Source organism: Calidithermus timidus DSM 17022, assembly GCF_000373205.1.
Classification (GTDB): domain Bacteria; phylum Deinococcota; class Deinococci; order Deinococcales; family Thermaceae; genus Calidithermus; species Calidithermus timidus.
Window position 1 is genome coordinate 1 of the sequence record NZ_KB890696.1, and the last position, 56252, is coordinate 56252.

Genomic DNA, 56252 nt, shown 5'->3' on the forward strand with positions numbered 1-56252 from the left:
ACCGTAGTGCCGGATGTCAGTGGATGGCAAAGCCGCACCCCTCGCAGCACCACACCACCCCCCGCACACGCTCGCGCTCGGCACGGATGGCGCAGCGCAGCTCGAAGAGGGCGTCGTCGAGCCGCGCCCGGAGGATCTCGCGCTGTTCGTAGAGCCGCTGCAGGGGGGTCTGGGGGATCACGCTCGCCATAGCCGCCTCCTTCGGCCGGGCGCGCGGGTGCAGGCCTGTCCCGACACCCCGGCCGGTCCCCCCAGTGGGGCGCTCGCGCCCCCTGGCCCCTCTGCGGTCCGGGGTGATCCCTTCGGAAACCCTTTCAGCTTCCCGTCCGGCGACCCTAGTACTCCAGCACAGCCCCGGTCTCCAGCCCGCCCGGGCGACTCCCCGGAAGCGCCAGGGCAGGGGCGTGGGTGCGGGGAAAGCCCTCAAGGTGCGCTGGCCGCTGCTCAGCCGGGGTTACCCCGGCTCCCAACACCGGCCTGTGTGGCCTAACCCCACAGGCTTGTTGAGGGGACCAGTTGAGGCCTCGGACGTCGTTTGGCTTGTGAAGGTGTTTGCCCTTGACGATTTGCGGGAGCCTCATCCCCTCGCCCTCGATGCACCCCGTCTAACCATTAACCGGATTCGATCTGTATATCCTGGACCGGTAGACGGATTTCACGGCATGAGGTGGGTGGATGGTCTTCAGCGGCAACGACACGCTACGGCTTCACGGCGAGGCCCTCTGTGCCTCGTCCCCCCTTCCGGGGGCAGCCCACCTGGTGCTTGACGCCCCCTGGGGATACGCCCTGCATACGCTGCCGCACCTGCCCCGCCCGGTGTTGGTGGTCACCGGGGTGAACTCAGCCCCCTACCTGCGTGACCTGGTGGACCTCAGGCCACAGGGGGTGATCGCCCGTCCTGTGGGCCCCCAGGAGGTGCTGGCTGCCCTGGGGCGGGTGGCCGAAGGGGAGTGCTTCTACGAGGGTCCTGTGCTGGAAGACGGACTGCTGCCCTGTGAGCGGGCGGTGCTGCGGCGTCTGGCCTTCGGGCTGGAGAACGCGGAGATCGCCCGCGAGCTCGGGGTGAGCCGCCGCACGGTGGAGAACCGCGTGGGGGCTCTGCGGGAGAAGCTCGGCCTGAGGGGCGGGTAGAGCTGGCCCTCTACTACCTTGGCATGCACCCCCGGCTGTGGGCCGGAAGGGGGGTCATGCCCGCAGTGCCAGCCTCGAGTCGGCCGGCCCCCTGCTGTGGGGGGCCGGCCGGTACCGCCGGGTTTTAGCGCTCACGCCGCTTGCGCTCGAGGTACTCCTCTTCGGCGGCCCTGGCCTCCGCCGAGCCCCGCGGCACGGCGCGCCAGGGAATTTCCCGGCTCACCAGGGCGCGGGAGAAGCCCAGGCGGGCGAGCAGCCACCGAATCAGCGCGAGCATGGCGTCCTCTTCGACCTACAGTGTACCGCAGGCGGGTGACCCGGCGGGGTACATCACCCACTGGTCGAACCACAGGATCCCGTCGGCATAGCCGCAGTAGTAGTTGCCCGCCCGGTAGGGGATGGTGCCTGAGTCGACGACCCCGGAGGAGGCATACCAGAGGACCCGGTGGTTGCGCCGCTGCTCCCCGGTGTCGTGGTTGAGGATCTCCGCAGCGATCTCGCCTTCGATCCACGCCCGGCTGCAGGAGACCCGGTGGCGGGTGTAAGGGTTGCCCAGGGGCCACGAGCGGTGCAACGACACCGCGCTGGTGCAACTGGGCGGGAGGGTCTGTGCGGGTTCCACGCCCTGCGCCCTTAGCCTCGACCGCAGCTCCTCCACCCGTGCCTCGAGGTCCGGGCGCCGCTCGAGCAGCCGCCTCACGTCCGCCGGGTCGCGCAGGTTAAAGGCCTCGAACCCCAGCTGGTGTGTAGCCACCACCTCGTCCGCGCTGCCTGCATCTCCCTGGGTGGGCCCCTGGGCCTGCTGGCTACAGGACGTGAGGGTCAGGGAGTACTACAGGCTAGGGCAAGATGCCCTGCCGGATCTCTACACCTTTTTGGACAGCGTGGGGATCCTGGTGTACAAGGCTTCCTTGCCCCGGGAAGCAGGGGTGTGGGGGCCTTTTACCGGCATCCTCGCCTGGGCTACAGGTCCTGCTCAACGTGAACGCCACCCCGGGGCGGCAGGCCTTCACCCTGGCCCACGAGCTAGCCCATGCCCTTTACCGCCCGGGCCGACTGGGTGGCGGAAAGCGCCCTCGCTTACCGCGAGCACCCGGGGGACGTGGTTGCCTTTCGGGGTGCCTTTTGGGCAGATTACCTGGCTGAGCCTCAGGCGCCCCTTCCTTGGCGGGCAAAGCTTTCAGGCGGGGGCCCTGCTGGGGTGGTGGGAGATCTGGAGGCGCATCTTTTTGACCTCGCGATCTGGCTTTTGGGTGTCCCTATAGAAAGGGTCCGCGCCCATGTGGCCACTGTATTTCCAGAGAGGGAGAACCCGAATTTGGCTGGGATTTTGGCTCAAGCGGGGGTGCACTGGGCATCTTGGAGCTTTCGCGTATACACCCGGTGCGGCCGCAGCGCCTCTACTTGGAGCTGGAAGGAGAAAAGGGTGCTTTGCGCGTAGTGCCTTCCTTAGCGGGCAAGGCCGAAGAGGCGGGGCTGTTTCGGGCAACCAGGCCTGGGGTATGGGAGCCGCTACCCCTTGAACCTTCCCTGCTTCGGAGTAGAGATCCCAAGAAGCCCTGGGGGCTCTTCCACTTTCGCGAGCTTGTCCGCCGCTTTTTGTAAGCTGTGTCCCAGGGATCTGTACCTACTCCTTCCCTGCGCGACGGGGTGGTGGTTCAGGCGGTCATCCAAGCCGTTTTGGAAAGTGCCCAAGTGGGTTGCGAAAGGGAGGTAGCCCATGTTTGAGGGTAAGGTGGCGGTGATCACGGGGGCCAGCAGGGCATTGGTCAGGCCATTGCCTTGGCCTTAGCGCAACGGGTGGCTAAAGTAGTCCCGGCTGCACGTGATCGGGAGCGGCTCGAGGCGGTGCACAAAGAGGTGGAAACCCTGGGTGCGCAAGCCTTGGCGGCGGGCGTAGGGTTGGAGGAAGGTGGGGTGGTCGTTTCCTTTCCGGTCCCTGGGGATGGCCCGTTCCACCTGACCGAAGGGGGCTTCCAGTTTGCGGGAGTAGTGGCCGTTCTTACGCCCGCCCTTTTTGCGGAGGAAGGCGTCCCGGTCGGCCTCCAGGAGGAACTGGAGCACCTCGGTCACCGTTTCCTTCACCGCTTCCCGGAGCATGGCTTGCAGGGTATCCCCGTCCATGGGGTACCTTCCTCCCTGCTCTGGTGATCCCTTTTTTACACGAACCCTGCGCGCAGCGTCTCGGTCACCGCCACCTGCACCGCGTGGAACTGGTGGTGGTAGCCCGCCATCTTCTTGACGAGCCTCCCGCTGCCGTCGTCCTCGAAGACGAGGAAGTAGATGGTCGCGCTCTCGTCGGCTGCGTTTTTGAGCTCCAGCACCGCCAGCGGCAGGCCATTGACGAACAGCACCACATCGGGGCGGCGCTCGTGGCGGTTTTCCACCACGGCAAGCTGGTTGACCGCCAGCCAGTCGTTGTTGGCGGGTTGGTCGAAGTCGAGCACGCACACCTGTACGCCGCGGATCGCGCCGTCCCTATCGCGGTNCTCGACGGTCACGCCGTTCACCAGCAGCCGGTGCAGGGCGCGGTTGCGCTGGAGCAGGTCTGCGCCCTCGAGCCGGGTAAGCTTGCGGAAGGCATCCTCGAGCGCCTCGGCCGGCAGCGTCGGATTGAGCCGGGCCAGCGCATCGCGCAGCCGCTGCGAAAGTATGACCTCGCCATAGTTCGCCCGCTCCGCCGCGGGCATATCCGGCGCTATGTCGGGGCCGTTGGCAACCTGCCAGCCACCAGCTTCCAGCCACTCGAGGGCGGCTTCTTCGACATCGGATTCGGTCAGGCGCGCCATATCTTCTCCTGGGTGGTTGCGCCTTCTGTAATCGGATTTTCCCGGTCGAGATGCCAACGCAGGGGGTTTTTGGCGATGTATTGCCGGATGCGGTTCAAGGATTCTTCGTTGCGGATGATGTGTTCGTAATAATTGCGTTGCCAGACGGCGGCGCCCGGCGTGCCGCGCATTTCGTTCATGCGTTTCGTTGAAACCATTTTGAATGCCCCGACCAAACGACCAATCGGTTTGCGGGTCGTTGGCATTGGACGGCCATGTCCGGTAGGGGCGGTTTGCGAACCGCCCCTACGACGACCATCATCGACGATCACGATGATGCCGTGTAAATGATTCGGCATGATAACCCATTCGTCCAATTCCACATGTTCGTATTGTTCGGCCAACCATTGCCACGATTCGGCAACAATCCTGTTCCATTCGTTCAATCGCATTTGGCCATCCACAATTTCACCAAACAGACGCGCCCGATTCTGCGTGCAAATGGTGATGAAATACGCGCCCTGTTGGGCATAATCGTATCCCTTCAGGCGAATGCTGCGGCGGTTGTTACGGCCGGTCGGCTGACCGTATAGATCGTGTTTCACCTGTTCCATGTTTTCAAAAATAGGCCGCATCCTTCATTGGTAATTGGTCGTGCGGCGAGCGACATTCTGAGGTTCACACGATACACCACCAGAGATTCCAGCCAAGCGAGGGCGGCGAGTGTGACGGCGGATTCTGTCATGCGCTCGCAGGACTGTCATTGTCGTCCACTGCTTCAGCAGTTACCAGCTTGACCATATGATCATAATGCACCTTATCCTGAGACTCGATGAACTCCAATAAATCCCTCAACACAGAGCCAGCTTCGGCAAGAAGAGAGGGGTCGTGTTGAGGATCGCCGATTGCGTCGCCGTGAGAATAAGTGTGTAAGAAACGAAGAATTCTCGTTTTCTTCGCTTGTTCAAAGGTTGCGGCTTTCATTTTTTGCCAGAGGTCACCGGGCGTAGCGGGTTGGCGAAAAGCCAGAAAGGCCTCAAGTAGGCGCCTTGCCATATTGGGCAAATGGTAGTGTTCTTCGAGACTCGCTCCAGCGGAAGTGGCTGCTGATACAGCGCGGTAAATACATGCAAAAACGTATTGATACTCCGACTCAAACTCCTCCAACAACGGATCGAGCCGGCGGATGCTAGCGCATCTCTGGCCGTGGCTTAGCAGGCACTCAAGCATATAAAAACGCGCTGGCCTCTTGCTAGCGTCTTTCTTGTTCTGACCGGGAAGGTGGTGAAACCAATTCCGCACTTGACGGAAGAAGGTGAAGTTATGAGTAAAAATGAAGACCTGACCTGCCTTTTCTACCCGCTGGCGAATAAAGCCGTAGGCCATATAGAGCGCGCTAGCATCTAAGCTGGAGACCGGGTCATCGAGCACCACAATGCCATTCTCGAGATCGAAGCCCTTGTCCTCTAACGCCTTCAAAAAATATAGCAGCGCGATGGCTGTCATCTCACCTTCGCTTAAAGCATTCGCAGGGACGCCGCCACGTGTAATCGTGTAGCCAGTCTCCTTGATTTGCAGTTGAAGCTCACTGTGGCCGAGGTACTTGCAGAGGTCCTCGTTCAGCTCCTCTGCCGGCTGGCGATGCTCGATAATTTCTCGTTCCAACCTGGCGATTTCGTCATCGAGGCGCTTTACCTCTTGCTCCGCTGCTTGCAGGGCGGCCTTCGCGTGCTCGATAGCATCCCTGCGACGCACGAACTCTTCCAGTTCCGCTGCGATCATGCCACGCGCCAGCCGCTTGCGGGCTTCACCGACCCGCTTCTGGAAGTCATCGCAGGCCTGGTTGTGCTTGCGGATCACCGCATTCAGCTTCTCGACCACCTCCGCGTCCACCGCTGGCGCTTGAAGCTCTGGGTTGACGTGCTCAAAAAGCCGACGCTTTTTCTCGGTGAGCGCTTGCACTGCAGCCTCAAGAAAGCTCTGCGCCGCCTTAAGGGTTTCCCTCAGTCCTGTCTCCGCAGTCTGAAACTCCGGCTCGAGATCGTCGTAAAGCTCTGCCTTGTTCGGCAATCTGAGCTGAGCAGCTTGCCTTCCCATCTCTTCAAGCTCAACGATAGACGAATCAATTTTTTTCACAAACGCCTCATACTGATCGCTGAAATGCGCTTCAAGTCTGGCCAAGCGCTCCTCAGGCAGTTGCTGCTCACAAAACAAGCATCGTTTGGCCTGTCTCTCCCGATGTAATGTGAGTCCTTGGCGTATCCATTCGGAGAGCGGATGATCATCCTTTAGAGCTTCCATCAGTGCGGAGACAACCGTCTCCGTCAATAGACCCGACAATTTCTTGAGAATTGCATCGAAGTCAGGCAGAGTGTATGAGACTTCCTGTACTTTTGGCTTCGGAGTCGCGCGATGCTGGGTCAGCAGCTTCTCGCGCTCTTCATCGCTGAGGCGATGGGCAGTGCCGTCTCCGGCTGCAGCCATCTTTTCGGCTTCCTCGCAGAAGTCGGATTTGTCGTAGTTGTTGTATGGGTTCTGGCCGCTGGAGCGGAGGGTCTCTTTGATGAGTTTGGCCTGGTCAATACAGAACTGACCGAAGTCCTTCTCGGCTCTCTGCTTCGTGGATCGCGCGGACTCGAGCCTTGACTGCGCTGTCGCACGCTCGCCCTTCAGACGTTCAAGCTCCTTTTGCTTCTCGACGCTTTCCGCTCCCAACACGAAGATCGGCGGCAGGTCTCCTCCGCCCACGGGAAAAACGTTCTCATTCACGAAGTCCCTGTTGAACACCCGTATCGGCACTTCTCGGGTCTGGAATTTCTCTCCCGATACCTCCTGCCCATCAAGTTTGAGAGTGACGTGGCCTCCGGGTTTCGTTCGTTTCTCGAGGCAACGAAGAATTCGGCTGAGCGTGGTTTTGCCTGTCCCGTTCCACCCGTAGATCACGTTGTACCGCCCAAACTCCAATAGATTGGAGGGCCACTTAAAATCTCGGAACACACCGCAGTCTTGGAGGCGCGGAATGGAATCAATACGACTCATAGTCCTCTCTCCTTCAAAAATTTCTCCGCATCCTTCACCCGCAGCTCGCCGGAGATGAGCTTGGGCAGCAGCGCGTCACGCAGGGCGGCAAGGGTAGTAGATTGTGACCTGTTGCCAATAATTTGTTCGTAAGCAAATGGAGCTAAGCTGCCAAGATTTACCCGCCGCCACTCACCCGCCATACCCCATCTCCTTCAGCAGCGTCTCGGCCTTCTCGAGCAGCCGTGGAACCTCGTTCTGAACGATGGCCCAAACGATTTCTGCGTCCACCTCTGCGTATGCGTGGATTATCCGGTTGCGGAAGCCGACAATCTGGCGCGCAGGGCCGATGGATTCCTCAAGTTCGGGGAAATGGCGCGTGGCCTGGCTGACGGCTTCGCCCACTATCGAAAGCTCCCGCTCGACTGCCCGGCGCAGCATCCGATGCTGCTTGAAGCCGGAGAGGTCGCTCCCATGCACGTACTCCAGGATTGCCCGGCAGGCATCGGCAATGTCCCACAGGTAGGCTTCCCGACTACGCCGCGGCATACAGGGTTTCTTGGCTGGCCTCGATTGCCCGCTTGAGATACGGGTTGCGGACAGCCCCAATCTCCACCAGATCCACCCTTCGCCCAAACAGGCTCTCGAGGTCCTCCAACAACCCGAAGTAGGCCTCTGCGTGCGCTTGAGGGGTCATGGGCCGGAATTCCACGCAGAAGTCCAGGTCGCTCTTGTCGGAATCGAAGTCGTCGCGCAGGGCAGAGCCGAACAGGGCCAGGCGCTCGACCTGGTAGCGTTCGCACAGCGTCCGCAACGCTGACTTTTGGGCAACGATAAGCTCTGCCACTACTCGAGACCCCCTTTTTCAACATGGTAGCCAATGCTTCGCAGGTTTGCCCAGATCTCTTTCTCCAGCCTCGCCGATTCGGCAAACTGCTCTGCGAGCGTGGCGGTGAGCCGCTTCATCTTCTCCTCGAACGGTTCGTCGTCGTCCTCCTGTCGCTCGGCACCGACGTAGCGGCCCGGAGTCAGCACGTGGCCGTGCTTGCGGATTTCCTCCAGCGTGGCAGATTTGCAAAAGCCCGGCACGTCCTGATATTCGCCCGCTTCTTTCTCACCCCGCCAGGCGTGGTAGGTGCCCGCGATGATGTTCTTGCGGATCTCGCCTTCGCCGGACTGATTTGAAGACATCGAGCCGTTGGCTAGCACGAAGCCGGCCACCCCTGCGGGCGCGAGGTGATGGATGATGTGCTGCACCCAGGCGAAGTTGGCGTTGCCCACCGGCGGCACGCCGTACTGCCAGCGCTTGTCGTCGCGCAGGCGCTCGCCGCCCCAGTCGGAGACGTTGAACGGGGGATTGGCGAGGATGAAGTCGGCCTTGAGGTCGGGGAGGTCGGGAAACTTGTCGTCGTGGAAGGTGTCGCCATGCGCGATCTGGCCCTCGATGCCGCGGATGGCCAGGTTCATCTTGGCGAGCCGCCAGGTGGTGTAGTACTCCTGGCCGCAGATCGAGATGTCGGCCTTGGCCTTGCCGCCGTTGCCGCTCGCGTGCGCGCGGATGAACTCGACCGACTGCACGAACATCCCTGAGGAGCCGCAGCAGGGGTCGTAGACGCGGCCGCGGTAGGGCTCTAGCATCTCCACCAGGAACTTGACCACGCAGCGCGGCGTGTAGAGCTCGCCACCCTTCTTGCCCTCGGCGCTAGCGGAAGTACTCGTAGACCCGGCCCAGCACGTCCTTGGCGCGGCTGGTCTCGTCGCCGACCTTGATGTTGCTGATCAGGTCGATGAGCTGGCCCAGGCGCTGCTTGTCGAGCGCGGGGCGGGCATAGTCCTTGGGCAGCACGCCCTTCAAGGCCGGGTTGTCGCGCTCGAGGCCAGCCATCGCGTCGTCCACGAGCTGGCCGATGGTGGGCTGGCGGGCCTGGGCCTTGAGGTGCGCCCAGCGCGCCTCGGGCGGCACCCAGAAGATGTTCTGCGCGCGGTACTCGTCGGGGTCTTCGGGGTCGGGTCTTCCCACGCTCCGCCTCCCGGGGGCATAGCCTGCCACTCCAGCCAGGCTTTGCCGGGCAGGTGCATCTCCGCCCGGAGCTGCAGGAGGTGGAAGCGGGTTTTCCATGGACTATAGCCGGGGCCAAGGTCGGGTCTAGGCCTTGGGGCCATGCGGGCAGTGGTGGTGGGCGCAGGCATCGGGGGCTTGGTGGCGGCCCGGATCCTCAAGCGGGCAGGCCTCGAGGTGGTGGTCCTCGAGGCCCACACCTACTCCGGGGGGCTTGCCGGGAGCTTTTACCACCGGGGCTTCCGCTTTGAAGCGGGGGCCACCCTTCTCACGGGCCTCGCCCCCGGTGCGCCCCTGGCCCTGGCCTTGGGGATGGCGGGGGTGGAACCCCCTTGGAACCCGTTGCCCAAGGGGTTTCCCCTTCTGGAAGTGCTCCTCCCCAAGGGGCGGGTGGTGCGGCCCGTGGGCCTTGCGGAGGAGGAAGAGGCGCAACGGGACTTCTTTGGCCCCAAGGTTCTCCCCTTTTGGGCGTGGCAACGGGACCGGGCCCGCCGCCTCCTCGCCCTCGCTCCCCGCCTGCCCTGGCCCCCGGAGGCGGAGGAGGTGCGGCGTGGGCTTCCCCTCCTCCCCCAACTCCTGCCCCTTCTGCCCGACCTTTTCCTGCCCGCTTCCTGCCGCGCGCCCGAGGACCCCGCCTTCCGCCGCTTCCTGGCGGCCCAACTCCTCATCGCTGCCCAAACGGAAAACCCCTACGCCCTCTACGCCGCCTTGGCCCTGGACCTGCCCCACCTTGGGGCGGCTCTCCCGGAAGGCGGCATAGGCCGACTGGCGGAGGCCCTGGCCCAGGGGCTCTCCGTTCGCTACCGTGCCCGGGCGGTGCGCCTCCTCCTGCGGGGAGAGAAGGCCTTTGGGGTGGAGGTGGTCTACGGGGGCCGGCGCCGCGGGGAGCGGGAGGTGGTGGAAGGGGACGTGTTCCTCTTGAACGTGCACCCTGGGCCCCTCCTGGGCCTTCCCGAGCGGGTTCCCCAGGACGCCTGGGGCGCCTTTGTGGTCTACGGCGTTCTGCCCTTCCGGGTTCCGCCCCCCTACTACCGGCAAAACGCCCGGGAACGGCCCTTCGCCTTCCTCTCCCTAAGGCCCGAGGAGGAAAAGACCCTCTTTAGCCTCTCCCTCCACACCCCCTTGGCCCTTTGGGAGGGGCTGGACCCGGAGGGGTATGGCCGGGCCAAAGCCCTTTGGCTGGAAAGGGCCCTCGCCCTAGGGGAGGCCCTCCTCCCTGGGCTCCGGGAGGCGAGCTCCCTCTTTGCTGCCACGCCCCGCACCTACCGGCGCTACGTGGGCCGGGCCTGGGTGGGGGGAATCCCTCAGACCCACCCTTTCCGCTTTCCCCGCGTGCGCCTCCTCCCCAACGCCTTCCGGATCGGGGAAGGGGTTTTTCCGGGGCAGGGGATTCCCGCCGTTGCCCTTTCGGGCGTGCGGGTGGCCCGCCTGGCCTTGGCCTACCTGGGCCTAAGGCCCCCTGAGTCTTTCCCGGGCCTCCTCGAGCCCTTTGGCCATCCCCTCCCGTGAGGGGGCCCCTCACCTACGCGCCAAAGCTTCCAGGTAAGCCAGGATCCGCCTGGCCGTCCGGCCTTCCCGCTCCGTGAGGAGGTCCAAGTGGGTGAGGTCGGGCAGGACCTGGGCCTCGCCTTCTCCACCGGGGAAGAGGTCTTTCAGGCGGAAGTCCTCGGGCTTGGGGAAAAGCCCACGCCCTGCCCCCAAGGCCAGGACGGGGTAGGGGAGGGGGCGGGGCTTGAGGTCGGGCCGGACGTAGGGGTAGCCCGCCACCTCCAAAAGGAGCCGGTAGGGGAAGTACCACTCGGAAAACCCCGTTTCGGGGTGGGCGTAGGCCTGCAGGAAGGCCCTGGGGTCCGTGGCCTCCCCCGTGTCCCGCCAGGCGATGGGCCCACTCCTGGGCCCCCGCACGGTGAGGACCACCCTCCCCTGGAGAAGCCCCAGAAGGCTTAGCCCCTCCCGGGCCCAGGCCCGGCCCACGCTGACGCTAAAGGCGGGGAAGAGGCTGTAGTGGTCGTCTATCCGGAGGAGGGCCTTGGCCTCCCGAGTAGCCCGGTAAGGGCCAAAGGGGACGGTTTCCTCAGGTCGCTTGGCCGCCATGAAGGCCTCTGCCTCCGCCAGGGCCAGGGTTTGGGGACTAAGGTCGGGGAACTGGAAGACGGGGCTTACCCGGCCCGAGAGGAGGTCCCGCAGGCCTGGTGCCCGCCCGAAGGGGGTTTCCTGCCCATCCCAAAAGGCTTCTTCCGAGAGGGGGAGGAGGTTTGGGCTTCCATCCAGGAGGATAAGCCCCGTAAGCTTCTCCCCGTAGGCCCAGGCGTAAAGCCCCGCCAGGCTTGCCCCCAGGGAATGGCCGGCGAGGACCACGGGGGCCCGCTTCGCCGCCTCGTCCACTGCCAGGTCCAGGTCCCTTAGGTGGACGTCCAGGCCGAATTCCCGCAAAGGGGAGAGGTCGGGCTCGGGGAGGGTTTGGTAGTAGGTCACGGGGTCCTCCCCCTGGAAGCCCCGGCGGTCCTCGAGGCCATTGGCCCGTCGCTCCCAGGCCCAGACCTCAAGCCAGGGCGCTTGGCGCCGTAGGTGCTCGGCCAGGAGGGCGAAATTGGTGCTTCCGCCCAAAAGCCCCGGCACCAGGAAGAGCACGGCCTTGGGCACTTGGGCGGGGTAGACGAGGGCATAGCTTTGGTCCAAGCCGGGGTGACCCGTGGGAGCCCCGGGGAGGGCCCGGTATTCCTGAGCCCAAGCCAGGGCTAAGAAGAGGGCAGCCCAGAAATGGCGCATGCCCCCATGCTCGGCAAACGGGATGGAGGGGTTTGGGTTTGGGGCTACCTTTGGCAAGCCGAAAACAGGGTGGCTGTCCCCCCAAGACCCCAGGGGTCCGCCTGGTCCCTGTGGGGTCTCCCGGGGGCTCACAAAAAACCTCCCAGGATGCCCCGGTTTTCAAACCAGGGAGGAATCGGTGCGCCGCCGAAGGCGGCGACGTCCTTTGCCATGCAGAAGCTTTGTGGTAGGCTATGTTCATGCACAGGGCGGAAACAGTCATGCTCAAGCTGGCCGCCCCGTCTGCGAACAAGCGAGCGTGGTTGGAAAGCACTGCTCAGGCCTTCCGGGACGGGGTAGGGATGGTTTTGGGTGTGGCTGCATCCGAGAAGACCAGCAGCCGCACACGGCTCCACCACGCCTGCTGCGCCGCTATCCGAAAGAAAACTGGACTGCCCAGCGACTACGCCCGCATGGTCATCAACGCGGGTGTGGCGCTGGCGCGTTCCTACTGGGTCTGCGCAAAGGCAAGCGCCGCCCCTCCTTTCCGAAAGTCAGGAAGTCGTAGGGCATCGGGCTGGGGGTCAACGCCTACGCTGTCTTGAAGCGCGGTGAGCGGTTCTTTCTGCGGGTTTCTACCGGGAAGCGGGGTCAGTACAAGTGGCTGCCCCTGTCGGTTCCTGTGCATCTGGCCTCCAAACTGACCCACGTTTACGGCGACGCCAAGCTGTTCCAGCGCGGGAAAGACTGGTTCGTCATGCTTCTGCTGCGCATCCCCCACACATCTACCGTCCGTGACGGCGACCCCGTGGTCATCGGTGTGGATCTGGGCGTGGTGCGGCTGATGACGGCGGCGACGCCGGACGGGGTGAAGTCTTGGAACGGCCTGCCTGTGCGCCATCGCCGGGAACGCTACGTTGCCCTTCGCAAGCGGCTCCAGAGACACCGCCGCACCGACCGGGTGAGGGCTCAGTCGGGCAAGGAACGCCGCTGGATGCACGACCTCAACCACAAGCTCAGTCGTGAACTGGTGGACATGGCCCGCTCCTACCCGAATGCGGTGCTGGCCTTCGAGCGACTGGACGGGATTCGCGACCGGGTACGCGGCAGCAAGAAATTCAACCGGATGATGAGTAGCTGGGCGTTCCGTGACCTTGTCGACAAGGTGCGCTACAAGGCGGAAGCGGCTGGGGTGGGCGTGGCCTTCGTTGACCCGCGCAAAACTTCCCAGACCTGCCACCGCTGCGGGCACGCCACCAGGAGCAACCGGGCAAATCAGGCTATATTCCGATGTGTGGCGTGTGGATTCCAGACCAATGCCGACTGGAACGCCGCCACAAACATCGCTGCCGCTGGGCTGCGCGCCTTGCGGCAGGGGCCGACTGACACGGCCCGCTCTGAGCAATCGGAGCAGGCGTCGTCCTCGTTGACGGTGCCCGATGGAGTAAAGGTATGTGAGACGCAAGTCTTGCATACAGACTCTAACCTCGTAAGCCCCACGTAGGGGAGCCCCCTGACTTCAGTCAGGGGAGGATGTCAGCTGGAGGTTCTTGAGCTTGCGGCCGGACGGCCTCGTCGAAGACCTCGCGCTCCAGCCGGCGGCCGGCCTCGAAGTCGCCCCGCTGCTTGTGGAGCTCGGCCAGGGCCAGGCGGGCCTCGGCCTCCTTGGGCCGGTTGACGCTGGCGCGGCTGAGCTCTTCGGCCTGCAGCAGCTCGTAGGCCTCGCGGTGGCAGGCTTCGGCCTCCTCCAGCCGCCCCAGGTTCTTCAGGTCGATCCCCATGTTGCTCAGCGCCGCCGCGCCCTCGAGGGACCGCCCCAGCCGCCGGTGGGCCTCGTAGGCCCGGCAGTAGTACTCCAGTCCCTCCTCCGGGTGGCCGCTGCGCGAGTAGACGAGGCCGATGCTGTTGAGGGCGCGGGCCTCGGCGATGGGGCCGCCCAGGCGGGTGGACAGCTCGAGGCTTTCGATGAAGTGGGCCAGGGCCCGCTCGAAGTCACCCAGGCTGTCGTAGACGATGCCCATGCCGCGCAGGCAGCGGGCGGTGTTGGCCAGGTCGCGCCCAGCGCCAGGGCCTGCCGGAAGGCCTCGAGCGCCTGGGCCGGGTCCCCCAGCGCGGTGTGGGCGTAGCCCTGCTCGAGCCAGGCTGTGTCCTCAAGCCCGGCCTCCCCCAGCGCGCCCGCGAGCTCCCGGGCCTCCTGGGCCGCGGCCAGGTGCCCCGCGGGGTCGTGGTCCCCCTGTGCCTCGCACCACTCCAGCAGGAGCCTCAGGCGCTCACGGGGCTCGGAAGCCTGCCCCGGTCGGGGGGAGGGTGTCGGAACTCATGGAGCGATTATAAGGAGCCCGGGCCACCGGGCCGGGTCGGCGTGCACGCGGGCCCGCGAGGGGCCCGGCCCCTCACCCCCCGAGGCCGTGCCCCCCGGCCACCTCGGTCTCGTGCCGCTCGCCGAACCCGGCGATGAGCGGCCTGCCGCGCTCCACCGCCTGCCGGACGGAGGGCAGCGCCAGCGAGGCGCGGTGGCTTTCCCGGGAGTCCCACACCTCGGTGACCCAGAGCGCGTCGGGGTCGGCCAGGTCGCGCGCGACGACGTAGCTCAGGCAGCCCGGCATCCCCGCCGACCCCTCCAGAAGCACCGCGGCCAACTCCTCCCGCCGCCCCGTCACGGCCTTCAACCTGCTGATCAATCCGTACATCCTGCCGGGGCGCTCCGGCTCGAGCTTCAATAGGGCATCAACACCCCCGCCGCCTGCCAGCACGGCAACCTGGGGCTCGCCCTGCTGCCGCGCCAAGGAGAGGCCGCGACCCCGTTGCACCTATGCGCCCCAACCCGGCTAAAGCGGATGAGCAGGGCTGAACCCTCAGGCGGGGGCGTGGTCCGGGCAGGTGAGGCGGAGCTCCAAGGGGGAGAGGGTGAGGCTCAAAAGGGCACAGGAAAACCCATTTCCCCGCCGGAGGTGTTGGCAGGTGAGGCACATGCCGGCATCCACCACCACCCCCTGGCGCACCAGGTCCTCGAGAAGGCCCATGAGGGGAAGGAGAAGGGCCTCGGGATCCACCTTCCTTAGGGCTTCCCTTAGGGGGCCCGTGTAGCCCTGGAGGGCCTCGGCCACCCGCCAGCCCTCCGCTGTGGGGACGAGGAGGAAGCGGCGCCTGTCCTCCGGCTCCCTTTGCCGTGCCAGAAGCCCCTTGCGCTCCAGGGCGCTTATGGCCTCGCTCACTGTGGCCGGGGTGAGGGCGAGGAGGCTGGCCAGATCCACCACCCCTTGGGGGTGGCCGCTTAGGTGGAGGAGAAGCTGGGCCTGGGTGGCGGAAAGGCCCAGGCGATAGGCCTCCCGGGTAAGAAGGGCGCGCTCCGCCTGGGCCAAGCGCTCAAGGAGGGCAAGGAGCTTTTCCTCAGACTCCCCGCCTGAGAGGAAGGTACTCACGCCCTTAGCTTAGGGCCGGAACTCGCTGAAAACGTAGTCGCTGTTGGCCGCCCCTTGGTGGCAGGTGTAGCAGGCCTTGGGGTCAATGCTCAGGGGCTTTTTGTCCGGACCAAAGGCGTAGTAGCCCCAGCCTCCGGTCTCCCTATAGCGCTCCAGGTCTTTCACCATAACGCCGATGAGCTTCCTCGGGCCCTCCAAAAGGGCGTTGCCCTCAGCCTTGGCCTCGAGGAGGTCAAAGACGATGACCGCACCTTTTGGGAAGGGATTTTTCTTGCCCTCTAGGTAGGTGGCTAAGCCCGTGGAGTTCACGTAGATGTGGTGTAGGCCGCCGAAGCTCTCATAGAGGGGATGGCCGGGCCTAAGCTCCATGCTCTTTACGTGGGGCCAAAGCCGGAAGCCCTCGGGGTAGGGGAAGCCCTCTTGGCCCAAAGCCAAGAGAGAAGCCACCAGCAAGGCCACCGCCAGGCGACGCCCTATGCTCAGCATGACTACCTCCTTAGGACTCCTAAATAATAAAAATCCTTCCCCGTCCGCGTCAAGTAGGGTGGGATCATTTGCGGTAAGCTTTGTGGGTGTATATGACTGCTCAGCCAGCATTGCTTAGTAGTCCTACTTCCCCTGAACGCTTCGGATTTACAGGGCACGAAACATTTCCCTTTCGCTATGGCTGGCTCAAGAAGGCTGTGGACGCAGTGACCAGCGATGCATCTTTGCTAAGCTCTGACCGGGCCTTGGTGGAGCTGGGGGTGGGGAAAAACATGGTGCAGAGCATTCGCCACTGGGGGCTGGCTACTCAGGTTCTGCAAGAGGGTACGGGGCGTGGCCTCGAGGTCTCTCGCATAGGTTCGCTGCTCTTTCGGGAATGGGATCCCTACCTGGAAGACTCCGCCTCGCTGTGGCTTATCCATTGGCTCCTGGTCAATAACCCTGCCAAGGCTGGGGTGTGGCATCTGGCTTTTACACGCCTTACCCAGCCCGACTTTACCAAGCAGCAGCTTCTGAACTTTTTGCAGGATTTTAAGGAGCGTCAGGGGCTGCGCGTGCAAGAGTCGAGCCTGCGCCGGGACGTAGACTGCTTTTTGCGCACCTATGTGCCCAGGGCTGAAGGCAAGGGGCTGTTGGAAGACTCTTTCGACTGCCCCCTGGCTGAACTCGGGCTGCTTTCCCCACTCAAGGATAGCGAGGGTTACCGCTTTGCCATTGGCCATAAGCCGACCCTGCCTACTGAGGTCGTGGGCTATGCCCTGCACGAGTACATGCAGCGTACCCGTCAGGGAAGAAACAGCATTTCGTTTGCAGAGTGCTTATATGGTTTAGGAAGTCCGGGCCAGGTGTTCAAGCTAGATGAGAATTCATTGGTTGAGTACCTAGAGGATCTGGAAACTGTAAGTGAGGGTGCTTTAGAGCTCGACGACACTGCAGGGCTCAAGCAGCTTTATCGCCGTAGAGAACTCGATGGACTAAAGCTTCTGCAGGACTATTATGGGAGCCGTACATGATTCAGACCCAGCCGCCATCGGAAGGTGCCTCGGCCAAGGCGCGGCGTTATTTTCGTTCTATACGTCTTGAGCGAGACTTCCAGTTGCCCGAGGCTTTGCTGGGCTACACCCTTACCCCACAGGTTCGACAGATCTTGGCCCGGGTCGAAGATGGTTTGAAAGCAGGGGGTAGTGAACGTGCCTTCACCCTCACCGGCCCCTACGGCAGCGGCAAGTCGGCTTTTGCCCTGTTTCTAGCCCACTTGCTGCAAGCCCCTTCCAATCCCCAAAACGCCGCATACCAGCTTTTGGCGGCCCAGGATGCTGCGTTGCTCGAGCGTTTTTCCCAGCATGAGAGGGGTCTGTTGCCTGTAGTGCTCACCTTGCGGCGGGCTTCGTTATCACAAGCCCTTCTGGAAGGTCTGCTGAGGACAGCCCGGCAAATCGGGGGTGCGGCTTCCGAGGATTTGGTTCTTGAACTTGAAGCCGATCTAAAGGCCCAATTTGTGGATACCCACCACGTCTTGAGGCGCCTGGCAACCTTAACCGACCTTTCGCACCTGCAGGGTTACCGGGGTGTCCTGTTGGTGCTCGATGAGTTGGGTAAGACCCTGGAATATGCTGCACGCCACGAGGGCGAAGACATTTACTTGCTGCAGGAGTTGGCTGAGTGGGCAAACCGCAGCGCAACCCAACCCCTGCTCTTGCTGGGGGTACTCCACCAGGCGTTTGAGCAGTACGGAGAGCACCTAACCCTTACCGCCCGCAAAGAGTGGGCTAAGGTACAAGGGCGCTTTAGCGATATTGCCTTTCTTGAGCCCCCCGAGCAGCAGATGCGCCTCGCGGCTCAGGCTACCCTAGCGTTGGGTATTCAGCCCATCCATGCCCCGGAAAAACTAACCGCCATTGCTCAAGCCATGCTCGAGACGGGCCATGCGCCCAAAGGATTGAAACCGGGAGAGTTTACAGCTATCGCCGTGGAGTCGGCGCCGCTCCACCCAACGGTGCTGGTTGCGCTGCCCTATCTGTTTCGGCGCTTCGCTCAGAACGAGCGCTCGCTGTTTGCTTACCTGCTCAGCCCGGAGCCCTTTGGCCTGCTAGACAGACTTCAAAAGGCCCCCGGTAGCTTGGTCAGACTGCCCGATTTGTTCGATTACTTCATGACCAACCTCGAGGGAAGCCTGCTGCGCCAGAGCTACGCCCGGCGCTGGCTCGAGGTCGCCGATGCCCTCGAGCGCATCCCGGGTCTGAGCCTCCTCGAAGTCGGTGTGCTCAAAACGGTAGGGCTTTTGAACATTCTGGGGGATATGAGCCCGCTCCAAGCCACGCGGGAGCTGGTTGCCCTTTCGCTTTCCGATGCCTCTACCAGCCCAGATGTGGAGGCCGCTTTAGAAAGTTTGCAGTCGCGCTCCCTCCTAACCTTTCGCCGGTATAACCGCACCTACCGGGTTTGGGAAGGCAGCGATGTGGACATTGAGGCCGAGCTCGAGCAGGCCCGCCGCAAAACCGCGGGTCTGGGTTTGGCCGAAACCCTACAGCAGTATCTACCCCACCGGCCTCTAGTAGCACGCCGGCACAGCCACGAGAGTGGCGCTCTGCGTTTTTTTACTGTGCAATACTTCGATTCTCCCCCAAGCGAAGTCCCCCAGCCTGCCTCGGGGGCCGATGGCCTGCTGGCCTGCTGCCTTCCTACAACCCTGGAGCAGGCCGAGGATTTCCGCGCCTGGCTCAAAGACCCTGCCGTAAGCGCCGCCAAGCACCTGCTAGTGGTAATTCCACAGCAGATGGGGAGTTTGCGCGAGGCGGCCATTGAACTCCGGGCGCTGCGATGGGTCTGGGACAACACCCCTGCTCTGCGCAGCGACCGGGTGGCACGCCGCGAGCTAGTCGAGCGCATTGCCCTGGTCGAGCAGAGCCTGGGCCGAGCGGTGGAGGTGCTGCTCGACCCGCGCCCAGAGCCTGTTGGCGCGGGGGCGCTCTGGTATTACCAGGGGCGGAAGCAAAGCGTTTCCTCACCCAGCGCGACGGCCCAGCTCCTCTCGAGGGTCATGGATCAGCTTTATCCAGATGCGCCCCGCATCAGGAATGAGCTCATCTACCGCCGTTCGCTATCGTCTGCGGCTGCGGCGGCCCGCCGAAACTTGGTTGAGCGAATGCTGTCGCACACCACAGAGCCCCTCCTGGGCATGGAGGGCTATCCGCCCGAGCGCAGCATGTACGAGTCGGTCTTGCGGGCCAGCGGCCTGCACCGGCCTACAGAGGGCGCCTGGCAGTTCTTCGAGCCCCAAAAAGCCCACGACCCCTGTAACCTGCGTCCGACCTGGGAACACCTCCACAACCGCATCTTTGCGGCTATTGCCGAGCCTTGTTCGGTTCACCAGCTTTTCTCCGAGCTCGAAGCGCCACCCTACGGCGTCATGCCTGGGGTATTGCCGGTGCTCCTGGCGGCCTTTTTGCTCACCTACCCCGATGAAACCAGCCTGTACAAAGAGGGGGTTTTCATTGCCGAGCCCTCCGTTGCCGACTTTGAAGTGCTCATGCGCCGTCCAGAGCTATTTGCCGTAGGGGGCGGTCGGATTCTGGGCGAACGCAAGGCGGTTGTGGAGCGTCTGGCTAAGGGTTTGAAGGTCAAACCTGCCCTGCTGCCGGTAGTCCGGGCTTTGGTTCGGATGGTTCGCTCGGTGCCCGAGTCGGCCTGGCGTACCCAGAAGCTGCCGGAAGCGGTTCTCGAGCTGCGCGAAGCCTTCGAGCGCGCCCGCTCCCCCGAGCGCCTACTCTTTCACGACCTTCCGGTTGCCCTTGGCGAAAAGCCCTTTGGCGAACAGCCAAGCAAGAGCCCTAAGCGCATCGAGGCCTTCTTTGAAAAGCTCAACCAGGCCTTGCAAGCCTGGGGAGCCTTTGCGCCTAGCCAGATCGAGAAGGCCCGCGACGCCTTGCTTTTGGCCTGTGGGCTTCCCGAGGGGCCAGAGGGCTGGGCCCGCCTGCGCGAGCAGGCCAAACGGCTAGCTGGAAAGCCCCTCCACAGTTCGCTGGTTCCCCTGGTCAACAGACTCACGGCCTCTGGCGAAGAATCGGCGGTGCTGGAGGGCGTGCTGGCCCTGGTGGCCTCGAGGCCTCCCAAAGGCTGGACAGATGCCGACATCGAGCGTTTCCCCGAGCAGGCCCGGCTTCTCGGGGAGCGTTTTGTGCAGGCGGTGTATACCCTGGGGGTTCTAACCCCAGAAGAAGAAACCAGAAGCCAGGTGCTGGCTCAGCAGATTCGCCAGAGATTTGCGGAGGGTGCACCTCCCCATGTGCTGCGGGCAGCTTTAGCGCGGTTGCTGCAGGAACTGTAGACACAGCCTCCATCAGATTTGTCGCCAAAGCCCAGCGATACTTGCCATCGGGTTATCATGGGTACTAAAGTAGTGTTAATGGAGCCAAAACCAGTTCGGCATGTGCTTTCACTATCTGGGGGCAAGGACAGCACAGCACTAGCTGTGTATATGCGAGACAAGGTTCCAGAAATGGAATATGTGTTCATGGATACAGGGGAGGAGCTGCCCGAGACTTATGAGTATTTGGACAAGGTTGAAGCATATTTGGGCAAGCCAATTATTCGCCTCAACCCGGATCGCCCATTCTCACACTATCTGGATATCTACCGAGGAGTTTTACCTGACCCAAGAACTCGCTGGTGTACTCGAATGCTTAAGATAAAGCCTTTCGAGAGATACGTGGGGGATGATCCTGTTATCAGCTACCTGGCAATCAGGGCGGATGAGTTACATAGAAAAGGTTATATCTCGACCAAGCCCAACATTACCCCGGTCTACCCATTTATTGAGGCGGGCCTAACCAAAAGCGATATCTACCGGATATTAGAGGACAGTGGGTTGGGGCTACCGGACTATTACCGTTGGCGCTCTCGTTCTGGTTGTTATTTCTGCTTCTTTCAGCAGCGCATTGAATGGGTTGGCTTGCTTGAAAATCATCCAGAATATTTTGAAAAGGCGAAGCAATACGAGAGATTTGATGCGCTCACTGGTCAAAGCTTTACCTGGAACGCCAGAGAGAGTTTGGATGACTTACAGCGCCCAGAGCGCATTCAACAAATCAAGGAACAGTACTTGAAGCGAAACCAACAGCAAACGGTAAAACTTCATGGTTCCCTAACAGAACTATTCGCTGATGAAGATGAAGAGGTCCAATCTTGTTTGGTATGCCACCTATGATTTATGACTGAGCTCCTGGAGAAACTAAAGCAAGAAATAGCGGAGCTGCGTCGAGGCGGCAAAGGAGAGCACAAGCGTCCCCACAAGCTGGTGATGCTATTGGCTGTGCTAGACATAATAGATGAATCACCTGAATTCAACAATAGAGTTTATTTTGACAATTCTCTGATTAATCGTTTCCAGAGACACTTTGAGCAACACATGTCGGCTGATGATGTGTGCCAACCGGCCCCTCCATTTTTTCACCTAAGAAGCTCTACCTTTTGGAAACACAAAGTTTTTCCGGGAAAAGAAGCGGAGTACGAAAAGACGTCAACTTCGGATGGGGGGCGTAGCCGTATTGATAACCTTATCGAGTACGCCTATTTTGCAGAGTGGGCATACCCTTTATTTGCTGATAAGGAATCACGTCAGGAACTTCACAGCTTCATCGAGCAGCTTCTTTCGCCTATGAATAGAATAGGAGCAGTTTTTCACGAATCCTTCCCACTTAATCGAGCGGCGCTTACACAGGTTATGAAGATAGCGCTAGACACAAGCAAGAAGGTAAATTTTGAGGCCATACGTAGCGGTACAAATCTTGGTGCAAATTATGTCAAAGCAATGCCTAGATACGCGGTTGGAACGGGATTGTTGGTCGAAAAATCCTATCGCCTAACTGAGCTTGGAGCGTTCATCTATGACCACGACCCCAACCTCAATCATCCCTCCACCCTCTGGCTCATGCACTACCACCTGAGCGCACCCAAGGGCCCAGGGCCAGCCTTCTGGCACTTTTTGGTTAGCCGGCAGCTCCAGCCGGGGGTACACCTCGAGCGGGCCCAACTTGTTGACGCTGTGCGGGCGTTTGTGCGGGTGTCTGAGGGCAAAGACCTTGTCGATCGCTCGGCTCGCAGCCTGATAACGGTATTTACGGGTACCTATACCAAGGAAGATGGCCTTAAGAAGCTCGGCATTTTGGAAAAAACGGAAGCGGGCTACCAGGTGCTCGAGCCCGAGCCGCCCAACGAGTGGGTGGTGGGGTATGCCCTGGCGCACTACTGGGGGAGCGTATGGCCGCAGTTCAGGCAGGTAGCCCTTTCGGAATTGCATGAGTTCGGTGGGTTTGCGAACCTTTTTTTGATGGGCACTTTTCAGCTCAACTCCCGCTTGCGCGAGCTTCAGAGCAGGGGTTTGCTGGATCTTATCCAGGTGGCCCCCCCGCACCAAATTCTCCGCTTGTGGCGCTCGCCCGCCGACTTTTTGCCGCATATCTATGACTGAGCCCTCCCCTTTGGAAGTTGTGCGGCGGGTTCGGGGTAACCAACTCGCCTGCCGCACAGGCATTTTGCTCCTGAGTACGGAATATCTGGGTAAAGAACGCTCTTTAGCCGCCCAGTTAAACCTCGATGCCCTCAACTACGCCGAATGGCGGCTGAAAAAGGTTTTGGATGGGCAGCTTTTCCTAGGACTAAACAAACAATCCCTGATTGCAGAGCTAGACGAAATAGTGCAGCTACCGACCCAGACCAATGCCCTGCTGCTGTACAACCTCGACATAGCTCTGTCCTACCTCGAGTTCCAGGAGCGCCCCTACGTATGGGATTTTTTGCGAGATAGTTTTCGCAAGCGCCCTAAGGCCCTCGTCATCACCATGCCTACCTCGGCAGATCACCTGCTACCCGATAAAGCCTCGAGGGACATTTGGCACAGGGGAGGGCGGCTGGCAGTTGTAAGTTAAAGGTTACCGAGGGGTGAGTACCCATGACTTTACGGGTCTGTGATATTACCGAACTAGATCACAGTGCTGAGTTCAGAAACGACGTACAAATCAGCCATTTCCGTAATAAAGCCAACCTCAGTCTGCTCAAGAGCTACATGTTTACCGCTGGCAGCATGCCAGAGAAAAAATCCTCGGCAGAGCTCCTTCGGCTGCTGAGGGAAGCGGCTACGGATGGCATCGAAAACCGCTTCCTGATTCAGGCAACCTATGGCCGGGGCAAGAGCCACTTTGGGTTGGTGGTTGCCAATTACTTCGGCATGCCCGCCGACTCCCCGGAGGTTCAGCAGATCCTCGATAAACTCGAGCATACCTACAACGAACCGGCCAGCGTCGAGCCCTTCCGGAACTTCAAGAAGTATCACAAGCCGTACCTGGTGGTGCTGTTGCGCGGCGACTCTCCCAGAAACCTGCGCGACCAGTTCTTTTTGGGGCTCGAGCAAGCGCTCCGGGCTACGGAGGCAACCAAGAGGGTGTCAACCCCTTTTTGGTTTTCTGAAGCGCTACGCTTCTTGAATAGCCTGAATGGCGAGGAAATTCGTGTGGCCAACGAATATCTGCACCCACACCGCCTCGACCTGCCCAGTCTACGCCAAAAGGTGGAACGGCGCGAAACGAGCGCCTATTCAGTTTGTATAGATTTATTCCGAAAGATAAAAAATTTCAGACCCGATTTTGGTGGAGAGACTGACCTTACCGAAGCTATCCAATGGGTTGTCAAGGAACTGCACGATAAGCAGGGCTTGATTGGCGGCCTGCTCATATTGTTCGACGAGTTTAGCGAGTTTGTTCGCAGCTACAGTAGCCAACATTCCATCGGGGTTCCTTTGCAAGAGCTGCTTAACGGGGTGGAAGAAAATCGCAGCAAGGTGCTGTTTGTGGCCCTGGCACAGCATGAACCCGAGAAGGTTGTCAGGAACGATGGAACCGTTGGGTATGGAGCTCTTACCAAAGAGTTGACTCGCCTACCCCTAAACAACCGCTTTTGGTTACACTCGAGCCTCGAGGATGTGCTGGGGGCATACTTCAAGCCCAACACGGCCAACTGGCAAAAACTCCTGAGCGAGCCCGGTATTAGCAGCAGCATGGCGACCGCGAGCGAACTGACCTTTGAAGTTTTTTCCGAGCGTTACAAGCGGCTGCTGAACTGGAATTCGGAGGAGTTTCAGGAAAAAGTGACCAGGGAGTGTTTTCCTCTGCACCCGCTCACGACAGCCCTGCTCTCGAGCGTAGACTTTGAAAGAGCCTCCAACACCCGCACGGTTTTGGGTTTCCTGACCGACAATGATGGCCCTCTGAAGCGGGTGCTTGAGGAACCTGCCGTTCGGGATGGGAAGCCCAACTGGATTCTGCCTATAGAGCTAGTGGACTACTTCCAGGAGATGCTGGGAGAGCAGGTCTGGCAACAGTTTCAGCAGGTAGACCTGCCCGACCTAGATCCCCGGCAAAAGGCCGTGCTCAAGGCCATGCTCCTGCAAAAGGCGGCCAACATCCCCACCAAGAGCGCGGGCTATGCCGGCGTGATTGCCGAGCTTTCCGGCCTCTTGTCAAAAGACGCCGAGGAAACCCTTAAACAACTGGAAGAACAGCGCTATATTCGCTACGACAGCGCAAACAAAATCTACTCCTTTTGGTCGGGCAGCAATGCTGCCATTGAGCTTGAAAAGCGGCTCAACCAGGAGCTTGCGGAGCTCGAGAAGCGGGGTCTTCTTAGGGCGTACCTCGATGAGTTCGACGGTTACGGGCAGACCAAAGTCAATAAGCTAATTGCTGATAGTAAAAGTCCGCTGTTCCGCAAATATCCCGTTAGCGTAAGCAAATATCTCGTTAGCGTAGACTGGGGCCACTCCGAGGACTGGGCCGCACAACTGGTGGTGCTGACCCGGTCTGCTTGGACGGTGGAGGTTTTGGAGCGCCTGACCGCTCGATACGCGGCCACGCTCAGTGAGTTGCCCGACTGCCGGGGCTTGGTATTGCTCCCGCTCGCGCGTAACCAGGACGACCTGAACTGGTTTGCCCAGCACCTGCAGAGGGTGCTCGATACCTCGGCCAAGCTGAAAGCAGCCCCGCTGGTGGTGGTTGTACCTGCTCGGCCCACACCCGAGCTCATCACGAACCTCCAGAAATGCGTTTTACTAACCGAAAGCACTTTTGTGGGCAAGGTGGTCAGGGAAATCAGCACAACGGTTATGCAGGAGGAGCAAGACCGCCTGGTCAATCAGGTTTGGCTCACCCTAAACGAGCTACTGAAATCCGGTAACTTGGAAGTTCCTGCCGAGGCCAGGGGCCAGGTGCGGGCGCTCTCGGTGGGGATTGGCGCAGCAGACCGTATCGAGCGTACCCTGCAGGAGGTTTACCGCATTGCCTACCACAATCACCCTGGAGATTTTTATACCCAATATCGCCAGACTGCTACGAATCTCAGGGGGGCAGTGGAGGCGCTGGTTAAAGTTCTGATGACCAACAACCTAGCTGGGGCCTCGGTGGGTTTGACCAAGGTAGCCAATGAGGTTGTGGATCGATTTCTGGCCTCAAACGCTTGGGGCTTGATCAATGCCAAGCAGCAGCTTCAGCCCCCCAAAGGTGCACACACCAAAATAGCCTGGGAGCGCCTAGACGGGAGCATCCCCCCCGGTAAAGAGTGGACGCCGCTCAAGGAGGTGCTGCTCGAGCTGCTCAACGTACCCTACGGCTATGACTACAACACTCTGGCCCTTCTCTTTAGCGCTTGGCTGGGGTATTACCGCAACGACCTACAGGTTGCGGTGGATGGAAAGATAGTGGGACTCGACAGCGCTACGGGTAATGGTGAGAGGCTCAAGCCCAAGGACTTTGTCGCATTATGGGCCAACGCCAGCCTGCGACGCAAGGATCGAGGGCAGCTTCTGCAAGATGTCGAGGCCGCTATTCTAAAAGTAAACGATGGAGGCTTGAGTCTCGATGAAGCCGAGGCAATTCGGGAAAAACTCAAAGCCTCTGCCAAAGAAACCGATATTTCCGACCCGGCGCTGCTCGACAACGCCAGGCGCGCCCTGGAAAAACTGGAAGACGGTATCAGCAAGCTTGGTCAATATGAGCGCGAAGTCAAGGAGATTGAGGAGCAGCTGGAAAAGGCTACCAGCATCCCACGGCTTGCTGCTCTGCTCGGCAATATTAGCAAGCTAAACGAGCCCTTTACAGTTGCTTCTGGCAAGGCTAAGCCACCGGAACTGCGAGAAAGGGCTTTGGAAAGTATAAAAGAGAAAACAGAATACTTGTGCCAAGCCAATGAGCGGCTCGACGATATCCGGCAGTATGGACGGCAAGAGGAGGCTCTAAAAAACGCCCTCCGCGAACTCAACAAACTGGGTCTTGCAGAGCCAGCGGAGCGGGTTCAGCGAGCGCTCAAAACACTCGAGGGTGAACAGCACCGCTTCGAGGAGAAACAAAAAATCGCTGACCTCCTGGCTAGAATTGAAGCACTCGACGCCGCGGGTACACTAGCCAAGCTCCGTAAGGAGCTCAGGGAACTCGAGCCCCTCACGTCACACGCTTCGGAAAAGGTGCAAGATGCGGCATCTGCTAAGAGGAGCTTGCTAAAAGCGGAGGTTGAGAGGCTAGAGGGGTTTATTCTTGGCCTGGAAAAACAAATTGACGCAATAGATAGCGCCCAGGCCGCGCAAAAACTGGAAAGATGCATCCTCCGGGAGCGGAATCGCTTTGAAGGCACTCCGGATATTCGGGACATTGAGGCCGCGGAAGAGCGGTTAAATCGGCTGATTGCTTTTTTCCAGCAGATGGAGTCTGGCTTACCAAAGACTGCCGAAGAAGCCAAAAGCGTGTTGGAGCGTCTTGCCAAACTCCACGAGGAGTACGCAGGTCTTTTGAGTGAAACACAAAAGCACAAGCTCGAGGAGAAAATTAAAGCAGTTCGGTCGCATATCGAAACCCAGGAAATGGAAGCCTCGAGCTGGCTGGAGAGCTGTCGCAAGCGTTTGGCAGAGGGGCATAACTTGGCGGCCCTAGCGGCGGAACTTGTAAAAGAGCACCCCTTTTTGCCGGAACATCTGCGAAAAGATCTGGGTGAGCTTCGAGAGCAGCTAGAAGCGCGTCGCACTGCGGAGCAACAGGAAGAAAGGATTCTCAAACAAATTGCCGAAACGCCGACACGGGGCACCTTGGCAGATTTGCGCCGTCGGAAAGCAGGGATCGGTTCTCTGACGGGTAGTGAACGCGTCTTAGAGGCGATTAGGAGAAAGCAAGCTGAGCTAGATCAAGCTGTTGAGGAACTCGAGGCCCAGGCCAGAGCATGGGAAAGTGAGTTGCCCAATCTTGCTAGTGCGGGCAAAGTTCAAGATTTGCGTGACTGCATTAACAGAGCCCTGGCCAAATATGAAAACTCGGAGTGGCAGGAAAAACTAGAAACCCTCAGCAACCGCAGCAAGGATGTAGCCGACCTCCTTTCGCGGGCTGAAGCGCAACCTACCCCGCGTACACCGGAGGAGGCTCAGCAGCGCATTGCTCAGCTCGAGGAAATAAAGAGCGCCTCGGTTTTGAGCGATGTACAGAAAGGTGTGGTCGCGAACGCCATAGAAGGGGTTCAGGCTTATATCCACGAGCAAGAGGAAACAGCCAGAAGCTGGCTCTCGAACATTGAACGCGAACTCCCCACAGAACCTCCCGAAGCTCTGAAGCACAAACTTCAGCAAATACCGGCATTTCTGCCCAGTTCTGAGCAGCCTCGCCTGCAGGAAATCCGCACCCAGGTCGAAAATCGGTTGAGCCAAGAGCGGCGAGATAAAGAAATCGGGCAGCGTTTGCGCAATCTCGCTCCTGCAACCACCCTTCGAGAGCTTCAAGAGCAACAGGCCCTAGTTGGGCAATGGCTCGAAGAGGTAAGTGGGTCTGGCATACGACGGGATTTGCTGGATAAGCAAGAAAAATTGAAAAACAGCATACGTGCTTTACAAGAGAACCTGGACAATTACCGTACCCGCTTAGACCAGACGCGTGAGCTCACCGAGGCAAGGAAGCTTTCGGTTGAGCTGAAGGATTTTGCAGGCAAGTTTGTCGGCACTGATTGGGCAGACGAGGCCAACCGTCTGCTGGATCATGCTGATCGCCTTAGCGAATACTTGGGTAGTTTGCATATCCTCAAAACTTCTCCGATAGAAAACCCTGAACAAGCTGAGCGGTTGCTCGATGAAATCAATAAACTCGCCGACTTATTCAAGGACTTAGGAGAAATATCCTTAAGGAGTAGCAACGATCTATTGGCCGAAGTTGGCCAAAGAATTGCCAGTAAAGAGCGCGAGGCCAAAGAATGGCTCACCGAGCTCCGGCAAAAAATAGAGCAAAGTAGCCAACCAGAGCTTCTTGAAGGCGAGCTTAAGTCACCGCCACCCTTTTTGTCCGAGCAAGGCAGAGAGGAACTCGCATCCCTGAGAAGTAGGTTGCAGCAAAGGCTTGACCAAAATACTCGAGACCGCATTGAGCAGCTTTTTAAGCGTCTCAGCCCCACTGAGCGAGAGGCGTGTCTGAAGCGCCTTCAAGAGCTGCTCCAAAGCGAGTTGGCATGAGCGTTGAGTTCTATCTTGACCCCAACCAGGATGCGCCCATACCGGATGGGTGGGAGACGGTAGAAAGCGAGGTGGATCTGCTCAGGTGGCTGGTTGGGCCCAAAGCTGGGGTCATTCGAGGTAGAGAGCTATGCCGCTGGGCAGAGGATTATGCTCGAGGTCGAGGTATTACAGTCCGCAAACTGCAATCGCCCTCGAGCCGTCTGCTTCAACTATGCCCAGAGCTATCCCAGGCACAAGCTCAGGAACTTGCCGGTTCTCTTGGCAATCGGCTACCCTCTGAACAGGAACTTGAGCTTCTCCAGCTTGCCAAGTTGTTATGGAACGAGGTCTGGTGGGGTGATGAACCGGGGCCAGATCACGCTGCAAAGTGGCTCTTGTGGTGGCTGGAGCATGCGCCAAGCGAGGCGGAAAGAGTCGTGCTGGCCTGCCTTGGTAACTGGTACAAAACAACCTACTTGGGGCAAGAGCGCTCTGCCTACGAGGTAAATAGCGCGGACAAATCATTTGCACTCTTAAAGAGATGGCTGGGAATGGGCCAACCGTTGAGCTGGGGAGATTTCCCTACAGAACTATCCGCAAATCTGATTCAACGCTTGCAGGACGAGCTGAAGAGCTTGGTGATCAAAGAGCCAGATGAGCTCCTGGGTATCCTCCGAGGCGGCAGGGCTAATAAGCATCTGTTGTCTGTTGTCGCTGAAGTTAGCGCGAGCTACTACCTCGAACACCCCGAACGGCTGACCCTCGAGGTAGTTACGGCCATTGAGCCGCACGTCAACGGAGCGATCAGGGAAAAACTGCGAAAGTGCCTGCCTCCCAAGGTTCCAGGCCCACTGCCAGAGAAGATTTTAGAGATTGGATCATGGTTTGTTCGAGAGTATTTGCCCTATCGGATTCGGGCAACCAATGATCCTGAGCATCTGGCAGTCACCTCGCAAATCGGAAGGCAGTTTGCCGAGTGGTATTTACAAATGTACAAAGATGAGGCGCTTTTTGATGGACCAGCCCGTCAAAACTTGAGCTGGGTCAAGGCTAGTCAGCTCAAGAAGCCGGAAGTTGTGACCCTCATGGTGGTGCTGGACGGACTGGGCTACGTGGACATGCAACATCTTTGGGAGGAGATTCGGCGATTCGACGTGGGCCAGCGCATCACGCTGCTGCAAGCTGAAGTGGCCTTTGCTCCTTTACCCACCATTACCGAGTGCGCCAAGCCTGCTCTTTTGAAGGGGGTAAAGCCAGCCCTTGCAAAAGACCAGCCCGACCTGGGTCGGGTTTTAGTCAGGGACAGAGATGTCAAGGAGGCGCTTGCCCAGGCCAAATTGGGAAACCTGATTATCTGGAGTGACCTAGAACCAGACAGCACCTATCACCGCGCAAGCGGGAAAGATGTGGCGCTGAGAAACGCCAGGGGGATTCTGACCGGTTTTGCTGAGCGCCTTACCGAGCTCTTACTCGCTCTTCCCAAAGAAATACCGCTGAGAGTGGTGGTGACCACCGATCATGGTCGTTTGCTGGCAGAGGCTCCTAGGATTCATCCACTACCCGAAGGTGCACAATCCCGGCAGAGGGCAGCTCTGGGCAATTTGAAACTACGTGACAGCATTGAAATCGAAGGAGACCTGGCCTACCTTCACCGAGACGCATTTGGGCTATCTCAGGACTGTGTGGTGGTTTTGTCTGGGGAGTCCTTCCTCACCCAGGATGGTAAGCGCGGGGTGGATGCCTACCCGCACGGAGGCATCTACCCCGAGGAGGTTTTGATTCCCTGGTGGGAGTTTGCCAGAGATTACGAGCTGAAGGATATTGAGGCCGAGCTTTTAGGTAAAGGTGTGGTTGAGCGAGCGGGGCAGATAGTACTGCAAGTAAGAAACCCCAACCCGATTTCTGTTGTGGTTCTCGAGCTGTCATTTGGTGCCAAACAGCAGCAGACTTTCCCTATTCAAAGGGAAGTATCGGCTATGGGGGGACTCGAGCATGCACTTGAAATACCGTCTTGGCCGTCAAAACGCGACGTACAGTCCTTGCGGGCCCAGGTTTCTTTCCTCCGGCCAGACCAGCGTCCAGCCTATGTGGAGGCAAAGGTACGCTTAGAGGTAGAAGAGATGTACCAACAAGGCGATAATCCTTTAGAGGACTTGCTGTGAGTGCCGAGGGTGCGACCATAACCAGTCTGAGCCAGAAAGTGAGCCAGGTTTTTGGGCGACTGGCGATAGACAAACGCCGACTTTTGATGAGCCAACTACAAAAACGGGGGGTGCCTGCTTATGTGGCGGAGTGGGTTCTGGAGAGTGTGGTGCCAGGTGTAGGCCCTCTTACGCCTGAAGAGGCGTACAAGGTGCAGGAGTGGGCCAAGCGGGTAATTCCCGGACCAAACGAGCAGAATGTCATCAAACACAAAATTGCGCAAGGTGAGACGATACGTGTTTTGACCCCGGTTCAGGCGGAAGTGGACTTGAGCCGCACCAAAAAACCTCCGCACTTCGCTAGGATGAGCTTGCTGGGCATTGATGACGCAGCCATTTCGAATGAGCTGCTCAACCAATACCCAGACCTCTTGCGGCAGGGGGTGTGGGGTGTTACTGAAATCAGTCGCCTGTCGGATGGGCCCGCAATTTTGAGCTTCAAACCCATGCAGGCAACGGTAAATCTCGATTTGTTCAAGGAATCGCGTCGAGCCTTTACCCTTGAAGAATGGCGCTCCCTGCTGCTGATTTCGATGGGCTATGTACCGAGTGCTTTTTCCCAGGATGAACAAACGCTCTTGTTATGTCGGCTGCTTCCCCTTGTGCAGAAAAATCTGCATTTGATGGAACTGGCGCCCAAGGGAACCGGAAAAAGCTACATCTACGAAAACATCAGTCCCAAGGTGCGCTTGGTGAGTGGGGGCAATGTCTCACCTGCCGTACTGTTCGTCAACAATGCCACAGGACAGTGGGGGTTGCTGGCCCGCTTGGCTGTGGTGGTCCTTGATGAGGTGCAGACCTTGCGCTTCGAGAAACCCGAAGAGATTGTGGGGGGGCTGAAGGGCTACCTTGCCAACGGCAAGCTCACCCGCGGGGGCCTGCACGAAACAGCCAGCGACTGTGGACTGGTGCTCTTGGCTAATATCTCTTTGGATGAACACCAGCGCCCTCTTCGAGAAGTTGTGGTAGAAGAGTTGCCTAAGTTCCTGCAAGAGACTGCCTTCTTAGATCGCATTCGGGGCATGATTCCAGGCTGGAGGCTCCCCAAGCTGAGCAATCACTTTTTGATCGGTCCGCAGACCGAATCCGCGGTTGGGCTGAAATCAGACTTTTTTGGGGACGTTTTGCTGAGTTTGCGGGATGATTTCAGCGCCGATCAGTATTGTGCGCGTCATATCCGGCTCAAAGGAAGGCGACCCTATAAGCGCAATGAAGAGTCGGTACGAGCGATTGCCAGTGGTCTAATGAAGCTACAGTTTCCACATGGAGAGGTGAGCTCTGAGGAGTTCGAAACCTACTGCCTCAAACCTGCCCTCGAGCTCAGGCAACTGATTTGGAATCAGCTTTATATTCTGGACGGTGAGTACAGGCAGTACGAGCAATACCTTGGAAACGAGGGTGCATGAAAGTACTTTATCTCGATAACCATGCCACCACACCTTGCGATCCGCAGGTTGTAGCAGCCATGCTTCCTTTTTTCACCGAGCATTTTGGCAACCCCTCGAGCAGCCTTCATCCTTTGGGTCGAAAGGCTGCTGATGCCGTAGAGCAGGCCCGTGGCCAGGTGGCCCAGCTTATTGGGGCCAAGCCTGGTGAAATTGTGTTCACCAGCGGGGCGACCGAGAGCAACAACCTTGCCATTTTTGGCCTAGCTGCGGCGTACCAGGGTTCTCGCAAGCGCTTAGTAACAACCCCCATTGAGCACAAGGCTGTGCTCGAGCCCATGCGGAGGCTGGCCCAGGAGGGCTTCGAGCTGGTGTATTTGCCGGTTGACTTCAGAGGAAGGGTTGACCTCGAGGCTGCCCAGCGCCTCATTGACCACCGTACCCTCCTTGTTTCGGTGCAAGCAGCTAACAACGAAATAGGAACCCTTCAGCCTGTAGAGGCTATTGCAGCTCTTGCAAGAGAGGCCGGAGCGGTTGTTCATTGCGATGCAGCCCAGGCAGTGGGTAAGGTGCCGGTAGATGTTCGGGCCTGGGGAGTGGATTTGCTGTCCCTCAGCGCCCACAAAATCTATGGCCCCAAGGGTGTGGGGGCCTTGTACATTCGGCAAGATTTGAAGAAGTCCCTCCTTAGGCCGCAGGTACTCGGTGGGGGGCAGGAGTGGGGCCTGCGCTCGGGAACCCTCAACGTACCCGGAATTGTAGGGCTTGGGGCTGCATGTACCATAGCCGAGGCAACCCTGAATGAAGAAGTGCGACGAATTGCCGAGATACGCGATGCCTTTGAGCAGGGCCTGAGTTCCAGAATACCGGGCGTTTGTTTCAATGGTGATCTCGGTTGTCGCCTTCCGGGCAACAGCAGCATCAGTTTTCCCGATGTAGAAGCTGATGCCCTGATTTTGAACTTGCCGGATATTGCCCTAAGCATGGGCTCAGCCTGCAATTCGGGTGCGCTTGAACCCTCCTATGTTCTAACTGCCATAGGGCTATCCAGAGAAAAGGCTTACAGCACGGTGCGGGTTGGCTGGGGTCGGTTTAATAGATTGGCTGAGGTGCCTTTTGCAATAGATCGGATTTGTAGCAGCTACGAGCAGCTCAGAGCTGAGAATCCAGCTGCCCACAAGCAATTTTAGAAGGCTTTTTCGGCTCACCTTGAGTCGGAAGGACGAGACGTTTGTTTGAAGATAGGCCGCGATGTGCCGTTTCAGCGGATTCGCAATGTCCTCCTCAGCTACGATGCGGAGGCTGAGCTGAAAAGCAGGGGAGCCGCTGGATCAACCAATCGTATTCTTCCCAGAGGTGCCACGGGTGCGGCGAGATCCGGAAGAGCAACCGGGTTTTCCGGGGCTTGTATTGGTGTAGCTGCGGGTGGCAGGCCCAAGGGTCGTGTAAGGAATTACACCAACCTTATATAGATAGTCATTCATTAGGGATCCACCTGAACCCCGCCACCCCCCGGATGACCTCGGGGTGCTCCTGGAGATAAACACACCGCTCTACCAGACGCTCTTGCAAAGCCTCCAGGCTGGGGAAGTGCTCATTGGCCACCGCTTCCCGCAGCAAAGCCACCACCGGCTCCGCTGGGGAGAGCTCCGGGGTGTAGGGCGGTAAGTTCAGCAGCAACAGACCGGGCGGTACCTGGAGGTCTTTGGCCCGGTGCCAGCCCGCGTTGTCCAGGAGCAGCACCAGAACCTTCCTTCTCTCTGGATCCACCTCTCGCTGGAACTCCCGTAGGGCCAGACTCATGAGCTGGCTGTTCACCGTGGGCAGGATCAGGAAGGTGCTCTTCCCACTGGCCGGATGCACGAAGAGGTAGACGTAAAGCCATTCATAGCGGGTGCGATGGAAGGCTAAAGGCCGCTGTCCTTTGAGCGCCCAGACCCTGCGCACGGCCCAGGCGGGCCTCGTCCTGGGCCCAGACCTCCACCCCACGCGCTCGTTGGGGATAGCACCGATGCTGTTCTTCGACCACTTCGGCTAGCTTTTTTTGAAGGCCGCCCGCGCCTCGGCCGTAGCCCTCTGGGTGTGTCGAGGGCGGGGGCTTTGCAGGGTGAAGCCCAAGCGGCGCAGGTAGGTCCAGGCCGTCACCTCAGCCATGGTTTTACCGGTGTGCTCCTTCACCCAGCGGGCCACCTTGTGGGCTGTCCACACCCCCCCCGTCAGAGGAGCGCTCTTGCAAGGCCCGCCAGAGAGCTTGTTGCTCCTCTTGGTTCAGCAGCGCCCGCTTATCCCCTCCTGGGTTGTAGCGGTGCTTATCGATGAGCCCTTGGGGTCCCTCGGCGTTGTAGCGCCGGATGAGCTTGTAGACCCAGTTCTGGCTAAACCCGGTGGCCTGACTCACCTGGGGCAGTTCTCCAGGGTTTGCTGTGCGTACAACCAGATCACCTGCCAGCGGGTCTTCTCCTTGGCATCCTTACAGCTACGGTAGCGCTGTTCGAGTTCCTCCAGGCTCAGGTGGGGGTGTAGGGGTATGGCTTTGCTTGGCATGTATTATTATCTACATAGATTTGGTATCAGAGCCGATCCTGTAGCCAGGCGGGAGTGATCTTTAGGAAGAAGCTGTTAAGAGTGGTGTAGGCTCCAGTAAGCAGCAAAATCCCCACCCCCAGCAGCACCACTCCTGCCGCCAGCTCCACCCCGTGGGAGAAGCGGGCCATACGGCGCAGCATAGGTCGTAGGTGATCGGTGAAGGCTGCTACCAGGAAGAAGGGCAAGGCCAGGCCCAAAATATAGGCCAACAACAGGTGTATTCCTCCTCCGGTAGCCGTCAGGGTAAGGATACCTCCCAAAACCGGGCCGATGCAGGGGGTCCAGCCCAACCCCAGCACGATCCCCAGGATAAAAGCTCCCCAAGGGCGGGTGGTGTCGCCCGTATAGCGTAGGCTTACTCCCCAGCGCGGTCGGAGGCCCAGCATATATAGCCCCAGCAAAATCATGACCGCACCCCCTATCCGGCTCAAGGCCTCTCGGTAGTCGAACAACAGGCTCCCCAAGAGGGTAAAGGGGAGGCCTAAGAGCAAAAATACCGCGGAAAATCCCAGGATAAACGCCGCCGCGTTGACCAGCGGGCGCTCCTTGTCCCCTCCCAGATAGAGCACGTAGGTAGGCACCAGGGGCAGCACACAGGGGGAGAGAAAGGAGATGACTCCCGCAAGGAAGGCGATGGGCAGGCTCAGGGCCATGGGCTCATCAGGGAAGCTCGAGCCAGGGGAAGCGCTTGTGGGTCTCGGGGTCGAGCTGAAGCAGGGCTCGAGCGGGCATTTCCACTTTGGGCAGGGTCTGGGCATTCATCGGCTGGCTGCCGTCGGTGATGCCGTTTTGGTACAAGAGCCAGGCTACCAGCGCATATACCTCGTTGGCGTTCAGGCTGCCTGCATTCCCGTAGGGCATAGCCCGGCGGATGTAGTCGAAGAGGGTGGTCGGGTACTGCCAGTAGTTGCCGATGGCAAACTGGGCGGACTCGGTCTGCGGGGTGATGGGGAAGGGCTCGGCTACCAGACGATTGAATGGATAACCCTCCCCGCTTTTCCCGTGGCAGGCTGCGCATTTCTCCGCGTAGATCCGTTCTCCCTCGGCCACCCCGCCCTCTCCGGGAGGGAGCCCCCGGCCATCGGGCAACACCACCGGACGTAGGTCGTACTGTTCCACCTGCTCCGGGGTAAGGGGAGTGCCCAGCTGGTAACGGGCCGCCACGGCCAGGCTGAGCCCCAGCAAAATTGCCGCAAGCCGCTTAGACATCGAATACCTCCCCGCCACAGCCGCCGGAAGGACCCTGGGCCACCCCGCCCAGAGAGCGGTCACCGTTGGTCACTTGGCCGTCCAGAGCGATCCGCCAGGCCTGGATGGCATTGTAGTGGTAGCGGTTGTTCCTGCCCCACTTCTGGAAGAATTCCTCTCGGCTGGGCTGGGTATGCCCTGCCTCGTCCCAAGCCCGGCTCCATAGGATCGTCTCCTGGCCATTCCAGTACCAGGGCAGCTTGAAGCGCACGAAGGCGTAGCGTTCCACGGGAGGCTCCAAGGTGGCCTGCCGCCAGGTCTTGCCCTCATCAAAAGAGATCTCCACCTTGGTGATGCGCCCATACCCGCTCCAGGCCAGGCCCCGGATCTCGTGGAATCCGGGTTGAATGCGCTGCAAACCCGAAGGATAGGTGATGATGGACTCGGGGTCCATGACCCAGGTAAAGGCCAAGACCTTGCCATCGGCCATCACGTCGGTATACTCGCTGGTTTCGTCCTTGCTCATGGCGGGCAGATCGGTGACCAGGATGCGCCGTAGCCACTTCACCTGGATGCTTCCCTCCCAGCCCGGCACCACCAGCCGTACCGGATAGCCCTGCTCGGGGCGCAAGGCCTCTCCGTTTTGGGCGTAGGCTACCAGCACATCCTCGAGGGCTTTCTCGAGGGGAAGACTGCGGGTATAGGCCACCGCATCCATCCCTTCGGGGATGAGCCAGCGGGCCCCGGGCTGGAGTCCGGCCTCTTTTAGCAGCAGGGCTAGGGGTACCCCAGTCCAGCTCACATTGGAGGCCAGCCCCCGGCTGCGGGTAGCGGTGAGGTTAGGGTCGGGTGGATTACGGTAGCCGTTTTGCCCGTTCCCTGCGCACTCGATGAAGTAGGTGCGGGTCGTCGAGGGAAAGCGTCTAAGGTCTTCCAGCGTGAACATCAACGGCTGCTCGACCTTTCCGTGAATCACCAACCGGTAAGCCTGGGGGTCCACCTGCGGTATCCCCCCGTGGTGCCGCTCGAAGTGCAGGCCGTTGGGGGTGATGACCCCATTGAGCTTTTCCAGCGGGGCGAAGTCGGCCCCGCTGGTTCGGGTGCGCAGGTTAGGGGAGATGTAGCGCACCACCTCGGCCTCGAAAGGAGAGCGCTCTCCATATTCCGAGAGGGGTGTTCCCAGGGTTTTCAGGGGCTCGAGGGTCTTTTCCTCCCAGGCTTTAGGCTGGGCTTGGGCTTTGAGCCAAGGGGAGAGGAGCATCCCTCCCCCCAGCAGCCGAAAGAACTTTCTCCGCTCCATTCCACCTCCCCTAAGCCCGCGGGCCAAACATGTCTTGCCAAAGGCTCTGAGCCCAGCCGTAGGCGGCGGTGCCGTTCGCTGCGGAGCGCTGGTTATCTACGGCGCTTTGCGCTTTAATCTGCTTTGCGGCTTCGTCCCAGGAATAGTTGGCCGACACCCAGATGGCTTCTTCCGAATCCACGAACGAATAGCAGATGTTGGTAGGCAGCATGAGGGGGATCTCGGCCAGGGGTTTGCCGCCCAGCCGCTCGGCGATGTGTTTGGCTACGATGTTGCCAGAGACGTAGGCGATCATGCCGCTTTTGGGGTAGGGGGTGTTGCCAGTGATGTCCCCTACGAGATAGATGCGCTCGTCTTTCTCGGAGAGGAAGTGGGGGAGTTGCACGTTGGCCCAGCGCTCGCCGAGCCCTACCTGACGGACGATCTCGGCGGCCTTCATGGGGGGGATGAGGTCGGCCAGGGTGAAAGGCACATCTCCCAGTTCGGTCTTCACCAGCTTCTTCTCATAGTCCAAGCCGGTGATGCGGGTGTTGGGGATGTACTCGAGGTGGTTCTTGTAGAGGTCGTTGTAGGCGGCGAGGAAGCCGGGGGCTTTGGAGATGGGCTGGGGATTGGCGTCCAAGACGATGACCTTGCCTTTTACCCCTTTGGTTTTGAGCCGCCAGGCCAGCATGGCTGCCCGTTCGTAGGGTCCCGGGGGGCAGCGGTAGGGGGGGTTGGGAATGTACATGACCAGTTCCCCGCCGGTTTCGTCAAACTGATCTAGCATACGCCGCAGGGCTACGTGCTCGAAGGGCTTGAAGCCCACCGGCATCAAGTGGCGCACCTCGGCATAGCCGGGAATGGCTTCGTACATGTAGGCGATCCCTGGGGCGAGCACTAAGAAGTCGTAGGCCAGGTAACCCCCGGTGGTCCGGACCAGCCGCCGCTCCCGGTTGATGTCCAGCACCCGCTCCTGAATGAATACCACCCCATCCTTGACCACGTTGGTGTAATCGAAGACCAGAAACTCCAGGGGCTTTATCCCGGCCAAGAAGAGGTTGGACATGGGGCACGACATGAACAAAGGCTTTGGCTCGATGAGCACCACCTCGGCCTCGGGGCGTTGTTGCTTGACCTTGCGGGCCACCGTGGTGCCGCCCCAGCCCCCACCCACCACCACCACCCGGGCCTTGCGGCGATCGGGAAGCAGGGTAGGGGTAAGGGGGGTGGCATAAAACTCCTGCTGGGCTTTGGCCCCGTTGCCTAGAGTGCTGGCCGCGGTGAGGGTGGCCCCCGCTTTGAGCAGTTGACGACGGTTGAATTTGGACATCCTTCCCTCCTTACTGGCCCGGACGGTAGGGTACCCCTCCGGTGCTTTCCAGAACCTCGGTGATGGTTTTACGGGCTTCCTGGAGCATGGCCACCGCGGGTGAACCCATAACCCCGGGCATGATGGTCATGAGCATGGGCTCGATGGCCCCCACCAAGGCCCCGCCGGGCATGTCCACTGCGAAGAAGCGGCACGGGGCGGCAAACCCTCCGGCAGGCTGAGTGTTGAACATGATCCGGGCCCACTCGCTCTTGCAGGGCATGATCACGGTGACCGGTCCCACTTTGAGATTGGGGGTGAGGTTGAGGCCGCGGGCGGTGAGCTCCCCCTCGAGCAAAAGCACCATGTCCTCGGCCTTGGCCCCGCTCACAAAGTAGAGTAGCGCCGGCATCATCCCCGAGCTGGGGTCGGGCATCATGGCCGGGGCAATGCGCTCGAGTTTGCCCAGCTGGCCCAAGCTGGCCTCGAGGCGAGAGACGAGCCCATCGATTTCAGGGCTGGCCACGCCCAGCATGTTGAACAGCAATCGCCCGTCGAAGGTTCCTACCGTGGTCACCCCAGCTTTGGCCGCGTGCACGTAGACGGTAGGGGGGAGGACGATGGCGGCCATGGGGTTTTTGGAGGCAGCGGCTTGGCTCCCGGCCTCAGGCTTGAGCACCACCAGGTGGTAGTCGGGGAAGGGAGCTCCGGTGACCTGCCGAATCTGTTCTCCCAGGTTCAAGACCCGCTCCGGCTCGAGGCCGTTGGCTTTCAACGCAGCCAGGGCCTGGTTTTCAACCTGGGCCAGACTCCCTGGCACTTCAACCTGAACCGACTGCGCCCAGGCCAAGCCCAGCAGCGCTGTCCAAATCCACATCCATAGCCTTCTCATGGCTTGCCTCCTTCCACGGGTAGGCCGGCATCCAGCCAGCCTTTGAAGCCGTGTGCGATATTCTTTGCGTTGGTATAGCCCAACGCCTGCAGATAGGCTGTGATCACTACGCTCACGCTGCCACTGCCGCAGTAGACCAAGATCAGCGCGCTATGGTCCTTGGGCAACTCAAAAAGCCGCTCGGGTACCTCCCCGGCGTAGATATGTGCCGAATGGGGGATATAGCCCCGTTGCCGCTCCTCGCTGGTGCGCACGTCCAGGACAAAGGGATCAAAGATCAGCAAGTCGCGGGCTTCGGTAGGGTAGACCAGGTAACTGGCGGGGGGTACCTGCTGGATAAACTTTCCAAAGGCCACCGTCCAGTCCTCACGCCCAGCCTGGGCCTTTGCCCAAGGAAGCAGCGGGAGGATGGCCAAAAGCTGCCGGCGGGGGAGCATGGCTAGCGGGTGAAGAAAGGAAGCTCTTGGAAGCTATGCCCGGCCTTGCTGGCCTCGGCGAGGATGTACATGGTTAGGGCGATCTGAGGTTGGGAGTAGAAGTCGGGAGCTGGGATGCCCACCGAGGTGTAACAGAACTGGATGCGGTTTTCAAAGGTGTACATCCGGTCCTCCTCGAAGCGGTACGCCGGCCACTCGCTTCCGAGACCCTGCTTGGGGCTCATCACCGGGGAAAGCCGGACCCGTTTCCCGGCATAGCTGTCGTGGCAGATCGCGCAACTCATGTCCCGGGGTCCGGCGCGGGTGTACCAAAGCTCCCGGCCCAGGGTGTACATGGCGATCTCGGCGGGGTGTTGGGGACGGACCTCCATCTTGGCTTTGCTGGACTTTGAAGCCACAAAGGTGGTCAGCGCCACCACCTCGTCACGCTTGATCTCCTCGGGCCGGAAGCCTTGGATGCGCTCCATGCAACCTACGATGCGCGTTTCCAGATCCTCTACTTTTCGGGTGTCGGGGAAGTAGCGGGGAAGGCGGGCATAAGCCCCCTCGAGCTTCCCCGGTCCCAGGCCAAAGTCGCAGCTTTCGAGGCTTTTTTCCTTGGGACCCCGTTTGGCGTAAAACAGCTCCTCTCCCTGCGAGGCAAAAAGGTCTCCGGGAAGAATGCCGAAATTCTGCAGGTATTGCTGACGCTGCTTCATGGCCTCTTCGAAGGGATCGAGGGGTTTTTCCTGTTGGTCTTGTTGGGACAGGGCGAAGAGGGTTGTGCTAGCGGCCAACAACAGGGCTATGGGCAGGCTTTTGCGCATCGCTCACCTCTGGTTGATGGGGGAATGGGGGTCTAGCAAAAACGCCACCAAGTCGGCTGTTTCCTCCGGGGTGAACAGCCCGTGTACGCCGCCGCGGTACATCAGCGAGCAGGGTACGTAGGCCCAGGAGTTGTAGATTTTTTCATAGGTGTAGCGTAGCACCCCTTCCGAAGTACCCCGGCTTCCGTAGCCGGTGAGGCTCGGGCCCATGGTTCCATAAGCCAGCTGCTTAGGATCGCCCTGGTGGCAGGCATAGCAGTTGCCCCGCTTAGGGTCGGTGAATACCTTTTCCCCGTTTTGCCAGTCTCCCAGCAGCTTTCCGGTCTTGGGGTAGCGGATCAGGGCTTTTTGCCCTTGGAGGAACTGTGGGATAAGCGCGCTGGGGAGCTGGTTGCGGTACTGGGTACAAAGCTGCTGGGCGGGGTCTTGGGACAGCAGCACCTGGGCGTAGGACTCTCCACCGGAGTGCACCGCGCTCTCGAGGCGGGCTTTAAAGGGACCCGACTGGGAAGTAGTCAGCCCTAAAAAGGCCAGGACACCGATCAGGATCGCTTTTTGCTTCATTCGTTTCCTCCGGGAAGGTGGTAGTTACGCTCCGGCACGCGCACGTTGGGCCTCGGGGGCAGCTTTACCCGGCCCTCTTGCTTCACGTACTCCACAATCAGCTCGTGAATGGGTCGGGGGGAGAAACCCTCTACCAGGGTGCCCAGGCGCTGGAGCCTGCCCCCGTAGGCCGCTACCCGGTATTCCCGGTCCGGCTCGAGCGGGCGTCCCCGAACCTCGAGGTTTTGGATCCGTTTTCCCAGCGGGGCATCGATGTGCAGGGTGTAGGTAATGCCATAGCTTCGGCTCATGTCCCCGCCTTGCTGGTAAAAAGGGTCGGGGGTAAAGACGTTGGCCGCCACGTCCTCGAGGAGGCCTTTGAGCCGCTCCCCTTTGAGTTTGAACACGTATACCTCGGGGTAGGTGAAGCCGGTATAGGCCAGGATGTGATCCAGGGTCAGGGGTTCTCCCGGCAGCAAAGTAGTCCCCCAGCGGGTACCGGGGCTAAAGATCACCTCGGTTTCCGGGTAATGTGCTTCGATGGCCCGGCAGGCCAGTTCGTCCAGGGTGGAGTAGAGGGTGTCGCGCTTATACAGCAGGCTTTCTGTCTGGGCGATGGGCTCGAGTAGATCGGGATTTTCCTGGTAGACCCGCTCGACCAAGGTCTTGGCCTCGGGGTCCTCGGGCAGCACCCGGGAGAAGATGGGGAGCAGCCGAAGCCGGAGGTCGGCAATCCCCCCCCGCATGAGGGCCAGGTCTATGCGGGCGAGCACCTTGCCCCCCGACCCTCCCGCGACCAGGAAGGTCTTTCCTACCCGCAAGCGTACCGGGGTGAGGTCGTGGGTGTGACCGGAGAGGATCAAGTCAATACCCTGGATGCGTTGGGCCAGGGCCATATCCAGCGGTAGCCCCCCGTGGGAAAGCAAGACCACCGCGTCTACTTTCATAGCCCTGAGTCGGTCTACGGTTTTCTGAAGGTCTTGCTCTTTGATGCCAAAAGAGAGGCCTTCGGAGAATTCCTCCGGATGGGAGACCTTGATATAGGGGTAGGTGAGCCCGATAATCCCTACGCTGAAGCGGCCCGCTGGGTACACCGCGTAGGCGGGATACACCGGATCTCCAAAGACCTCATCGGTGGTGTTGTAGCTCAGCACCTGTGCCTTGAGCTTTTTTTCCAGTTCCTCCACCCGCTCTCGCCCCAAGGTGTACTCCCAGTGGTAGACCATGTGCTGGAAGCCGCTGAGGTTCATCCAATCCACCAAGGCCTCGCCCCGGGTGCGCAAAGAGGGGCCGGAGTTGGTCCAGTTGTCCCCCCCATCCAGCACCAGCACCGGCCTTTGTGCCGCTGCCTTCTGGCTACGGATGAGCTGGGTAATCTGCGCAGCCCCCCCGATGGGGCCGAAGCGCTCAGCCAGGGTCTGGAAATCCAAGTAGCTGCCCAGGTAAGCCATAGCGCTACCCGGCTGAACCCCGTAGCGACGAAGAAAGGCCGCACCGCTGAGGTAGCCGGGCTGTCCCAGCAGGGGCTGGGGGGCGAGGAGGTTGGGCGGCTCCATGTAGTAGTGCGGCCTGAGTTGACCGTGGAGGTCGGTGAGGTACAAAAGGGTGAAGTCCCCATAAGGGGGAAGGTCGTACAAACTCTCGGGTTTCTCCAGGGCCTGAGCCCAGGCCCTAGGCGAGGACAAGCCCAAGGCCAGGAGGAGTCCGATGAGCTCGCGCCGGGTCATTATTTACTCCCGGTGGCGGCAGGCTTGGTGTTGAAGTCTGAGGTGGGATCCAAGAGATACGCCACCACGTCGGCGATCTCCTCCGGGGTGAGGAGGCCTTGTACGCCGAAGCGATACATTACTGTGCAGGGGAAGTACGCCCAGGAGTTGTACACGACCGCGTAGGTATAGCGCTGAATGGCCTCCGACTGCCCCCGCCGTCCGTATTTTTCCAGGCTGGGTCCTACGTTCCCCCCCCAGTTCACCGGGGAGCCAAAGTGGCAGGTGAAGCAGTTGGCCTTGGCCATGTCGTTGAAGATGGCTCCCCCTTTTCTCCAGTCCCCCATAAGCTTTGCCGGGTATTTGATCAGGCTCTGCTGTTCTTGCAAAAACCCGGAGAGCCGGTCTGAGGGGAGGTGGTTTTTATACTGCGAGCAAAGGGCCTGATCCTTGGGCTGCTCTGCCAAAGCCGCATAAAACTCCTTGCCCGCAGTCTGGAGGAGCTGCTGCTCCTGGGAGGTGAAGGGGCTATTGCTTTGCCCCAAGACCACCAGCAGCGAAAAGCCCAAAAGCACCAAGACGATTTTGCGCATGCGCTTCTCCTTAGCGCACGAAGGCGGGAGATTCCTCGATTTTGGCCCCGTTGCTTTTTTGAGCCATGAAAAGCTCGAGGGCGATGATCGGGGCAGAGTAGAAATCGGGGCGCGGATGGCCTAGGTTGCCGTAGCAGGCTCGGATGCGGTCCTCCATGGTCCAGCTTTGGTCGTTGGAGTAGCGGTAGGCAGGCCAGTGGGTCCAGGAGTGATCCTCGCCCAGCACGTCGGCGTAAAAGAGGGGTCCGGCCCGCCGGCCCACATAGTCCACGTGACAGGTCGCGCAACCCACATCCCGCTTGCCGCTACGGGCGTAGAAAAGCTTTTCACCCAGGGCGTACAGAGCTTGCTCTTGGGGGGTAGATACCGTTACCCGCACCTGTTCCCCGCTAGACTGGCTAGCGATGTAAAACGCTGCAGCTACCACATCCGAACGCTTGACTTCCTCGGGCTTGAACCCCTGGACTTGGGTCATGCAGTAGACGATGCGGGTGTCTAAGTCGTCGACCCGTTGGCTATCGGGAAAGTAGCGGGGGAGCCGGGCCATGGCTCCCTTGATTATCCCCGGGCCCAGACCGAAGTCGCAGGCTTCCATGCTCTTGCCGCTGGGTCCTTTACGCAAGAAGACTTCCTTGCCTTGCTCGGTGACCAGCTCAGTGGGGAGGATCCCCATGGTCTGGCGCAGGAGTTCTTTTTGCCGTGCCAGCTCCTCTTTGGCGTTTTGAGCACTCTCCCCTTGGGCCAGTACCAGCGTCAGGGAAAGGAGTGATAGCAATCCGATCCATCTCCACATACGGCCTCCTCGATGTGGCGCAGTGCTGGACTAGGCCAACTCCAGCTTGACGGAGGCTTCGCCGCTATCTCCCTTGTTGTCCCTGAGCTTGATGGTAAAGGTGCCCGGCTGACCAGCCTGAAAAGCCAGCCCGAATAGCGGGTTGGCGCTCACGCCGGGTTCGGGCAGGATGCTGGCCACTTTTTGTCCCTCGAAGTACACCTCCACCGAATCGATGTAGTGCGCGGGGATGAGGTTGCCCTTTTCATCTTTGCGGGTGCCGGGTTCCATGGGGTGCTGGGCCACCACTTGGAGTTTGAAGGTATCCCCCGCTTTGGGTTTGGGAGGGGTTAGGCGGGCTAGGGTACGAATGGCCATATGTGCACCTCCTTCTAGCCGCACCCGCCCACGGTGACGCGGGTGCTGGCGGAAGCCATGAGCAACTTGCCGTCTTGGGTTTCCACTACCGCCCGCACCGCCGAGGTCTCGGCCATGCGGGTTCGGGAGGCGTAGTAGGGCACGGCCTGCCCCAGCTCCACCTTGACGATATGGGGGGAAGGGTTTTTATCCACGAAGAGATGAATGGCTTTTACCTGGTCTTTGGGCAGGTTGACCTCGATCTCGAAGGGCACATTCGCCCCAGATTCGGCGATGGTGGGCATGTTTAGCTTCACCGCGGGCGAGGGGGTGAGGTCTTTGAAGCTTTTGCCCAAAGCTTTTTGCAGGGCGGGCTCTAAATGGGCGACGTCTTCCCCCTCGAGCCCGCCCCCCTGGGCTACTGCTGGAGCCAACTTGGAAGCCAGTAGAGCTCCGGTCAACATGCCTGCTTTAAGAAAGCCTCTTCTATCCACAACTGCCACCTCCTTGAGTGGAGACCTGCTGTAGTTCTTGCAGGAACTGCGCCCGGGGACGACTGCCGAAAAGCCGCCCCGTTTCCTTCCAGCTATTCTCGCGGGGCGCTAGGAAAACGAAGGTGGGAGTGCCCAGTGCCCGTAACTGACGGGCTAGAGCAAGCCCTTCAGGACTCTGGCTATCTACGCTGGCCACCACGAAGCAGCGCTCTAGCGCCTGCGATACCGCAGGATCGGAGAGTACAAAGGTGTTCATCTGCTCGCAGTAAGGACAGCCGTGACGCCAGAAATAGACCATGAGGGTGCGCCCCGTTTGCTGGGCCAGTTGGCTGGCTTCGGGATAGGTATACCAATAGTTGAAGTCCGCTGCTGTCACTACAGGGAACCAGGGATATACCACGCCGATGAGCCCGAGGATGCCCGTTCGCACAAGTCGCATAGCTGGTGTACATGTGATTTTATATCATCTGGGGGTATAAGGGTCAAGCATCTATTTGTGATTTATTTCCCTCAATTACCGCATAAACACATGCGCCTGGGGTGTCGCAAGATGTTGAATCCTAAGACAGTCAGACGGACTGACGATTTGCTGAAATTGCCGTCTAGATGGAATAATCTGCGATACAAAACACTTCAAACATATACCCCATATGGGTAGCTAAAAGTGATGGGGAAACCACCGACCCTCGAGCCATCTCGATTGTGTTTGCAGCAGCTCATGTCGGGGATTGGCAAGATCGCTTTTATTTGTAAACCGACGCTACCTTGTTTATGACAGATGGGGTATAATTTAGTTGACGGGAGAAGAGAAGGGCATGCGGTGGAAATGTGCCGGTATTGTTTTGGCAGGGATGATGCTGGTGGCCTTGGCAGCCAAACCCGGCGATAAGGCTCCGGATTTCCGCCTAGCCGACGCGAAAGGCACCATCTACACCTTGGCAAGCTTCAAAGGCAAGCCGGTAGTCATCACCTTTTGGGCGAGTTGGTGTTCGGTGTGTAAGGCAGAGTTCCCCAAGCTACACCAGCTAGCCCAGGAGTACCAGATCCCCTTCGTGGTCATCAGCCGGGAGCCTAAAGATACGGCTTCGGTGGTACAGGCTTACATGAAGGTGTATCCGTCATTTTTGCCCCTGCTGGCCTTGCCGGGCGGAGATACCCCGGTTACGGTCGCCAACCGCTTTAGGGTCTTGGGTCAGCCATGGACCTTTGTGTTGGACGGCGAAGGCCGGATTGTGAACCTTTATGCCGGCCCGGTGCAGGTAGAGGCAATCAAGGACGACCTGGCCCTGGCGGGCTACCAGGGAGCTGCGCCTTGAGCGGTGATGGATACTGGCAAAGTCTGGCAGGCTTATCCTTGGTTTGAACATCAGGGGGATAAGAAGACCCAAGCGTCTGGCAAGAGCTACCGAGCTTCTGGGCTGTGCTTTAGGGCAAGGAGCTGCGCTGGCCTTTGCATCTCAGGCGCTTTGCCTCTAGACTGAGGTGCTCATGGCCGGACTGGAGAACCGCCGCGCGCGCCACGATTATGAGATCCTCGAGACCTACGAGGCGGGGTTGGTGCTGCGGGGCAGTGAGGTCAAATCCATCCGGGCGGGCCAGGTGGACTTCACCGGTGCCTTCGCCCGCTTCGAAAACGGCGAACTCTTCCTCGAGAACCTCTACGTTGCCCCTTACGAGAAGGGCGGCTATACCAACCACGACCCCCGTCGCCTGCGCAAGCTGCTGCTGCACAAGAGCGAACTGCAAAAGCTGCGCTCGAGGGTTGAGCAGAAGGGCCTGACCCTGGTTCCACTCAAGCTCTACTTCAACGAGCGCGGCCTGGCCAAGCTGCTCGTGGGGCTAGGGCGTGGCAAGAAAGCCTTCCAGAAGAAGGACGACGACAAGCGTCGGGCTGTGCAGCGCGAGCTGGAGAGCTGGTGAGCTTGCAAGCGGTGCTCACAGCGGTTAGAACTGTAGCGATGTTCCGCAGGCGTTGGCCGTTGGTGGCCTTACTGATCCCGCTCTTGTTGGCCTTCACCGCAGCCCAGAGCCAGTCCTCTTTGGCCGCAGGCAGCCGCACCGTGCCCGTAGCTTTCGCTGGCGGGGTTCCTTACGCTCCGGCTGAGCCCGTCGCTCAGGCCCTGGGGCTGGGCTTCACCGCTTCCCGTACGGGGGTCTACGTCAGCCTGGGGGGGCGGGTGGAGTGGTTTGCCTACGCCAACAGCGCCGCCGAGGCCGGGAGTACCGGCAAGGCCTGGCGGCGGGAGGGCGAGCCCTGGCTTTCCATCCGCGGCCTGGCGGCGGCCTTCGGTCTGGAGTATCGCCAGGTCGGTAGCACCTACGTACTGGGCCTGCGCCCGGCCCGACTGCTGACGGTGCGCAAGAGCACGAGCTCCGAGCCCAACCGCTTGCTCCTGAGCTTCGACCGCGATGTGCAGGTGCGCTTACTCGAGCAGAACCCCCCCACCCTGGCCCTCATCGGCGTGGTGGAGGCCAGCGAGAGCGGGGGCCTCGAGGTCGCCCCAGCCAACTACGGCTTGCGCCTGACCCTCCCTCCCATTTCCGGCCCTTTGCGGCTTTCCTATTCCAGCAATACGGTGGTGCTGGAGTGGGGTCAGGACAAGTTCAGCCCTCGGATCGTGCTCGATCCCGGCCACGGCGGTAGCGATACGGGGGTCGTGGTGGGAGGGGTGCGTGAGAAGGATATCACCCTCAACCTCGCCCGGAGCCTGGCCGAAAAGCTCCGCAGCCGCGACCTGAGCGTGAGCCTGACCCACTCAGATGACCGCAACCCCTCCCTGCGGGAGCGGGCCGGCCAGGCTACCTTCGCCCAGGTCTTCGTCAGCCTGCACGCGGCCAGCGGCAAGGGCTTCACCCTCTACACCTACCCCGACGAGCGCGGCCTGGCTTTCCTGGACAAGGGGCGACAACTCTTGCCCAAGACGGCGGGAGCACGCCGGGAGCTGCTGGCTCGTTTCGTGGCCGAACCCGACGCCAGTTTGCATCTATCCAGGGAGATCGCCGGCGCCCTGGCCAACCGGGCCTTGGTCCCCCTCGAAGCCCAGGGCCCCTACTTTGTACTCTCGCAGGCCGGGGGGGCGGCAGTGTTGCTCGAGGTGGGCATGGACGAAGCGGGCAACCCCGAGCAGCGTGGGAAGATCGTGGATGCGCTGACCGAGGCCATCCTCAGGTACTTGGGGATTCCCCTGGAGGGACCTCGCACCCAGCCTGCGGACGATTCCCTTCGGGGGCGGGCAGGCCCAGTACGCTACAGCGCGTCCCTCCCGCTTGGAGGTAGTACCCGATGAGGCGTTTCCTGACCTTCTTTAACCTTTTGGGCCTGCTGGTGCTGGTTGGCGGGGTCTGGGGCCTCCTCTACACCCAGGGCGCTTTGCAGGTGCCGGTAGTCAGCCTCCCCAGCAAGGCCGACGAGCAGTTGGGCCAGCGCATCGTGCGCCTGCACTTTGCCAATGCCAAGGCCGATGGCTTTGCCGTCGAGACCCGCACCATCCGGATTGCCGGGGGTGACGACCCCCTCGAGCTGGCCCTGGCCGAGCTGCTCAAGGGGCCCCAGGCCCAGGGAGCTTTCCCCATTGCCCCGGTCGGCTTGGCCGTGCCCGAGGTGTATCTCTACGGCGATGTGGCCGTGGTCAACCTGCCTGCCGAGTACGGCCAGCTCCGGCAAGGTAGCGCTGCTGAAGCAATGCTCATCTACGGCATGGCTTATACGCTGCTCGACTTTCCCCAGGTCGGGTCGGTGCGCTTTTTGCTCGGTGGCAAGGAAGTTGAGTCGCTCGGACACCTCAGCCTGCTCGAGCCCATTACCCGGCCCCGGTGATCTAGTTTATAAATTTTTCACGAGCAAGATTTATCGTGAAATAACTCACTTATATACCCAGTAGGCAAAGCAAGCCCCTTACGGTACACTCAGCCTTCGACCGGCGCGAGGCAGCTGCCCTTAAACCATGCGGATAGAGCAGATCACCCTCCAGGGTTTCAAATCGTTCGGTGAACGCACCCGGCTGGACTTCGGCCCCGGCATAACCGGGGTGGTAGGGCCCAATGGGTCGGGCAAGAGCAACCTGGTCGAGGCCTTGCGCTGGATCGTGGGAGCCCGGGCGCGGGAGCTACGGGGGGAAGAAGCCCAGGCCCTACTGTTCCACGGCTCAGACGGCCACGCTCCCATGGGGTTTGCCGAGGTCGAGCTGGTGCTCAGCCGGGGCCGTGAGCGGCTGGTGATCTCTCGCCGGCTCGACCGTGATGGCAACGGCGACGTGCGGCTATCGGGCCAGAAAGCTACCTTCAAAGCCGTCGAGCGAGCCCTGGCGGGTTCGGGGCTCGCGCGTGGAGGCTACGCCATCATTGGGCAGGGTGAGGTGGGTGAGGTGCTCCAGGCTGGACCCGAGGTATTGCTGGCCTACCTCGAGGAGGCCGCCGGGCTCAAGGCGGTGACCTTAGCCACCCGCACCGCACAGGAGCGGCTGGAAGCGGCCATGCGGGAGATGGAGGGCTTGCAGCAAAAACACGCCGAGCTGAAGGAGATCCTACAGACCAAAGCCGCCCAGGCCGAAGCCGCCCGCCAAGCCCGCGCGCTCTCTTTGCAATTGCTCGCGCTCAAGCGCGGCCTGGTGCAAGCGCGCATCCAGGAATCCCAAGCCGAAGCCCGCAAGACCCAAGCCCGCATCGCCGAGCTCGAAGCCGAGCGGGGGCAACTCGCCGAGCGCTTGGAGCAGTTGCAGGGGGAAAAGACCCGGCTGCAAGAGAATCTTGAGCAGCTCGGCAAGGCTCACACTGAGGCCTTGCGTCGGGCCGAGGCCCTGCAGGGCGAGCGGCGGCTGTTGAGCCAGGAGATCGCTCACTTGCGCGACCTAGAAGCCCGACTACAGCGCGAAGCCGAGCAGCTGAGTGCCCAGGTGGCTCGGCTGGATTCCCTCCCCGTGCCCCAGCCCCCCCAGGAAGCCAACCCTGACCTCGAGGAGATTCTGGCCCTAGAGCAGCGCCAGGGCCAGCTCGAGGCCCGCCTGGGCGAGTTGCGGCGCGAGCTGCAACAGGCCCAGGCCCGCTACGAAGCCTTTCTCAAGGCCCAGGCCAGTTACGAGGCTCGGTTGGCCGCCTTCCGCGAGCTTCAGGAGCAGCAGCAACACCTCAAAGCCGAGCGGGCGCGCCTGGAGGAGACCCTGGCCCGACTCGAGGCCCGGCGTCGGGAGCTCGAGGCCCAGGAACAGCAGCTGCGGGCTGAACTGGACCGCGTGGTCCAGCAGGAGGGCAGCCTGGGCGCCGAGCTGCGGGCCAGCCGTTCAGAAGTCCAGCGCTTGGAGGCTTACCTGCAAAGCGGTAGCGACCTGGCCGAGGGGCCGCGCAAAGCCCGCAGCGCCGGAATCGAGGGGGTGCTGGGGGTGGTGGCCGATCTGCTGGAAGTGCCGCAGGGCCTCGAGCTGGCCTTGGAGATCGCCCTGGGGGGCCGTCTGCAGTGGGTGCTCACCCGCGACGAGCAGGCGGCCAAGCGGGCGGTGGAATACCTCAAACGCGAGGGCGGGCGGGCCACCTTTCTCCCCCTGAGCCTGCTCAAAACCGATAGCCGTCCTCGTGGACGATCCCCTTCGGGACCGGGCAAGCCCGGTACACCGGGCCGCGACTGGTCGCAGTTCCCCGGCGTGCGGGGCCTGGCCCGCGAGCTGGTGGGCTTTGCCCATCCCGAGGCCCTGCCCGCGCTGTTGGGCGAGACCCTGATCCTGCAGAGCCTCGAGGCCGCCCTCGAGCTCGCCCGCCGCCACCGGGACCATCCCCGTCTGGTCACCCTTGAGGGCGAGCTGCTCGAGCCCAGCGGAGCCATCACCGGGGGCCGGGTGCAGCGGGGTGGGCAGCTGCTCGCACAGCGCCGCCGCCTGGCCGAGGTGCGGGCCGAAGCCGAGGCTCTGGCCCAGCAAGTCCAGGCCCTCTCGGCCCGATCCGCCGAGCTGCGCGAGCAGCTGCGCGGCCTGGCCCTGGGAGAGATCCGCCGGCAGGAGGAGGCCGCCCGGGTTGAGTTGCGGGGAGTTCGACTGGCCCTCGAGCGGTTGGGCAATCCCCAACCCCCCGAGGCTCCTGAGGCCGTAGCCCCCCCGAATACCCAGCTCCAAACTGCCTTAGCGGGTGAGCTGGAGGGTCTGCGCCAGGGGCTCGCCCGCCTGCGCGAGGCTCAACAAGCCTGGATCCGCCACCACGAGCAGCTCAAGGCCTATCAGGAGGCCCAAGAGAACCGGCGGCGGGCCGATGAGCGCCTACAGGCTATCGGCCTCGAGCTCGGCGAGCTCGAGCAGCGCCGCCAGGGGGCTGCCGGGCGGCTGGAAGCCCTGGAGCGCGAAGCCGCTGCGCTGGGGCTTGCTGCCCTCGAGGCTTCCGTGCAACAAAGCCGCCAACGGCTTCGCAGCTTGGCCGAAGAAGAGAGCCGCCTGCTGGCCCGCATCAACGCCCTGCTGGGCGAGCTCGAGCAGGCCCGCATCTCGCTGGCCCGCCGCGAGAGCACCCAGGAAGCTCTGCTGCTCGAGCTGGCCGAATTGCCCGAAGGCCCCGCCGAAGAAGGCAGCTCGCGCCTGCTGACCCGCCGCCTGGCCGAGACCGAGACCGCGCTGGAAGCCCTGGGCGCGGTCAACCACCTGGCCGAGGGCGAGTACCAAGCCCTGGCCCAGGAAGCTGAGCAGCTCGCCGCTGCCCTGGCCGAGGCCGAGGCGGGGGTAGCCAAGCTCGAGGCCGAGCTGCGATTGGTCGAGGGCGAGTACCGTGAGCGTCTGCAGGCAGCCTACCATCGCTTCCGCGAGCGTTTCGCTGAGTACGCCCAAGCCCTGCTGGGAGCCGAAGCCCGCGTCGAGCACGCCCCCAGTGGGCTGCACCTGGTGCTCCAGCCCTTGGGCAAGCGCACCATCGACCTGGGCCTGCTCTCGATGGGTGAGCGCACCATGGGGGCGCTGGCCTTCCTCTTCGCCCTCGCGGGCACCGCCGAGGAGGGGAGAGGTTTACCCATCGCGGTCCTCGACGAGGTGGACGCCCCCCTCGATGAAGCCAACATCCTGCGCTTCACCGGGTTCCTGCGGCGCTTCAAGGGAGAGACCCAGTTCATCCTGGTCACCCACCAAAAGCGCACCATGGAGGCCTGTGACGCCCTTTACGGCGTCACCAGCGAGCGGGGCCTGAGCCGGGTCTACAGCATCCGCCGTGAGGATGCCCTAAGCTAGCCAACCTCCTCCCTCCAGGGCCGCTAGGGCCGCCTGCGGATCCTCCTCAATACCGTGGTGACGGGCATAGCGCTGCTGAAAGCGGGGGAGGTCGAGCGTGAGGGTGTGTACGCGCTCGAGCAGCCAACCCTTGAGGGGACCGGTGGGTAGCGCCATGAGGTGCCTGAGACAGACGAAGCCCTCGCCCTGCCGCAAAACCAGGCCGAGCGTTTCGGTGGGCAACCGGCTTAGCACCCCCAGGTAGTGCCTGGCAGCGGCCTGCTGCACCTCACACACCGGGCAGGGTCGCGGGGCGTCGGCGGCCTCCAGAATTTCGCCCAACAGCACCTCACTCAGCCGCGGCCCGGCCCCGTGCTGAGCCTCGAGCATGACCAGCTTGCGCCAATGTTGGCTGCACAGCACCCCGGCGGCCAACCCTGTTTCCGCAGCGGTTGGGGCCGGAGAAAGTCGCCAGCGCGTCAACCGCTCGTCGAGGTAGCTCAGCGCGGCCTGGCGGGATAGGGTGCAGATGGGGCAGCAGGGCTCGAGTAGCAGCCCTAGCAACCCCTCGGCGTCGGTGGACGCCGCCACCCCGGCTTCTGCTCGCCGCTCAGCCATCCTCCCCCTCCGCTTCGCGCACCTCCTGTACCATGCGCCCGCCAATCAGCACCTGTCGGACTCGGCCACTGAGCAGCAAGAGGCCGTGCAGGATGGAAGCAGGCCGGGCCGGGCTGCCCGGCACGTAGACGTCCACCGGCAGCACCCTGTCCACCCCCCCGGCCACCTGGGGGCTTTGCGCGAAGACCTCGCCGCCGATGGCCTCGTTGCCCACCGCCACCACCCCTTTGGGCTCCGGAGTGGCCTCGTAGGTGCGCAAGAGGGCCTCCCGCATGTTCTGGCTCACCGGCCCGCTCACCAAGAGGGCGTCGGCGTGGCGGGGTGAGGCCACCACGGTGAAACCAAAGCGACCCATGTCGTGGAAGGGGTTACCGGCCAGCGCCACCTCACTATCGTCCAGGCCGGTGTTGCCCGCGGAGACCTCGCGGAAGGCCAGGGTGGGTAGGTGGAGTTCGGCGCGGGTGGGTGGCGGGGGACTTAGCTCCACGAAGCTCCTTGTGGTCAGGTCCACCCGCTGCACGAGGTCCTCCCGCCGGGTTACCGCCACCTGGGGGGTGCGCAGTTCGCCCACCGCCTGGGGATGGGCCCGGAAACAGCGCCCGCAGACGACGCATTGCGCCAGGTCCAGCCGGAACTCCCCTTGCTCCTCGGCGAAGGCACCGCTGGGACAAAGCTCCAGGAGCTCTTGCCTCACCGCTCGGGAAAGCCCCTCGGGCCGCAGCACCGGCCAGCCGGAGGCCCAGGGCGGCAGGCTGAAGAGTTCCTGCAGGCTTCGAGTCAGGAGGCCGGTGCGCAAGGTTTGCCAAAGAGGATTCATAGGTCGCACCCCGCGTAGGAGAGGTCGAAGGACTTGTTGATGAGGGGGAAGTCGGGCAGGCCCATCCCCCGCACCGCGAGCTCGAGGGCCCGCCAGTTCTTAAAGCTGGGGTCGACGATCTTGACCTGCTCCACCCGCCTCCCCCGCAGCCGTACCCAGTAGAAGAGCTCCCCCCGCCCGGCTTCCACCCGACTGAAAGCCTTCCGCAGTTCCCCCTCCTGGGGCCAGGCCCCGCTCGCCGACACCGCCCCCGCGGGTAGCTCGGTGAGGAAGCGCTCCAGATAGGCAAAGCCCTGCCGGACTTCCTCGGCATAGACCTGAGCCCGGGCCAACACGTCGCCCCCAGCGCGCGTCGCCGGGGTGAACGGCTGATATAGCTCGTCGTCCTGGCGCAGGTCGCGCCCCAGCCCACAGGCCCGCGCCGCCGGGCCCACCAGGCCCAGCAAGCGGGCTTGAGCCGGGGTGACGGAGCCCACGTAGCGTAGGCGGTCGAGGACCATGGGGTGCTTGAGGGCTGCGGAGAGGTGGACCGTGGCCTCGGCGGCCAACTCGGAGAGCGCGCGCCGCACCTCGAGCTGGGTTTGCGGGTCCAGATCAAAGCCCACGCCCCCCACGGTGAGGGCGTTGCGGCCATAGCGATGTCCGGTCAGGCGCTCGAGCTGGCCCTGGAGCAGGGCCCGCACCCTGCCCACCTGGGTAGCGGCGTAGGCGTAGCCGATGTCGGTGAAAAGCCCTGTGAGGTGGCCCAGGTGGCCGAAGAGGCGCTCGAGCTCGAGCAGCACCCGTCGGAGCTGGCGGGCTCTAGGGGGCACCTCCACCCCCAAAGCGGCCTCCACCGCCTGGCAGAAGGCCAGGGCGTGGGCTACCGGATCCCCACCTACCCGCTCAGCCAACAAAAGGGCCCGCTCGAGGCTAGTCCCCTGGAACAGCCGCTCCACCCCCCGATGCTGATAACCCAGGCGGAGCTCGAGGTGGACGATCCTTTCCCCCAGCACGCTGAAGCGGAAGTGGCCCGGTTCGATAATGCCCGCGTGCACCGGCCCCACCGGCACCTCGTGTAGCCCCTCTACCCGGTCGAAGGGGTAGGGGAGGCGGTGGTTGCGGAGGGGTTTGAGGGCAGGGTGGCCCTCGGGGACCAGGCCATGCTCTTCCCAAAGCTCCCGCTCGAACCACTCCAGCGCCGGAAACTCCCCCGCCAGGCTGGGAAAGCTCCCATGGGCTTCCACCCGGAATTCCCGTGGGAGGGCCCTTTGGTGTACGGAGCGTGCTCCGTCCCGAAGGGGATCGTCCCTCTCGGATTCCTCAACCAGGTAGTGCAGGTGAGGCGCATCGTACCAAAGGGCTACCAGCCGGCCCGACCCAAGCGCCTGCTTCAGAGCTTCCACGCGAGCACCTCCGCCAACCGCTCAACCACCGCTACCGGGGGGAAGAGGCCCAGAAGCAGGCTCAGCCCCACCAGTACGGCGGGCACCACCACCAACGTTCGGCTGCGTGGCGACGTCTCGAAGCTCATCCCATCCCCCTCGCCGAAGACCATGCGGGAGAGGGGCCACAGCAGTCCAGCGAAAGCCCCCAGCAGTCCCAGCAGGTAGAGCCCCATCGACAGCGGGCTCGAGCGGAAGAGGGCCTGGAATTCGGTGTAGAAGAGCCCAAAGGGGGGCAGGCCAGCCAGGGTCAGCAAGGAGAGGAGCAAAAGCCCGGCGGTAGCCGGCCAGACCCGCTGTACCGCTCCCACTCGAGCGATGAGCTTACTCTGGTAGGCCAGGAGCAGGTTGCCTGCCGAGAGGAAAGCGGCAGTCTTGGCCAGGGAGTGGAACAGGGTGTGCAGCATGGCAAGCCAGGGCACCCCTAAGCCCAGGCCGTAGGCCGCCAGCCCCATGTGTTCCATGCTGGAGTAGGCCAGCAAGCGCTTGTAGTCCCTCTGGACAAAGAGGAAGAAACCCGCCGCCAGGAGCGAGGCCAGCCCGAAGCCCTGCAACAAGCCTGCGGCGAAATCGAACAGCCCCGCGCTGCCCAGGAGGGCGACGTAGCGCAGGAGGGCGTAGAAGGCCACGTTGAGTAGGGTTCCCGAGAGCAGGGCCGAGGCAGGGCTCGGGGCCTCGGAGTGAGCATCGGGTAGCCAGGCGTGCAGGGGGAACAAGCCCACCTTGGTGCCAAAGCCCACCAGCAGGAAGGCGAAAGCCAGTTGGAGCTGCGTTGGGTTGGCTTCCCGGACCAACACCCGGGCCTCCTGCCAGTCCAGGGTAGCCCCGCCCAGCAGGGCATAGAGCAGGATCACCCCGATGAGCCCCAGGGCGATGCCCACGCTGCCGAGCATCAGGTACTTCCAGGTAGCCTCCAGGGCCCTTGTCCCCCCTTTGTGGTAAACCAGCAAGGCGGAAGCCAGGGTGCTGCCCTCCACAAAGATCCACAGCAGGCCCAGGTTGTGGGCCAAATAAGCCCCGTGCACTGCAAAGAGAAACAGGTTCCCAGCCGCGTAGAAGCGCCAGGCTTCTCGGTCCTTTGTGGCTTGGAAGTAGGCTCGAGCGTACAGGGCTACCAGCGCAAAGAGCAGGTCGGTGAGCAGCAGGTAGAACAGCCCCACCCCGTCAAGCCGCAGGGGGCCGGCGGCCTGGTTTTGGACCAGGAGCGCTAAGCCCAAAGACAGCAGGGCCCCGGCAGCGGTGCTGGAGGCCAGGCGTCCGGCCTCACGCTCGCGCAGGGCGTGGAGGGCGGGCAGGAGGGGAAGCAGTAGCAACAGGTAGAGCATGGTCACCCCTTCAAGTCGCGCATCCGCGCGGTGTCGATATGGTCGAAGATAGCCCGGATGCGAGAGATCAGCACCCCGGCCAGCACGACGGCGGCGAAAGCATCGAGGGCCACCCCCAGCTCGATGAACAGCGGCAGGCCGTGGGTCTCGGCCAGAGCCAGCAGGAAGACCCCGTTCTCCAAGGCCAGAAAGCCCAGCACCTGGGTAACCG

The 56252-nt window shown here is 61.3% G+C and carries 54 protein-coding genes and 2 pseudogenes (1 of these 56 running past the window's edge); 19 read left to right on the plus strand and 37 right to left on the minus strand.

Translation table 11 applies throughout. The features are described from left to right. Positions 1-16 precede the first annotated feature (16 nt). A complete protein-coding gene (locus B047_RS18120; protein WP_018466144.1) occupies positions 17-190 on the minus strand; it encodes a hypothetical protein in 174 nt (57 codons plus the stop codon). Positions 191-675: 485 nt separating this feature from the next. Here B047_RS18120 and B047_RS0106500 point away from each other — a divergent pair, with 485 nt between their 5' ends. Then, on the plus strand, positions 676-1131 hold the full coding sequence (locus B047_RS0106500) for a helix-turn-helix transcriptional regulator (RefSeq protein WP_018466145.1): 456 nt from the start codon (positions 676-678) through the stop codon (positions 1129-1131). 124 nt (positions 1132-1255) lie between these two features. On the opposite strand, the gene B047_RS18125 is transcribed toward B047_RS0106500, so the two are convergent. Together B047_RS18125 and B047_RS0106510 are read right to left on the minus strand one after the other, a co-directional pair. Continuing rightward, positions 1256-1408, minus strand: coding sequence for a hypothetical protein (locus tag B047_RS18125; protein WP_018466146.1), 153 nt, complete (start codon positions 1406-1408; stop codon positions 1256-1258). Positions 1409-1423: 15 nt separating this feature from the next. Further along, positions 1424-1885, minus strand: a complete 462-nt coding sequence (locus B047_RS0106510) for a hypothetical protein (RefSeq protein WP_157205836.1) — start codon at positions 1883-1885, stop codon at positions 1424-1426. A 95-nt stretch (positions 1886-1980) separates the two neighbouring features. Here B047_RS0106510 and B047_RS18685 point away from each other — a divergent pair, with 95 nt between their 5' ends. Next, complete coding sequence (locus B047_RS18685) at positions 1981-2277, plus strand: ImmA/IrrE family metallo-endopeptidase (protein WP_084784953.1); 297 nt, start codon at positions 1981-1983, stop codon at positions 2275-2277. Next, positions 2165-2572, plus strand: a complete 408-nt coding sequence (locus B047_RS18690; RefSeq protein ID WP_084784954.1) for a Gfo/Idh/MocA family protein — start codon at positions 2165-2167, stop codon at positions 2570-2572. Before B047_RS18685 ends, B047_RS18690 begins: the two co-directional genes overlap by 113 nt. 446 nt (positions 2573-3018) lie before the next feature. On the opposite strand, the pseudogene B047_RS16420 reads toward B047_RS18690, so the two are convergent. From B047_RS16420 to B047_RS18375, 9 genes and pseudogenes are all read right to left on the minus strand, one after another. Further along, positions 3019-3255: pseudogene (locus tag B047_RS16420) on the minus strand (transposase); the annotation flags it as partial. A 35-nt stretch (positions 3256-3290) separates the two neighbouring features. Continuing rightward, the gene (locus tag B047_RS0106530; RefSeq protein ID WP_018466150.1) at positions 3291-3920 is read right to left on the minus strand and encodes a type I restriction endonuclease; all 630 of its coding nucleotides are present in this window, start codon (positions 3918-3920) and stop codon (positions 3291-3293) included. Continuing rightward, complete coding sequence (locus B047_RS0106535; protein ID WP_052606071.1) at positions 3908-4513, minus strand: transposase; 606 nt, start codon at positions 4511-4513, stop codon at positions 3908-3910. The genes B047_RS0106530 and B047_RS0106535 overlap by 13 nt, the downstream gene beginning before the upstream one ends. A 127-nt stretch (positions 4514-4640) precedes the next feature. Further along, positions 4641-6938: an AAA family ATPase gene (locus B047_RS0106540; protein WP_040779514.1), complete on the minus strand. Its 2298-nt coding sequence runs from the start codon at positions 6936-6938 to the stop codon at positions 4641-4643. Beyond that, a complete protein-coding gene (locus tag B047_RS17865) occupies positions 6935-7120 on the minus strand; it encodes a restriction endonuclease subunit S (RefSeq protein ID WP_084784955.1) in 186 nt (61 codons plus the stop codon). The genes B047_RS0106540 and B047_RS17865 overlap by 4 nt, the downstream gene beginning before the upstream one ends. Beyond that, on the minus strand, positions 7110-7466 hold the full coding sequence (locus B047_RS0106545; RefSeq protein WP_018466153.1) for a HepT-like ribonuclease domain-containing protein: 357 nt from the start codon (positions 7464-7466) through the stop codon (positions 7110-7112). The genes B047_RS17865 and B047_RS0106545 overlap by 11 nt, the downstream gene beginning before the upstream one ends. Continuing rightward, entirely contained in the window at positions 7453-7764 is a 312-nt protein-coding gene (locus B047_RS0106550) for a nucleotidyltransferase family protein (protein WP_018466154.1), read from the minus strand. Before B047_RS0106550 ends, B047_RS0106545 begins: the two co-directional genes overlap by 14 nt. Further along, positions 7764-8576: an N-6 DNA methylase gene (locus tag B047_RS18370; protein ID WP_245533714.1), complete on the minus strand. Its 813-nt coding sequence runs from the start codon at positions 8574-8576 to the stop codon at positions 7764-7766. The genes B047_RS0106550 and B047_RS18370 overlap by 1 nt, the downstream gene beginning before the upstream one ends. Before the next feature lie 43 nt (positions 8577-8619). Continuing rightward, on the minus strand, positions 8620-8937 hold the full coding sequence (locus B047_RS18375; protein WP_245533715.1) for a type I restriction-modification system subunit M N-terminal domain-containing protein: 318 nt from the start codon (positions 8935-8937) through the stop codon (positions 8620-8622). A 141-nt stretch (positions 8938-9078) separates the two neighbouring features. Between B047_RS18375 and B047_RS0106560 the strand changes: the two genes are divergently transcribed. Next, positions 9079-10485, plus strand: coding sequence for a phytoene desaturase family protein (locus B047_RS0106560; RefSeq protein ID WP_018466155.1), 1407 nt, complete (start codon positions 9079-9081; stop codon positions 10483-10485). Positions 10486-10494: 9 nt separating this feature from the next. On the opposite strand, the gene B047_RS0106565 is transcribed toward B047_RS0106560, so the two are convergent. Further along, positions 10495-11745, minus strand: coding sequence for an alpha/beta hydrolase (locus B047_RS0106565; protein WP_018466156.1), 1251 nt, complete (start codon positions 11743-11745; stop codon positions 10495-10497). A gap of 580 nt (positions 11746-12325) precedes the next feature. Between B047_RS0106565 and B047_RS0106570 the strand changes: the two genes are divergently transcribed. After that, positions 12326-13228: an RNA-guided endonuclease InsQ/TnpB family protein gene (locus tag B047_RS0106570; RefSeq protein ID WP_018466157.1), complete on the plus strand. Its 903-nt coding sequence runs from the start codon at positions 12326-12328 to the stop codon at positions 13226-13228. Positions 13229-13247: 19 nt separating this feature from the next. Here B047_RS0106570 and B047_RS0106575 read toward each other — a convergent pair whose 3' ends face one another. From B047_RS0106575 to B047_RS0106595, 4 genes are all read right to left on the minus strand, one after another. Further along, positions 13248-13865, minus strand: a complete 618-nt coding sequence (locus B047_RS0106575) for a tetratricopeptide repeat protein (RefSeq protein WP_338025047.1) — start codon at positions 13863-13865, stop codon at positions 13248-13250. A gap of 252 nt (positions 13866-14117) precedes the next feature. Next, positions 14118-14534, minus strand: a complete 417-nt coding sequence (locus B047_RS0106585) for a putative quinol monooxygenase (protein ID WP_018466159.1) — start codon at positions 14532-14534, stop codon at positions 14118-14120. A gap of 45 nt (positions 14535-14579) precedes the next feature. Next, complete coding sequence (locus tag B047_RS0106590) at positions 14580-15146, minus strand: MarR family winged helix-turn-helix transcriptional regulator (protein ID WP_018466160.1); 567 nt, start codon at positions 15144-15146, stop codon at positions 14580-14582. 9 nt (positions 15147-15155) lie between these two features. Next, on the minus strand, positions 15156-15632 hold the full coding sequence (locus tag B047_RS0106595) for a cytochrome P460 family protein (protein ID WP_018466161.1): 477 nt from the start codon (positions 15630-15632) through the stop codon (positions 15156-15158). 92 nt (positions 15633-15724) lie between these two features. On the opposite strand from B047_RS0106595, the gene B047_RS0106600 reads away from it, so the two are divergent. The 9 genes from B047_RS0106600 to B047_RS16435 all read left to right on the plus strand — a co-directional run bounded on the left by B047_RS0106600 (position 15725) and on the right by B047_RS16435 (position 32913). Further along, a complete protein-coding gene (locus B047_RS0106600; protein ID WP_026234660.1) occupies positions 15725-16645 on the plus strand; it encodes a DUF4007 family protein in 921 nt (306 codons plus the stop codon). After that, positions 16642-19959 carry a hypothetical protein gene (locus B047_RS0106605; protein WP_084784956.1) on the plus strand — a complete coding sequence of 1106 codons (3318 nt, stop codon included), beginning with the start codon at positions 16642-16644 and terminating at the stop codon, positions 19957-19959. The genes B047_RS0106600 and B047_RS0106605 overlap by 4 nt, the downstream gene beginning before the upstream one ends. A 57-nt stretch (positions 19960-20016) precedes the next feature. Further along, entirely contained in the window at positions 20017-20838 is an 822-nt protein-coding gene (locus B047_RS0106610) for a phosphoadenosine phosphosulfate reductase family protein (protein WP_211209136.1), read from the plus strand. A gap of 3 nt (positions 20839-20841) precedes the next feature. Continuing rightward, positions 20842-22101, plus strand: a complete 1260-nt coding sequence (locus B047_RS17575) for a DUF4007 family protein (RefSeq protein ID WP_084784957.1) — start codon at positions 20842-20844, stop codon at positions 22099-22101. Positions 22102-22327: 226 nt separating this feature from the next. Then, positions 22328-22558: a hypothetical protein gene (locus B047_RS17875; RefSeq protein ID WP_157205837.1), complete on the plus strand. Its 231-nt coding sequence runs from the start codon at positions 22328-22330 to the stop codon at positions 22556-22558. A gap of 23 nt (positions 22559-22581) precedes the next feature. After that, positions 22582-28155, plus strand: coding sequence for a hypothetical protein (locus tag B047_RS0106625; protein ID WP_018466167.1), 5574 nt, complete (start codon positions 22582-22584; stop codon positions 28153-28155). Next, complete coding sequence (locus B047_RS0106630) at positions 28152-30299, plus strand: hypothetical protein (RefSeq protein ID WP_157205838.1); 2148 nt, start codon at positions 28152-28154, stop codon at positions 30297-30299. The genes B047_RS0106625 and B047_RS0106630 overlap by 4 nt, the downstream gene beginning before the upstream one ends. Further along, the gene (gene brxL, locus B047_RS0106635; RefSeq protein WP_018466169.1) at positions 30296-31744 is read left to right on the plus strand and encodes a BREX system Lon protease-like protein BrxL; all 1449 of its coding nucleotides are present in this window, start codon (positions 30296-30298) and stop codon (positions 31742-31744) included. Before B047_RS0106630 ends, brxL begins: the two co-directional genes overlap by 4 nt. Beyond that, positions 31741-32913, plus strand: a complete 1173-nt coding sequence (locus tag B047_RS16435; RefSeq protein WP_052606065.1) for a cysteine desulfurase family protein — start codon at positions 31741-31743, stop codon at positions 32911-32913. The genes brxL and B047_RS16435 overlap by 4 nt, the downstream gene beginning before the upstream one ends. 286 nt (positions 32914-33199) lie before the next feature. Here B047_RS16435 and B047_RS17580 read toward each other — a convergent pair. The 15 genes and pseudogenes from B047_RS17580 to B047_RS0106735 all read right to left on the minus strand — a co-directional run bounded on the left by B047_RS17580 (position 33200) and on the right by B047_RS0106735 (position 45127). After that, positions 33200-34267 (minus strand): annotated as a pseudogene (locus tag B047_RS17580) (IS630 family transposase). A gap of 26 nt (positions 34268-34293) precedes the next feature. Then, positions 34294-34962 (minus strand): cytochrome c biogenesis CcdA family protein, encoded by a 669-nt coding sequence (locus B047_RS0106670; protein WP_018466175.1) that lies wholly within the window; start codon positions 34960-34962, stop codon positions 34294-34296. 7 nt (positions 34963-34969) lie between these two features. Continuing rightward, positions 34970-35518, minus strand: a complete 549-nt coding sequence (locus B047_RS0106675) for a c-type cytochrome (protein WP_026234663.1) — start codon at positions 35516-35518, stop codon at positions 34970-34972. Beyond that, positions 35511-36797 (minus strand): sulfite dehydrogenase, encoded by a 1287-nt coding sequence (gene soxC, locus B047_RS0106680; RefSeq protein ID WP_018466177.1) that lies wholly within the window; start codon positions 36795-36797, stop codon positions 35511-35513. The genes B047_RS0106675 and soxC overlap by 8 nt, the downstream gene beginning before the upstream one ends. Positions 36798-36807: 10 nt before the next feature. Beyond that, a complete protein-coding gene (locus B047_RS0106685; RefSeq protein ID WP_018466178.1) occupies positions 36808-38109 on the minus strand; it encodes an FAD-dependent oxidoreductase in 1302 nt (433 codons plus the stop codon). A gap of 10 nt (positions 38110-38119) precedes the next feature. Beyond that, positions 38120-38965 (minus strand): translation initiation factor 2, encoded by an 846-nt coding sequence (locus tag B047_RS0106690; RefSeq protein WP_018466179.1) that lies wholly within the window; start codon positions 38963-38965, stop codon positions 38120-38122. Between the two features lie 11 nt (positions 38966-38976). Further along, positions 38977-39417, minus strand: a complete 441-nt coding sequence (locus tag B047_RS0106695; protein ID WP_018466180.1) for a rhodanese-like domain-containing protein — start codon at positions 39415-39417, stop codon at positions 38977-38979. A 2-nt stretch (positions 39418-39419) separates the two neighbouring features. Next, positions 39420-40223 carry a sulfur oxidation c-type cytochrome SoxA gene (gene soxA, locus B047_RS0106700; protein WP_018466181.1) on the minus strand — a complete coding sequence of 268 codons (804 nt, stop codon included), beginning with the start codon at positions 40221-40223 and terminating at the stop codon, positions 39420-39422. 3 nt (positions 40224-40226) lie between these two features. Further along, on the minus strand, positions 40227-40787 hold the full coding sequence (soxX, locus tag B047_RS0106705) for a sulfur oxidation c-type cytochrome SoxX (protein WP_018466182.1): 561 nt from the start codon (positions 40785-40787) through the stop codon (positions 40227-40229). Beyond that, the gene (gene soxB / locus B047_RS0106710) at positions 40784-42493 is read right to left on the minus strand and encodes a thiosulfohydrolase SoxB (RefSeq protein WP_018466183.1); all 1710 of its coding nucleotides are present in this window, start codon (positions 42491-42493) and stop codon (positions 40784-40786) included. The genes soxX (B047_RS0106705) and soxB overlap by 4 nt, the downstream gene beginning before the upstream one ends. Next, positions 42493-43065, minus strand: a complete 573-nt coding sequence (gene soxX, locus B047_RS0106715; RefSeq protein WP_018466184.1) for a sulfur oxidation c-type cytochrome SoxX — start codon at positions 43063-43065, stop codon at positions 42493-42495. Before soxX (B047_RS0106715) ends, soxB begins: the two co-directional genes overlap by 1 nt. 10 nt (positions 43066-43075) lie before the next feature. After that, a complete protein-coding gene (gene soxA / locus B047_RS0106720; RefSeq protein ID WP_026234665.1) occupies positions 43076-43858 on the minus strand; it encodes a sulfur oxidation c-type cytochrome SoxA in 783 nt (260 codons plus the stop codon). A 30-nt stretch (positions 43859-43888) separates the two neighbouring features. After that, entirely contained in the window at positions 43889-44215 is a 327-nt protein-coding gene (gene soxZ, locus B047_RS0106725) for a thiosulfate oxidation carrier complex protein SoxZ (protein ID WP_018466186.1), read from the minus strand. Between the two features lie 14 nt (positions 44216-44229). After that, the gene (gene soxY / locus B047_RS0106730) at positions 44230-44688 is read right to left on the minus strand and encodes a thiosulfate oxidation carrier protein SoxY (protein ID WP_026234666.1); all 459 of its coding nucleotides are present in this window, start codon (positions 44686-44688) and stop codon (positions 44230-44232) included. Then, positions 44681-45127: a thioredoxin family protein gene (locus B047_RS0106735; protein WP_018466188.1), complete on the minus strand. Its 447-nt coding sequence runs from the start codon at positions 45125-45127 to the stop codon at positions 44681-44683. Before B047_RS0106735 ends, soxY begins: the two co-directional genes overlap by 8 nt. 376 nt (positions 45128-45503) lie before the next feature. Here B047_RS0106735 and B047_RS0106740 point away from each other — a divergent pair, with 376 nt between their 5' ends. The 5 genes from B047_RS0106740 to B047_RS0106760 all read left to right on the plus strand — a co-directional run bounded on the left by B047_RS0106740 (position 45504) and on the right by B047_RS0106760 (position 51878). Continuing rightward, the gene (locus B047_RS0106740; RefSeq protein WP_026234667.1) at positions 45504-46004 is read left to right on the plus strand and encodes a TlpA family protein disulfide reductase; all 501 of its coding nucleotides are present in this window, start codon (positions 45504-45506) and stop codon (positions 46002-46004) included. A 172-nt stretch (positions 46005-46176) separates the two neighbouring features. Next, entirely contained in the window at positions 46177-46608 is a 432-nt protein-coding gene (gene smpB / locus B047_RS0106745) for an SsrA-binding protein SmpB (RefSeq protein ID WP_018466190.1), read from the plus strand. Between the two features lie 38 nt (positions 46609-46646). Further along, positions 46647-47975 carry an N-acetylmuramoyl-L-alanine amidase family protein gene (locus B047_RS16445; RefSeq protein WP_018466191.1) on the plus strand — a complete coding sequence of 443 codons (1329 nt, stop codon included), beginning with the start codon at positions 46647-46649 and terminating at the stop codon, positions 47973-47975. Further along, entirely contained in the window at positions 47972-48505 is a 534-nt protein-coding gene (locus B047_RS0106755) for a GerMN domain-containing protein (protein WP_018466192.1), read from the plus strand. The genes B047_RS16445 and B047_RS0106755 overlap by 4 nt, the downstream gene beginning before the upstream one ends. A 127-nt stretch (positions 48506-48632) precedes the next feature. Continuing rightward, positions 48633-51878, plus strand: coding sequence for an AAA family ATPase (locus B047_RS0106760; protein ID WP_018466193.1), 3246 nt, complete (start codon positions 48633-48635; stop codon positions 51876-51878). Here the strand turns inward: B047_RS0106760 and B047_RS18205 are convergent. The 5 genes in view from B047_RS18205 to B047_RS0106785 are tightly spaced (at most 2 nt apart) and all read right to left on the minus strand, a layout consistent with a single transcriptional unit that may run on beyond the window. Next, positions 51870-52475 carry a hypothetical protein gene (locus tag B047_RS18205; RefSeq protein WP_211209137.1) on the minus strand — a complete coding sequence of 202 codons (606 nt, stop codon included), beginning with the start codon at positions 52473-52475 and terminating at the stop codon, positions 51870-51872. The two genes, B047_RS0106760 and B047_RS18205, sit on opposite strands and share 9 nt — an antisense overlap. Continuing rightward, positions 52468-53292, minus strand: a complete 825-nt coding sequence (locus tag B047_RS0106770; RefSeq protein ID WP_018466195.1) for an NADH-quinone oxidoreductase subunit B family protein — start codon at positions 53290-53292, stop codon at positions 52468-52470. The genes B047_RS18205 and B047_RS0106770 overlap by 8 nt, the downstream gene beginning before the upstream one ends. Further along, on the minus strand, positions 53289-54677 hold the full coding sequence (locus tag B047_RS0106775; RefSeq protein ID WP_245533717.1) for a hydrogenase large subunit: 1389 nt from the start codon (positions 54675-54677) through the stop codon (positions 53289-53291). Before B047_RS0106775 ends, B047_RS0106770 begins: the two co-directional genes overlap by 4 nt. After that, entirely contained in the window at positions 54665-56041 is a 1377-nt protein-coding gene (locus B047_RS0106780) for a proton-conducting transporter transmembrane domain-containing protein (RefSeq protein WP_040779520.1), read from the minus strand. Before B047_RS0106780 ends, B047_RS0106775 begins: the two co-directional genes overlap by 13 nt. Positions 56042-56043: 2 nt before the next feature. After that, positions 56044-56252: the final stretch of an NADH dehydrogenase gene (locus B047_RS0106785; protein ID WP_018466198.1), read on the minus strand. The gene runs 373 nt beyond the window's last position; the window shows 209 of its 582 coding nt (coding positions 374-582); its start codon lies beyond the right edge, outside the window — the gene reads right to left on this strand; its stop codon occupies positions 56044-56046.

Coding starts and splice junctions, on each gene's coding strand:
- B047_RS18120 (WP_018466144.1), bottom strand. CDS start 190: ATGGCGAGCGTGATCCCCCAGACCCCCCTGCAGCGGCTCTACGAACAG.
- B047_RS0106500 (WP_018466145.1), top strand. CDS start 676: ATGGTCTTCAGCGGCAACGACACGCTACGGCTTCACGGCGAGGCCCTC.
- B047_RS18125 (WP_018466146.1), bottom strand. CDS start 1,408: ATGCTCGCGCTGATTCGGTGGCTGCTCGCCCGCCTGGGCTTCTCCCGC.
- B047_RS18685 (WP_084784953.1), top strand. CDS start 1,981: ATGCCCTGCCGGATCTCTACACCTTTTTGGACAGCGTGGGGATCCTGG.
- B047_RS18690 (WP_084784954.1), top strand. CDS start 2,165: ATGCCCTTTACCGCCCGGGCCGACTGGGTGGCGGAAAGCGCCCTCGCT.
- B047_RS0106535 (WP_052606071.1), bottom strand. CDS start 4,513: ATGGAACAGGTGAAACACGATCTATACGGTCAGCCGACCGGCCGTAAC.
- B047_RS0106540 (WP_040779514.1), bottom strand. CDS start 6,938: ATGAGTCGTATTGATTCCATTCCGCGCCTCCAAGACTGCGGTGTGTTC.
- B047_RS17865 (WP_084784955.1), bottom strand. CDS start 7,120: ATGGCGGGTGAGTGGCGGCGGGTAAATCTTGGCAGCTTAGCTCCATTT.
- B047_RS0106545 (WP_018466153.1), bottom strand. CDS start 7,466: ATGCCGCGGCGTAGTCGGGAAGCCTACCTGTGGGACATTGCCGATGCC.
- B047_RS0106560 (WP_018466155.1), top strand. CDS start 9,079: ATGCGGGCAGTGGTGGTGGGCGCAGGCATCGGGGGCTTGGTGGCGGCC.
- B047_RS0106565 (WP_018466156.1), bottom strand. CDS start 11,745: ATGCGCCATTTCTGGGCTGCCCTCTTCTTAGCCCTGGCTTGGGCTCAG.
- B047_RS0106595 (WP_018466161.1), bottom strand. CDS start 15,632: ATGCTGAGCATAGGGCGTCGCCTGGCGGTGGCCTTGCTGGTGGCTTCT.
- B047_RS0106600 (WP_026234660.1), top strand. CDS start 15,725: ATGACTGCTCAGCCAGCATTGCTTAGTAGTCCTACTTCCCCTGAACGC.
- B047_RS0106605 (WP_084784956.1), top strand. CDS start 16,642: ATGATTCAGACCCAGCCGCCATCGGAAGGTGCCTCGGCCAAGGCGCGG.
- B047_RS0106610 (WP_211209136.1), top strand. CDS start 20,017: ATGGGTACTAAAGTAGTGTTAATGGAGCCAAAACCAGTTCGGCATGTG.
- B047_RS17575 (WP_084784957.1), top strand. CDS start 20,842: ATGACTGAGCTCCTGGAGAAACTAAAGCAAGAAATAGCGGAGCTGCGT.
- B047_RS0106625 (WP_018466167.1), top strand. CDS start 22,582: ATGACTTTACGGGTCTGTGATATTACCGAACTAGATCACAGTGCTGAG.
- B047_RS0106630 (WP_157205838.1), top strand. CDS start 28,152: ATGAGCGTTGAGTTCTATCTTGACCCCAACCAGGATGCGCCCATACCG.
- B047_RS16435 (WP_052606065.1), top strand. CDS start 31,741: ATGAAAGTACTTTATCTCGATAACCATGCCACCACACCTTGCGATCCG.
- B047_RS0106670 (WP_018466175.1), bottom strand. CDS start 34,962: ATGGCCCTGAGCCTGCCCATCGCCTTCCTTGCGGGAGTCATCTCCTTT.
- B047_RS0106675 (WP_026234663.1), bottom strand. CDS start 35,518: ATGTCTAAGCGGCTTGCGGCAATTTTGCTGGGGCTCAGCCTGGCCGTG.
- soxC (WP_018466177.1), bottom strand. CDS start 36,797: ATGGAGCGGAGAAAGTTCTTTCGGCTGCTGGGGGGAGGGATGCTCCTC.
- B047_RS0106685 (WP_018466178.1), bottom strand. CDS start 38,109: ATGTCCAAATTCAACCGTCGTCAACTGCTCAAAGCGGGGGCCACCCTC.
- B047_RS0106690 (WP_018466179.1), bottom strand. CDS start 38,965: ATGTGGATTTGGACAGCGCTGCTGGGCTTGGCCTGGGCGCAGTCGGTT.
- B047_RS0106695 (WP_018466180.1), bottom strand. CDS start 39,417: ATGCTCCCCCGCCGGCAGCTTTTGGCCATCCTCCCGCTGCTTCCTTGG.
- soxA (WP_018466181.1), bottom strand. CDS start 40,223: ATGCGCAAAAGCCTGCCCATAGCCCTGTTGTTGGCCGCTAGCACAACC.
- soxX (WP_018466182.1), bottom strand. CDS start 40,787: ATGAAGCAAAAAGCGATCCTGATCGGTGTCCTGGCCTTTTTAGGGCTG.
- soxB (WP_018466183.1), bottom strand. CDS start 42,493: ATGACCCGGCGCGAGCTCATCGGACTCCTCCTGGCCTTGGGCTTGTCC.
- soxX (WP_018466184.1), bottom strand. CDS start 43,065: ATGCGCAAAATCGTCTTGGTGCTTTTGGGCTTTTCGCTGCTGGTGGTC.
- soxA (WP_026234665.1), bottom strand. CDS start 43,858: ATGTGGAGATGGATCGGATTGCTATCACTCCTTTCCCTGACGCTGGTA.
- soxZ (WP_018466186.1), bottom strand. CDS start 44,215: ATGGCCATTCGTACCCTAGCCCGCCTAACCCCTCCCAAACCCAAAGCG.
- B047_RS0106735 (WP_018466188.1), bottom strand. CDS start 45,127: ATGCGACTTGTGCGAACGGGCATCCTCGGGCTCATCGGCGTGGTATAT.
- B047_RS0106740 (WP_026234667.1), top strand. CDS start 45,504: ATGCGGTGGAAATGTGCCGGTATTGTTTTGGCAGGGATGATGCTGGTG.
- smpB (WP_018466190.1), top strand. CDS start 46,177: ATGGCCGGACTGGAGAACCGCCGCGCGCGCCACGATTATGAGATCCTC.
- B047_RS16445 (WP_018466191.1), top strand. CDS start 46,647: ATGTTCCGCAGGCGTTGGCCGTTGGTGGCCTTACTGATCCCGCTCTTG.
- B047_RS0106755 (WP_018466192.1), top strand. CDS start 47,972: ATGAGGCGTTTCCTGACCTTCTTTAACCTTTTGGGCCTGCTGGTGCTG.
- B047_RS0106760 (WP_018466193.1), top strand. CDS start 48,633: ATGCGGATAGAGCAGATCACCCTCCAGGGTTTCAAATCGTTCGGTGAA.
- B047_RS18205 (WP_211209137.1), bottom strand. CDS start 52,475: ATGGCTGAGCGGCGAGCAGAAGCCGGGGTGGCGGCGTCCACCGACGCC.
- B047_RS0106770 (WP_018466195.1), bottom strand. CDS start 53,292: ATGAATCCTCTTTGGCAAACCTTGCGCACCGGCCTCCTGACTCGAAGC.
- B047_RS0106780 (WP_040779520.1), bottom strand. CDS start 56,041: ATGCTCTACCTGTTGCTACTGCTTCCCCTCCTGCCCGCCCTCCACGCC.